The sequence below is a fragment of the Stenotrophomonas sp. SI-NJAU-1 genome, from assembly GCF_020883215.1.
GTDB lineage: Bacteria > Pseudomonadota > Gammaproteobacteria > Xanthomonadales > Xanthomonadaceae > Stenotrophomonas > Stenotrophomonas indicatrix.
The window spans coordinates 3397795-3455465 of the sequence record NZ_CP086598.1 but is presented as its reverse complement, the minus strand read 5'-3'; the positions used below and the strand labels follow the sequence as shown (position 1 = coordinate 3455465).

48 protein-coding genes (2 of these 48 only partly in view) are annotated in these 57671 nt (G+C 66.0%); 26 read left to right on the top strand and 22 right to left on the bottom strand.

Annotated features, from left to right (window positions below; genetic code table 11):
- Positions 1–1266, bottom strand: the 5' portion of a protein-coding gene (locus LMF57_RS15760; protein WP_025874296.1) for a sigma-54 dependent transcriptional regulator. 108 nt of this gene lie to the left of the window's left edge; 1266 of the gene's 1374 nt are visible here — the first part of the coding sequence; the start codon lies at positions 1264–1266; its stop codon lies beyond the left edge, outside the window.
- A gap of 54 nt (positions 1267–1320) precedes the next feature.
- Positions 1321–2934 (bottom strand): ATP-binding protein, encoded by a 1614-nt coding sequence (locus LMF57_RS15755; RefSeq protein WP_117311237.1) that lies wholly within the window; start codon positions 2932–2934, stop codon positions 1321–1323.
- 377 nt (positions 2935–3311) lie between these two features.
- Between LMF57_RS15755 and sucC the strand changes: the two genes are divergently transcribed.
- Together sucC and sucD are read left to right on the top strand one after the other, a co-directional pair.
- Entirely contained in the window at positions 3312–4481 is a 1170-nt protein-coding gene (gene sucC / locus LMF57_RS15750) for an ADP-forming succinate--CoA ligase subunit beta (protein ID WP_025874298.1), read from the top strand.
- A gap of 21 nt (positions 4482–4502) precedes the next feature.
- Positions 4503–5378 carry a succinate--CoA ligase subunit alpha gene (gene sucD, locus LMF57_RS15745; protein ID WP_017356169.1) on the top strand — a complete coding sequence of 292 codons (876 nt, stop codon included), beginning with the start codon at positions 4503–4505 and terminating at the stop codon, positions 5376–5378.
- A 101-nt stretch (positions 5379–5479) separates the two neighbouring features.
- Here sucD and LMF57_RS15740 read toward each other — a convergent pair whose 3' ends face one another.
- The 6 genes from LMF57_RS15740 to LMF57_RS15715 form a co-directional block, all read right to left on the bottom strand.
- The gene (locus LMF57_RS15740; protein ID WP_229290186.1) at positions 5480–7237 is read right to left on the bottom strand and encodes an ABC transporter transmembrane domain-containing protein; all 1758 of its coding nucleotides are present in this window, start codon (positions 7235–7237) and stop codon (positions 5480–5482) included.
- 51 nt (positions 7238–7288) lie between these two features.
- Positions 7289–7558, bottom strand: coding sequence for a hypothetical protein (locus tag LMF57_RS15735; RefSeq protein WP_049447475.1), 270 nt, complete (start codon positions 7556–7558; stop codon positions 7289–7291).
- A gap of 318 nt (positions 7559–7876) precedes the next feature.
- Positions 7877–8893 carry a TraB/GumN family protein gene (locus tag LMF57_RS15730; RefSeq protein WP_117311231.1) on the bottom strand — a complete coding sequence of 339 codons (1017 nt, stop codon included), beginning with the start codon at positions 8891–8893 and terminating at the stop codon, positions 7877–7879.
- The gene (locus LMF57_RS15725; RefSeq protein WP_117311229.1) at positions 8887–9900 is read right to left on the bottom strand and encodes a hypothetical protein; all 1014 of its coding nucleotides are present in this window, start codon (positions 9898–9900) and stop codon (positions 8887–8889) included. The genes LMF57_RS15730 and LMF57_RS15725 overlap by 7 nt, the downstream gene beginning before the upstream one ends.
- The gene (locus tag LMF57_RS15720) at positions 9894–10568 is read right to left on the bottom strand and encodes a hypothetical protein (RefSeq protein WP_229290185.1); all 675 of its coding nucleotides are present in this window, start codon (positions 10566–10568) and stop codon (positions 9894–9896) included. Before LMF57_RS15720 ends, LMF57_RS15725 begins: the two co-directional genes overlap by 7 nt.
- A gap of 58 nt (positions 10569–10626) precedes the next feature.
- Positions 10627–10812, bottom strand: coding sequence for a hypothetical protein (locus LMF57_RS15715; protein ID WP_146268079.1), 186 nt, complete (start codon positions 10810–10812; stop codon positions 10627–10629).
- A 346-nt stretch (positions 10813–11158) separates the two neighbouring features.
- Here LMF57_RS15715 and LMF57_RS15710 point away from each other — a divergent pair, with 346 nt between their 5' ends.
- Positions 11159–12793 (top strand): NAD+ synthase, encoded by a 1635-nt coding sequence (locus LMF57_RS15710; protein ID WP_229290184.1) that lies wholly within the window; start codon positions 11159–11161, stop codon positions 12791–12793.
- Between the two features lie 105 nt (positions 12794–12898).
- On the opposite strand, the gene LMF57_RS15705 is transcribed toward LMF57_RS15710, so the two are convergent.
- Entirely contained in the window at positions 12899–14098 is a 1200-nt protein-coding gene (locus LMF57_RS15705; protein WP_229290183.1) for a lipase family protein, read from the bottom strand.
- Positions 14099–14251: 153 nt separating this feature from the next.
- Entirely contained in the window at positions 14252–15136 is an 885-nt protein-coding gene (locus LMF57_RS15700) for an outer membrane protein assembly factor BamD (protein WP_089236594.1), read from the bottom strand.
- A gap of 114 nt (positions 15137–15250) precedes the next feature.
- Between LMF57_RS15700 and rluD the strand changes: the two genes are divergently transcribed.
- The 3 genes from rluD to LMF57_RS15685 are packed head-to-tail and all read left to right on the top strand — an operon-like array spanning position 15251 to position 17432.
- Positions 15251–16240 carry a 23S rRNA pseudouridine(1911/1915/1917) synthase RluD gene (gene rluD, locus LMF57_RS15695; protein WP_080278287.1) on the top strand — a complete coding sequence of 330 codons (990 nt, stop codon included), beginning with the start codon at positions 15251–15253 and terminating at the stop codon, positions 16238–16240.
- On the top strand, positions 16240–17007 hold the full coding sequence (gene pgeF / locus LMF57_RS15690) for a peptidoglycan editing factor PgeF (protein ID WP_117311221.1): 768 nt from the start codon (positions 16240–16242) through the stop codon (positions 17005–17007). Before rluD ends, pgeF begins: the two co-directional genes overlap by 1 nt.
- On the top strand, positions 17007–17432 hold the full coding sequence (locus tag LMF57_RS15685) for a thiol-disulfide oxidoreductase DCC family protein (protein ID WP_117311219.1): 426 nt from the start codon (positions 17007–17009) through the stop codon (positions 17430–17432). The genes pgeF and LMF57_RS15685 overlap by 1 nt, the downstream gene beginning before the upstream one ends.
- A gap of 74 nt (positions 17433–17506) precedes the next feature.
- On the opposite strand, the gene otsA is transcribed toward LMF57_RS15685, so the two are convergent.
- The 4 genes from otsA to LMF57_RS15665 form a co-directional block, all read right to left on the bottom strand.
- On the bottom strand, positions 17507–18871 hold the full coding sequence (otsA, locus tag LMF57_RS15680) for an alpha,alpha-trehalose-phosphate synthase (UDP-forming) (protein WP_229290182.1): 1365 nt from the start codon (positions 18869–18871) through the stop codon (positions 17507–17509).
- The gene (locus tag LMF57_RS15675) at positions 18868–20649 is read right to left on the bottom strand and encodes a glycoside hydrolase family 15 protein (protein ID WP_208082228.1); all 1782 of its coding nucleotides are present in this window, start codon (positions 20647–20649) and stop codon (positions 18868–18870) included. The genes otsA and LMF57_RS15675 overlap by 4 nt, the downstream gene beginning before the upstream one ends.
- A gap of 38 nt (positions 20650–20687) precedes the next feature.
- Positions 20688–21446, bottom strand: a complete 759-nt coding sequence (gene otsB, locus LMF57_RS15670; protein ID WP_117311960.1) for a trehalose-phosphatase — start codon at positions 21444–21446, stop codon at positions 20688–20690.
- Between the two features lie 143 nt (positions 21447–21589).
- Positions 21590–24022, bottom strand: a complete 2433-nt coding sequence (locus LMF57_RS15665) for a TonB-dependent receptor (protein ID WP_229290181.1) — start codon at positions 24020–24022, stop codon at positions 21590–21592.
- Between the two features lie 240 nt (positions 24023–24262).
- On the opposite strand from LMF57_RS15665, the gene LMF57_RS15660 reads away from it, so the two are divergent.
- From LMF57_RS15660 to LMF57_RS15645, 4 genes are all read left to right on the top strand, one after another.
- Positions 24263–24739 carry a DUF3574 domain-containing protein gene (locus LMF57_RS15660; RefSeq protein WP_162887688.1) on the top strand — a complete coding sequence of 159 codons (477 nt, stop codon included), beginning with the start codon at positions 24263–24265 and terminating at the stop codon, positions 24737–24739.
- A 36-nt stretch (positions 24740–24775) separates the two neighbouring features.
- On the top strand, positions 24776–25636 hold the full coding sequence (locus tag LMF57_RS15655) for an SH3 domain-containing protein (protein ID WP_229290180.1): 861 nt from the start codon (positions 24776–24778) through the stop codon (positions 25634–25636).
- A gap of 109 nt (positions 25637–25745) precedes the next feature.
- Positions 25746–27464: a thiamine pyrophosphate-dependent enzyme gene (locus tag LMF57_RS15650; protein ID WP_025874311.1), complete on the top strand. Its 1719-nt coding sequence runs from the start codon at positions 25746–25748 to the stop codon at positions 27462–27464.
- Positions 27465–28116: 652 nt separating this feature from the next.
- The gene (locus tag LMF57_RS15645) at positions 28117–29721 is read left to right on the top strand and encodes a hypothetical protein (protein ID WP_117311211.1); all 1605 of its coding nucleotides are present in this window, start codon (positions 28117–28119) and stop codon (positions 29719–29721) included.
- A 76-nt stretch (positions 29722–29797) separates the two neighbouring features.
- Here LMF57_RS15645 and LMF57_RS15640 read toward each other — a convergent pair whose 3' ends face one another.
- Complete coding sequence (locus tag LMF57_RS15640) at positions 29798–30508, bottom strand: glutathione S-transferase (RefSeq protein ID WP_117311209.1); 711 nt, start codon at positions 30506–30508, stop codon at positions 29798–29800.
- Between the two features lie 149 nt (positions 30509–30657).
- Here LMF57_RS15640 and LMF57_RS15635 point away from each other — a divergent pair, with 149 nt between their 5' ends.
- Together LMF57_RS15635 and clpB are read left to right on the top strand one after the other, a co-directional pair.
- Positions 30658–31473, top strand: coding sequence for a DUF3014 domain-containing protein (locus LMF57_RS15635; RefSeq protein ID WP_117311207.1), 816 nt, complete (start codon positions 30658–30660; stop codon positions 31471–31473).
- A gap of 180 nt (positions 31474–31653) precedes the next feature.
- Positions 31654–34239: an ATP-dependent chaperone ClpB gene (clpB, locus tag LMF57_RS15630; RefSeq protein ID WP_229290179.1), complete on the top strand. Its 2586-nt coding sequence runs from the start codon at positions 31654–31656 to the stop codon at positions 34237–34239.
- 84 nt (positions 34240–34323) lie between these two features.
- On the opposite strand, the gene LMF57_RS15625 is transcribed toward clpB, so the two are convergent.
- The 3 genes from LMF57_RS15625 to LMF57_RS15615 all read right to left on the bottom strand — a co-directional run bounded on the left by LMF57_RS15625 (position 34324) and on the right by LMF57_RS15615 (position 37286).
- Positions 34324–35124, bottom strand: a complete 801-nt coding sequence (locus tag LMF57_RS15625) for a MipA/OmpV family protein (protein WP_117311204.1) — start codon at positions 35122–35124, stop codon at positions 34324–34326.
- A 141-nt stretch (positions 35125–35265) separates the two neighbouring features.
- Positions 35266–36555, bottom strand: coding sequence for an ATP-binding protein (locus tag LMF57_RS15620; protein ID WP_117311202.1), 1290 nt, complete (start codon positions 36553–36555; stop codon positions 35266–35268).
- The gene (locus LMF57_RS15615; protein WP_117311200.1) at positions 36552–37286 is read right to left on the bottom strand and encodes a response regulator transcription factor; all 735 of its coding nucleotides are present in this window, start codon (positions 37284–37286) and stop codon (positions 36552–36554) included. The genes LMF57_RS15620 and LMF57_RS15615 overlap by 4 nt, the downstream gene beginning before the upstream one ends.
- Positions 37287–37467: 181 nt before the next feature.
- Here LMF57_RS15615 and LMF57_RS15610 point away from each other — a divergent pair, with 181 nt between their 5' ends.
- Positions 37468–38754 (top strand): aminotransferase class V-fold PLP-dependent enzyme, encoded by a 1287-nt coding sequence (locus tag LMF57_RS15610; RefSeq protein ID WP_117311198.1) that lies wholly within the window; start codon positions 37468–37470, stop codon positions 38752–38754.
- Positions 38755–39245: 491 nt separating this feature from the next.
- Here the strand turns inward: LMF57_RS15610 and ybaL are convergent, their stop codons facing one another.
- Positions 39246–40946 carry a YbaL family putative K(+) efflux transporter gene (ybaL, locus tag LMF57_RS15605; RefSeq protein ID WP_117311195.1) on the bottom strand — a complete coding sequence of 567 codons (1701 nt, stop codon included), beginning with the start codon at positions 40944–40946 and terminating at the stop codon, positions 39246–39248.
- 484 nt (positions 40947–41430) lie between these two features.
- Here ybaL and LMF57_RS15600 point away from each other — a divergent pair, with 484 nt between their 5' ends.
- From LMF57_RS15600 to LMF57_RS15590, 3 genes are all read left to right on the top strand, one after another.
- Complete coding sequence (locus LMF57_RS15600; protein ID WP_117311958.1) at positions 41431–41946, top strand: hypothetical protein; 516 nt, start codon at positions 41431–41433, stop codon at positions 41944–41946.
- A gap of 45 nt (positions 41947–41991) precedes the next feature.
- Positions 41992–42489 carry a hypothetical protein gene (locus tag LMF57_RS15595; protein ID WP_080150542.1) on the top strand — a complete coding sequence of 166 codons (498 nt, stop codon included), beginning with the start codon at positions 41992–41994 and terminating at the stop codon, positions 42487–42489.
- Between the two features lie 68 nt (positions 42490–42557).
- Positions 42558–43502 (top strand): hypothetical protein, encoded by a 945-nt coding sequence (locus LMF57_RS15590; RefSeq protein WP_229290178.1) that lies wholly within the window; start codon positions 42558–42560, stop codon positions 43500–43502.
- A gap of 113 nt (positions 43503–43615) precedes the next feature.
- Here the strand turns inward: LMF57_RS15590 and LMF57_RS15585 are convergent, their stop codons facing one another.
- Complete coding sequence (locus LMF57_RS15585; protein WP_229290177.1) at positions 43616–46003, bottom strand: TonB-dependent receptor; 2388 nt, start codon at positions 46001–46003, stop codon at positions 43616–43618.
- A 334-nt stretch (positions 46004–46337) separates the two neighbouring features.
- Between LMF57_RS15585 and LMF57_RS15580 the strand changes: the two genes are divergently transcribed.
- Positions 46338–48203, top strand: a complete 1866-nt coding sequence (locus LMF57_RS15580; protein WP_229290176.1) for an ABC-F family ATP-binding cassette domain-containing protein — start codon at positions 46338–46340, stop codon at positions 48201–48203.
- A 91-nt stretch (positions 48204–48294) separates the two neighbouring features.
- Here LMF57_RS15580 and ampR read toward each other — a convergent pair whose 3' ends face one another.
- Positions 48295–49158 (bottom strand): LysR family transcriptional regulator AmpR, encoded by an 864-nt coding sequence (ampR, locus tag LMF57_RS15575; protein WP_229290175.1) that lies wholly within the window; start codon positions 49156–49158, stop codon positions 48295–48297.
- A 174-nt stretch (positions 49159–49332) separates the two neighbouring features.
- Here ampR and blaL2 point away from each other — a divergent pair, with 174 nt between their 5' ends.
- The 3 genes from blaL2 (at position 49333) to LMF57_RS15560 (ending at position 52247) form a co-directional block, all read left to right on the top strand.
- Positions 49333–50250, top strand: coding sequence for a L2 family extended-spectrum class A beta-lactamase (blaL2, locus tag LMF57_RS15570; protein ID WP_229290174.1), 918 nt, complete (start codon positions 49333–49335; stop codon positions 50248–50250).
- Between the two features lie 84 nt (positions 50251–50334).
- Positions 50335–51549 (top strand): cation:proton antiporter, encoded by a 1215-nt coding sequence (locus LMF57_RS15565; RefSeq protein ID WP_229290173.1) that lies wholly within the window; start codon positions 50335–50337, stop codon positions 51547–51549.
- Positions 51550–51605: 56 nt separating this feature from the next.
- Complete coding sequence (locus LMF57_RS15560) at positions 51606–52247, top strand: hypothetical protein (RefSeq protein ID WP_229290172.1); 642 nt, start codon at positions 51606–51608, stop codon at positions 52245–52247.
- Positions 52248–52359: 112 nt separating this feature from the next.
- Here LMF57_RS15560 and LMF57_RS15555 read toward each other — a convergent pair whose 3' ends face one another.
- The gene (locus LMF57_RS15555) at positions 52360–53106 is read right to left on the bottom strand and encodes a DUF3011 domain-containing protein (protein WP_117311183.1); all 747 of its coding nucleotides are present in this window, start codon (positions 53104–53106) and stop codon (positions 52360–52362) included.
- A 159-nt stretch (positions 53107–53265) separates the two neighbouring features.
- Between LMF57_RS15555 and aspS the strand changes: the two genes are divergently transcribed.
- The 6 genes from aspS to ruvC all read left to right on the top strand — a co-directional run.
- Complete coding sequence (aspS, locus tag LMF57_RS15550; RefSeq protein ID WP_080150529.1) at positions 53266–55017, top strand: aspartate--tRNA ligase; 1752 nt, start codon at positions 53266–53268, stop codon at positions 55015–55017.
- Positions 55018–55033: 16 nt separating this feature from the next.
- Positions 55034–55369, top strand: a complete 336-nt coding sequence (locus tag LMF57_RS15545) for a DNA primase (protein ID WP_080150528.1) — start codon at positions 55034–55036, stop codon at positions 55367–55369.
- A 32-nt stretch (positions 55370–55401) separates the two neighbouring features.
- The gene (locus tag LMF57_RS15540) at positions 55402–55923 is read left to right on the top strand and encodes a GNAT family N-acetyltransferase (RefSeq protein ID WP_117311181.1); all 522 of its coding nucleotides are present in this window, start codon (positions 55402–55404) and stop codon (positions 55921–55923) included.
- 77 nt (positions 55924–56000) lie between these two features.
- Positions 56001–56633 (top strand): alpha/beta fold hydrolase, encoded by a 633-nt coding sequence (locus LMF57_RS15535; protein WP_025874679.1) that lies wholly within the window; start codon positions 56001–56003, stop codon positions 56631–56633.
- Between the two features lie 163 nt (positions 56634–56796).
- On the top strand, positions 56797–57528 hold the full coding sequence (locus tag LMF57_RS15530; protein ID WP_032975140.1) for a YebC/PmpR family DNA-binding transcriptional regulator: 732 nt from the start codon (positions 56797–56799) through the stop codon (positions 57526–57528).
- Positions 57529–57657: 129 nt separating this feature from the next.
- Positions 57658–57671: the beginning of a crossover junction endodeoxyribonuclease RuvC gene (ruvC, locus tag LMF57_RS15525; RefSeq protein WP_093818726.1), read on the top strand. It continues 508 nt past the right edge of the window; only the first 14 of its 522 coding nucleotides appear in the window; the start codon lies at positions 57658–57660; the stop codon falls past the right edge of the window.

The following is a 57671-nucleotide window of genomic DNA, read 5'->3' as shown; positions in this document are numbered from 1 at the left end:
GATGGCACTGCGCTCGAGCTGCTCGATATACGAGGGCAGGGCGGCACTGCCCGGATGCAGATCCACCACCGCTTCAGCGTGGGCGGCGCTGCCCGGTGAGCGCGGCGCATGCTGCGGCAGGCGCAGGTCGTCGGCACCGATACGGTCTTCCTCGGCCAGCGCCAGCGCACGTTCCAGGATGTTCTCCAGCTCGCGCACGTTGCCGGGGAAGCCGTACTGGGCCAACGCGTCCAGCGCCGACGGCGCTAGCAGCGGGGTGGCGCGGCCGTGGCTGCGGGCCAGCCGCGCCAGGATCGACGCGGCCAGTGCGGGCAGGTCCTGGCGACGCTCGCGCAGCGGTGGTACGCGCAGTTCGATGACGTTGATGCGGTAGTAGAGGTCGTGGCGGAAACGCCCGTCTTCGACCAGCTCGGCCAGATCCTTGTGGGTGGCCGAGAGGATGCGCACGTCCACCGGTTCTTCGCTGGGGGCGCCGACGGCGCGCACCGATTTTTCCTGGATCGCACGCAGCAGCTTCACCTGCATCTGCAGCGGCAGCTCGGCCACTTCATCCAGGAACAGGGTGCCGCCGTGGGCGGCCTGGAACAGTCCCGGCTTGTCGGCATGAGCGCCGGTGAAGCTGCCCTTGCGGTGGCCGAAGAACTCGCTCTCCATCAACTCGGTGGGAATGGCGCCACAGTTGACCGGCACGAACGGCCCAGCGGCGCGTGCACCCTGGGCGTGGATGGTGCGTGCAACCAGTTCCTTGCCCACCCCGGATTCGCCCAGGATGTAGACCGGCGCCTGGCTGCGCGCAACCTTGCCGATGGTGGCGCGCAGCACGTCCATCGCCGGCGATTCGCCCAGCAGGCGTGCGGCCTGTTCGGCGGCGGGGCCGGCAACGGGGCGTTCGCTGTTGTTGAGTTCCAGCGCATGCTTGACCAGGCCGCGCAGCACGGTGATGTCCACCGGCTTGCTGACGAAATCGAAAGCACCGGCTTTCAGTGCTTCCACGGCCAGGTCCATGCTGCCGAAGGCGGTGATCATCGCCACCGGCGTGCGCGGGTAGTGCTGGGCGATCTCGCTGACCAGTTCGATGCCGTTGCCGTCGGGCAGGCGCATGTCGGTGATGCACAGGTCATAGGGATTGCTGGCCAGCAGTTCGCGGGCTTCGGCGAGGTTGGCGGCGGTGCTGATGCGCAGGCCCATGCGGCCGAGGGTCAACACCAGCAGTTCGCGGATATCGCGTTCGTCGTCGACGACGAGGGCGCTGCGGGTTTCGTTCATGGGTGGGAAAGATAGCCGAGGGTGTGGAAGGCGACAAATGTTTGACGCACGGAATCAGCGCGGAAGCAGGGTGTGCGGCCCGGGCAGTACCAGGCGGAAGCAGGAGCCGCCGGCGGGGACGGGGATGTAATCCAGCCGCGCCTGGTTGGCCCGGCACAGCTCGCGGGCGATATACAGGCCCAGGCCGGTGCCGTGCTCGGAGGTGGTGAAGAAGGGGCGGAACAGCTGCGCGGCGACGGTCTCCGGGATGCCCGGGCCACGGTCCATCACGTCGATCACCGCACTGCGCTCGTGCTGCGCCACGCGCAGCCGCACGCGCGCGGGCTGCTCGCCGATGCGGCCGTACTTGAGGGCGTTGTGCACAAGCACGGTCAGCACCTGGTACAGGTGGCGCGGGTCGACCTGGGCCGGCACCGAGGTGTCGTTGATGATCGGTTCGATGCTGTCGGTTTCCAGCGTCTGGCCCTGCTTGTACTCCAGCACGAAGCGGCGCACGAAGGCGGCCAGGTCCACATTTTCCGGGTTGGCGCGTTCGCGCCGGGCCAGGCCCAGCACGCTTTCAACGATGCCGTTGGTGCGCTGGCACTGCTGGTGGATGATCTGCAGCAGGCGGCGGTCGCTTTCGTTGAAGCCGGTGCCTTCCTCCAGCAGCTGCACGGCGTAGTTGATGGCCGCCAGCGGGTTGCGGATCTCGTGCGCGAGGCTGGCCGAGAAGCGCCCCATCGCCGACAGGGTGAGCGATTCGGCGCGGCGCGAGACCACGCTGGAGTCGTCAAGGAACACCAGCACCAGGTCGCTGCCGGCCAGCAGGCGGGCGAAGCGTGGCTGCACTTCCGGCTGGTCGGGGTTGAGCTGCAGCGGCATTTCATCCTGTGCCCAGCCGTTGCGCCAGCGTTGCAGGCGCCGGGCAAGTTCGGGGGCGACACTGGCCAGGTCGAGGCGGCCCGAATCACTGTTGCCGTCGCGGTCGCCCAGCAGGACCGAGGCAGCTTCGTTGGCCAGGGTGATGCGGTTGTCGGCGTCCACCACCACCACGCCGGTACGCATGCGGCGGATGATCAGTTCGTTGATCTGGAACAGGTTGGCCACTTCGTCGCCACGCTGGTTGGCCAGCTGCTGGTTGCGGCGTGCACGATTGCCGACCTGGTAGCTGATGAAGGCCAGGGCCAGGTAGCTGGTGGTGAACATCGCCAGTTCGGCCAGGGTGCGGGTGGGGTCGCCGCCTTCCAGTACCTTCCACAGGTATTCGGCGGCGGTGGCGACGCTGGCGGCCAGCGCCAGCACCAGGCCCCAGCTGAGCGGCAGCAGGGTGGCGGCGGCGGCGATGTTGAACAGCAGCGACATCGAGATGCCGGCGCTGGCGCCCGGCAGGGCGTGCGCCAGCAGGCTGGCGGCGACGATGTCCAGCAGCACGCCGCCAACCACGATCGGCCGCAGCCAGCGTTCGTTGCGGCCGATTGCCAGCCACAACAAGGACAGCAGCAGATAGGCGGCGCCGACCGTATAGGCCAGGCGTGGGTGGTGGGCTTCGCCGACCATGGCCGACAACGGGCTGTACAGCAGGGCGGCGATGACCGAGGCGATCAGCACCCGGTACAGGGCGAAGAAATACAGCTCGCGCCGCGGTATCGATTCGATGCGGTCGATCAATGAAGCACTGGGTGACACGCCGGAACTCCCCTTCTGGCTGCCTGGAACTGGGTCATGACGGCGCTGGGCCGAACCTGCCCGACGTCCCCCGATCGTCGGACCTGCTCGCTGCCCGGTTGCCGGCACCGTGGGTCGAATCTACGGGGCCAGTATAGGGCGCCTGTGCCGGGCTGGGCTGCGCAATCGGCCCGGGCGGGGGGGGCGGTGCCTGATCCAGGCCGTGCCGCAACTGCCTGAATGACCATGGAAATCTGGCCGGTTCGGGCCTTTTGTCCATACGTCTTTGCGCCCCGGCGCCGGCTCGGCCACAATAGTGGGCCCGCCGCGGTCCATGCCGGCGCCCCGCCGGGGCCCTGAGGAATTGCGTGCGGTCGTTCCTATTCCCACGGTGACGCATGAATTTCCACGAATACCAGTCAAAACAACTGCTTGCCGAGTACGGCATCCCGGTCCCGGCCGGCAAGGTCGCTGCGACCCCGGACGAAGCTGTTGCCGCTGCCAACTCCCTGGGCCAGGGCCCCTGGATGGTCAAGGCGCAGATCCACGCTGGCGGCCGCGGCAAGGCTGGCGGCGTCAAGTTCTGCAAGACCACCGACGACGTGAAGGCCGCTGCGGCCAAGATGCTCGGCACCAAGATGGCCACCTACCAGACCGCTGGCGTTGAACTGCCGGTCAACCTGGTGCTGGTGACCACCGCTGGCGAGATCGTCAAGGAACTGTACCTGTCGGTGCTGGTTGACCGTGGCACCAAGACCATCACCTACATCGCTTCTTCGGAAGGCGGCGTGGAGATCGAGCAGGTCGCCGCTGAAACCCCGGAGCTGATCCACTCGCTGAACGTCGACTTCGTCGAAGGCGTGCAGGGTTACCACGGTCGTGATTTCGGCTTCAAGCTGGGCCTGACCGCCAAGCAGGCCGGCCAGTTCGCCAACATCATGGTGAACCTGTACCGCCTGTTCAACGAAAAGGACCTGGCGCTGGTTGAGATCAACCCGCTGGCCATCCTGGACGACGGCAACCTGTACGCGCTGGACGGCAAGTTCGACAGCGACGACAACGCCGCGTTCCGCCAGAAGGCCCTGGTCGCCATGCGCGACAAGACCCAGGAAGATCCGACCGAAGTGATCGCTTCGGAGCTGGACATCAACTACGTCACCATGGACGGCAACATCGGCTGCATGGTCAACGGCGCAGGCCTGGCCATGGCCACCATGGACGTCATCAAGCTCAACGGCGGCGAGCCGGCGAACTTCCTGGACGTGGGCGGCGGCGCCAACAAGCAGCGCGTCATCGAAGCGTTCAAGCTGATCCTGTCCTCGGACAAGGTCGAAGGCATCTTCGTCAACATCTTCGGCGGCATCGTCCGCTGCGACATGATTGCCGAAGGCATCATCGCCGCCGTGAAGGAAGTGGGCGTCAAGGTTCCGGTCGTGGTGCGCCTGGAAGGCACCAACGTGGAAGAAGGCAAGCAGCTGCTGCGTGACAGCGGCATGGCCATCATCCCGGCCGACAACATCAACGACGGTGCCAAGAAGGTCGTCGAAGCTGTCAAGAACGCCGCCTGATCCGACACCGAAGGAAATCCAATGTCAGTTTTGATCAACAAGAACACCAAGGTGATCGTGCAGGGCTTCACCGGCCAGCAGGGCACCTTCCACGCCACTCAGATGATCGAGTACGGCACCCAGGTTGTTGGCGGCGTGACCCCGGGCAAGGGTGGCACCACCCATATCGACCTGCCGGTCTTCAACACCGTTGCCGATGCCGTGCAGAGCACCGGCGCCAACGCTTCGGTCATCTACGTGCCGCCGCCGTACGCGGCTGACGCGATCCTGGAAGCCGCTGCTGCCGGCATCAAGGTCATCGTCTGCATCACCGAAGGCATCCCGGTGCTGGACATGCTGCGCGTCAAGAACGTGCTGACCCGTTCGCATCCGGACACCGTGCTGATCGGGCCGAACTGCCCGGGCGTCATCACCCCGGGTGAGTGCAAGATCGGCATCATGCCGGGCCACATCCACAAGCCGGGCAAGATCGGCATCGTGTCGCGTTCGGGCACCCTGACCTATGAAGCGGTCAAGCAGACCACCGAAGTCGGCCTGGGCCAGTCCACCTGCATCGGCATCGGTGGTGACCCGATCAACGGCCTGAACTTCGTCGACTGCCTGAAGCTGTTCAACGAAGACCCGCAGACCGAAGGCATCATCATGGTCGGCGAAATCGGCGGCGACGCTGAAGAAGCCGGTGCCGAGTACATCAAGAACCACGTGAAGAAGCCGGTCGTCGGTTTCATCGCGGGTGCTTCGGCTCCGGCCGGCAAGCGCATGGGCCACGCCGGTGCGATCGCATCGGGCGGCAAGGGCACTGCCGAAGGCAAGTTTGCTGCCATGGAAGCTGCTGGCGTCGTCACCGTGCGTTCGCCGGGCGACCTGGGCGCTGCCATCGCCAAGCTGGTCAAATAAGGCCGCTTGTGTAGAGTCGAGCCATGCTCGACTTGCTTCAAACAGAAAGGCCGCCTCCGGGCGGCCTTTCCTGTTCTGCGGGTGGTCCACTACGGTGGACATTATCCGACCGTGGCCTGCATCTGCGGCCTGATCAGGTCGCGGTATCGAGCGCTGCGGAGCAGTAGTTCTTCGTGCGACCCGGTGGCGGCGACCGCACCTTCATCGATGAGTACGATTCGATCGGCGGCAAGAATGGTCTGCAACCGGTGTGCGACGATGAGCGTGGTCGGACCCGTGCCCGTTCCGAAAACATGGTCATGTACCGCCTGTTCGGCGTGCGAATCGAGCGCCGATGTCGGCTCGTCGAGCAGCAGGATATCGGCTCGCTTCAACAGTGCGCGCGCAATGGCTACCCGTTGCTGCTGGCCGCCTGACAATCGGGCCCCGCGTTCGCCCAAGGGCTCATCGTAACCTGCGGGCAACTCATTGATGAAAGCATCTGCGCCTGAAGACACTGCTGCGTTCCTGACATCCTCGTCGGTAGCGTCGAGCTTGCCGTATCGGATGTTCTCAAGCACGGATCGGCCGAAAATTGCCGGCGCCTGCGAGATCGTGCCGATAGCGTTGCGGATGCTTGCAGGCTGGAACGTGGAGATATCGTGGCCGTCGATGAAGATGGCGCCGGCGCGCACGGGATGCAGGCGCAGAAGCAGCGACAGCAGCGTACTCTTGCCCGCGCCGGATGCGCCCACGATGGCGACCTTTTCCCCCTTCGCAATGTCCAGGTTCAAGCGTCGCAGAACGGGCCTGTCGGGCGCAGCGGCATACCAGAAATCGACATTCTCGAATCGGATGCATCCCTGCAGAGCCTGCACCAGCCTGGTTTCCTGCGCCTCATGGTGTGGCAGGTCACCAAATGCGGTGATGCGATCAGTCGCTCCGGCGGAGCGCTGCAGCGCCCCCCATGTGTCCAGGAGCGCGGCGGCGGCCATGCCGCACATCACGGCGTACATGGCGAACTGTCCCAGCTGGCCCGCCGAGAGCGTCCGGTCCATGACCTTGTGGGTGCCTGTCCATAACACAGCGGTGATGCCCAGCAGCATCACGATCAATGACAATGCCGTCAGTACAGACTGCCAGGTCGTGCGCCGACGAGCGCCGCTGACGCTGGCATCGAGCGTCGCCGCATGCCGCTCTGTCTCGAAGGGTTCGCGGGCGAAATCTTTCACCGCCCTGATATGGCCCAGCGCTTCCGCCGCAACGACGCGCGATTGTGCAAGCAGATCATTGTAGTCGCGCGCGCTGGCCCGCAGGTGCTTGGAGCCCGCGGCGATGGGAGCCGATGCAAACGGGATGGCGGCGATCGTCAGCAGCGCCAGGCCAGGGTCGGTAATGAACAACATGGTGACCGCACCGGCCAGCATGATTCCGCTGCGTATCGCCACAGAGAAGCTGACCCCGATGGCTATCCGCAGGTGCTCGATATCGGAGGTCAATCGTGAAAGCAGTTCCGTTGAAGGCTGCTGCTGATGGAATTCCAGCGGCTGGACGAGCAATCGTGAGAACAGCTGCCCCCGCAGGTCATTGGTTACTTCATCAGCGAGGCGATTGATGAAGTAGACCCGCATTGCCGTGGCCACGCCGATCGCCACTGAGATCAAGGCAAGTGTCAGGAAGATGTTGTCGATCTTCTCCAGGCTGTTCAGGTCCAGGCCGCGGTTGCCCCGTGCGGCGATGGGAACGGCGAGGGCGAACGTGGTTGCAACCACGATGCTGGTCAATGCACCCGCCAGAAGTGGCAGGTGGTTGCGCGAAAGACTCGCCAGCAGCCGGAGGGTGCGTGCCACCGGCATGGCCTTCTCGAGGGCTTTATTCACACCCTTCGCTCCTGTCAGTTCCAGTTGCTGGACGAAGCACCATGGCGATGGCTAGTTCATGCACTTGCGCTGCTCCATCGTCCTGATGATGGCCTCGGCACTGCCGGGGTTTGATGCAAGCGCCTGCCGCAGTTCTGCGCACGCCATCCTCCGCCCCATGCGTGCATACCTTCCCATCCATGAGTTGTCTTCGACGCTCACCTGCAATGTGGGCTCGCGCGCCGGAAAGGCGGCCTGGGTCGGTCTTGTCAGGGAGGGGCGCTTGAACGAGATATCATCTGGACGAATGGCAAGGTCGAGCGGTGCGGGGGCAACAGCCATCGCAGGTCCATGTACTTCATCGACCACGTCCAGCGTGGGCCTGCGGGGCGCCGCAGGTGCAACAGGCAGCGCCGGGCCAGCAGTCCTGCCGGGCCCTCCCAATGCCCGGGGCATGGCAGCGGGAACAGGCGCCCGCGCGAGAGGGCGCTCGATGAACACGAGCGATGCCCTCGTTTCATCATCCCCGACGTTCCCAGGTGTCTTGCCGGCGACCTGGCACAGCAGGATCAGCAAGGCCAGTTGCGCTGCCGATGCCAGGAAAAGCGCCGCTAGTCGTTCCACTCGAGGCGACATCGGTCGGTCACTGTGGGAGGGCGTTCAAGGTGACTCGACCTCGTATCCGCGCTGGCGCAGCGCATTGATGTATCCGTCGTTGCCGGACAGGTCGGCGATGGGAAGCACCGCGAGCGTCGTCGTGTTGGTCTGCAGTGCATTGTCTGCGGCCGCAAGCCATTTCTCCCTTACGACCGTGCGGATGTCGGGCATGCCAAAAGCACGGGCTGCGGGCGCGTTGCTGAGCGAGTCCGTGCATAGTGCATCCCGTTTCGAGGTCAGGGATACGTCGATCCGGGCGGTCTCGCCCGTAGACCATGCATTTGCGTTGGTTACCAGGCGATCCATGCCGGATTCGACAAGATCCATGGTTGCCACCATGCAGGCGCTGTCGTCGATCGACGTCGACCTGACTGCCTTGAGCATCTGCGCGGCGTTCTGACGCGAGAGCTTGAGCATATATCGAGGTGTGTGCAGTCCGATGCCGCGCGCCTTCACTTCGGCGACGATGACGGGAGCGACCACCCCCTTGCTGCTCAGCCCACGCTGGGCCATCACCGCCGACATCAGCTCCTCCGCGGCCGCAAGCGGGCGCTTGCCTTCGAGGTTGCTGTGGCCAGCGAGGTACTTGTCGCGCAGATTCTGCCAGCGCGCGTATACATCCGGTGCCAGGACATCTTTGAGTTGCCCATTGTCAGGATTGTTCTGTGCCTTCATGTAGCTGTAGCCAAGCGACAGCTTGCCGAGCCAGCCGGTGTCGACGTCTACGGTGAAGGATGGCTCCCACAGCACGGCCTGAGCCTCGGCAATCACCTCTCGCACCGCTGCCGAATCCCATGTGATCGAGGATGGCACGGGCTTGAGCGTGCCCAGGATCCAGAGTGTGTGCTCGCCACGTGAGACTCTCCAGAGTCCGGGACCCGGTGCAACCCCGGACACCACGACGGTATCAAGGGTGCGCAATGGAGGCTCGGTGGCATCTGCTGCGGCGGCGCAGTTGATGCCCGCCGCGGGAAGCGCCAATGCAATGAGGAGCACAAGACGTGATTTCTGTCTCAGCATGTGGGTGCCGTTGCGTCTCTTCTCAGGTCAATTACTGCGGTAGGGGCGAGCATGTCGGGGTCGCGGGCCAGCAGCCCGGCCACGCGCGCCACATCGGACCTCGGCACCTCGAGGTGAGGGCCGTTCTGGGCGATGTGTTGACGTACGTTCTGCCAGTAGATCAGCTGGTGCTGCATGTAGTGTTCATAGAAAGCGAAGAGCCCGCGCATGACGCGGTAATCGTCTGCAAGCAGACTGCGTTCGGACTGGCCCTGTGCTGCAGGTTCCGGGTCAGCGCACGGCGGTGCGAAAACGCTCCTGAAGCCCAGGCCCGACGTGACGGGGGTGGAGATCATCGGGACGATCAGCGCATCGGTTCTGCGGGACAATGCGGCGGTGCCGAGCATGATGCTCATCGAGCGCTTGCAGAAGTTGATGGGGAATGTGGCGTTCTCGTCCTTGAAAACGTCCGGCAGGATGAAGACGGCTGCGCCTGCCCTCAGTTCACGCATGGCTGTTGCCAGGCCTTTGCGGGTGTCATGGACGAAACCAACACCGTTGTCCTCGTTCCAGAACCAGCCGTTGAGCCTGTCGAAGATTTCGTTGCCTGGATGGGTTTCCGGGTTTCCATAGAACAGGAAGGTTTTCCGCTCGTGCCGTAAACGCTCCGCCAGCATGATGATCGACAGAATGTAGTGGGCATGGTGCGGCACTGCGATCAGAAGCCCGCGCGGCGTGCGTGCCAGTTCATCGAATGCGCTGTAGTCCGTTCGGTCGGCGCGACTGAGCAGGGACAGGAACTCGGTCCGGTTCCCACGCCGCAGAACATTGGCAACGAACAGCTTCTGCAGGTACCAGTAGTAGTATTCGCCAAATCTCGTGTTTCCCGATTCGGCGCAGGCAACACGCAGGTAGTGCTCGTCGTCGTCGGTCAGAGGGGTCTTGATGATCGACTCGATCCAGGCAATCCGCCGATCAAGGCGGCGCAAGGGACGGGCAAGTTGAGTCAACAATTGCGGAATCAGCATGCAAGCCTTCCCTGTCGATCAACGACATCGCCTTCAAGCGTATCGATCGCTTCCATCAAGGCGTCGAGTTCGGCATCGATACTGTCGGGTTGGTACTGTGCCAGCAGTGCGGATCGGAACATCCTGATCTTTCTGCGCGCGTTGTATGTCCTGATCGCCGGCCTGCGCAGTGACTGTTGTTCGCGCAGCAACCATTGATCCCCCAGGCTGCTGCACTGGTGAAGATGGTCGATGATCCCGTGCAGGATCGCGCTGCTGTCGGCAGAACGGGCCTCGATCGTGGAATAGCCCTGTATGCCCCAGAACGACAGTGCGTAGCCGTAGCGTTGATTGAGGATCATTTCGAGCGGCGAAGCGTAGATGTCATCGCGCGCGGTCCGAATCAGCAGGGTTGCTTCGTGTGCTGAGACAAGCTGGTCCGAGAAAATGACGAGTGCTGGTCGCTGACCGGACTGCGCCAGCCGCACCATGCCGCTTGCGCTCAACCCAAGGCTGTTCTCGTTGCACACGACGCGTAGGCGCCCTGCATCTGCGAGCTGTCTGCTTCTGGTCAAGACTGCGCGCGTAGATGGCAGGACCAGCGCAAGAGCGTTGGTGCCAGCGTGGTCGCTGCCTGTATAGGCATGGAGGCTCCGCTCGAACTCCTCCGGTGCGTTGAATCCATCCATGGAATGTGCTCTCGATAATGACGAGGGCGAAGGCAACCGCCTTCGCCCTCGATCTGCGTCAGTTGATGCCCGGCTCGATTTCCGGCACGCAGTCATTGCCGTTGCTGCCGCAACAGTCCGAGCAGAACAGTGCTACCGCACCATTCCTAACCACTTCAAATGCGGTGCCAATCGACGTTGCGTCTTCGGCCCTCTGCAGCATCCCAGCTTCAAAGCCTGCGACATCCAATGCCATAGAACTCATCCTGATTCTCCATTCCAATTGGATACAGCGATCAATAGCCGGACCGAGTGAGCCGGCCAATCTGGACACAACGTCCAAATTCCTTTTTTGAACCAGATTGCGCGGTGATCTGAGCCGTCGAAGGTGGTCACCATGAATTTATCGTGAATGGGAGGGTGCTACTAATGAAAGCGAAAATCAATAGCCCCAGGGCGGACATTCGAGGAGGCGATGGCAGGGTCTGGGCGGCAGGGAAACGAGGTCCAGGTCTGCGCGACTCGGGGCAGACCGATCGCATGCATCGGTCCTGACCGGTCCGTGTCCAAAGGCCTAGAATGGTGCAATTGCAACCACAGGCTGGATTCCCATGGCTTCGATCCGCATCGCGATGGCGCAGTTCGACTTCCCGGTCGGCGATGTCGCCGGCAACACCGAGCGCATCATCGAGATGATCGGCCAGGCGCGCGATGAGTACGGCGCCGGGCTGGTGATGTTCCCCGAGCTGGCAGTCAGCGGCTATCCGCCGGAGGACCTGCTGCTGCGCCCGGGCTTCCTGTATGAGTGCGAGCAGGCGATGACCCGCATTGCTGCTGCGTGCCGTGGCATCACCGCCGTGGTCGGTTGGCCGCAGGCGGCCGGTGCGGTGGTCTACAACGCGGCCAGCGTGCTGCGCGATGGCCTGGTGGAGCAGACATACCGCAAGCGCGAACTGCCCAATTACGCGGTGTTCGACGAGCGCCGCTATTTCGATGTCGACCCGGACGGTGGCAGCTGCGTGTTCGAGGTCGACGGCATCCCGGTCGGCCTGCTGATCTGCGAGGACCTGTGGTTCGCCGAGCCGCTGGCCGATACGGTGCGTGCCGGCGCGCAGCTGGTGGTGGTGCCCAATGCCTCGCCGTACGAGCGCGGCAAGCATGCCCAGCGTGACGCCGTGCTGGCTGCACGCACCCGCGAAAGCGGCGCGGCCATCGCCTACCTCAACGTGGTGGGCGGCCAGGACGCGCTGGTGTTCGACGGTGCATCGGTGGTGGCCGATGGCGATGGCACGGTGCACCCGGCCGCGGCCGCCTTCGTCGACCAGTGGCTGGTGGTGGACTACGACGGCGCTACCCGCCGCTTCCTGCCGCAGGTATGGATGGACGACGGCGACGAGAGCATGGATGCGCTGGCGTGGCGCGCGGTCACCCGCGGCATCCAGGACTACTGCAGCAAGAACGGTTTCAAGAAGGTGTGGCTGGGTCTGTCCGGTGGCATCGACTCGGCGATCGTGCTGGCCATGGCGGTCGATGCGCTGGGTGCGGAGAACGTGACGGCGGTGCGCCTGCCGTCGCGCTATACCGCCGGCATGTCCAATGACCTGGCCGCCGAGCAGTGCCAGGCGCTGGGCGTGAAGCTGGAAGCCGTTTCCATCGAGCCGGCGTTCCAGGGCCTGATGCAGGCGCTGACACCAATGTTCGAGGGCACCACGCCGGATGTGACCGAGGAGAACCTGCAGTCGCGCAGCCGTGGCGTGATCCTGATGGCACTGGCCAACAAGTTCGGTGGCCTGCTGCTGACCACCGGCAACAAGAGCGAGTACGCGGTCGGCTACGCCACCATCTATGGCGACATGTGCGGGGGTTACGCGCCGCTGAAGGACCTGTACAAGACCGAGGTGTTCGGCCTGTCCAAGTGGCGCAACACCGTGGGCGGTGCGCCGGTGATCCCGCCGGCGGTGATCAGCCGCCCGCCCTCGGCCGAACTGCGCGAGAACCAGACCGACCAGGATTCGCTGCCGGCCTACGACGTGCTGGACGGCATCCTGTACCGCTACATCGACCAGGAGCAGTCGCGCACGGAGATCGTCGCTGCAGGCTATGACGCGGCGGTGGTGGATCGTGTGCTGCGGCTGGTGCGGATCAGCGAGTGGAAGCGTCACCAGGCCGCGCCGGGCCCGAAGGTCTCGCGCCGCGCGTTCGGGCGTGAGCGCCGCTACCCGATCAGCAACGGCTACAAGAGCTGAGGACCGCTCGCCGGGCATGGCCCGGCACTACCAATGTTCGATGGATCCATCGGGGTAGTGCTGGCCGGCAGCCGGGTGTGCCGCCCATCCACGCATGGCGTGGATCTACCGGTCTTCGTTGAGCAGCTGCTCCAGGCCGGCGGTTTCGGCGGCCTCGTCAAATTGGCTGTCCCCCAGCCGCGCGCGCACGAATGCCAGGCCATCGGCCGCCGCTGCGTCCAGCGTGCCGCGATGGTCGACCGGGTATCGGCGGAATGCCACGGGTTCACCGCGCAGGGCCAGGCCGACGGCATACAGCAGGGTGGTGAGATAGGGCACGTCGCGGTCCTCGCTGCCGTGGCCCAGCATCAACGGCTGGCTGAAGCCCCGCCGTGGCACGCCCAGATAGTCATGCAGCAGCGCCCAGATGCCCGGCACCGTGGTCAGCGGTGCGCTGAACATTTCTCCCGTGTTCGCCCCTTCCAGGGTGGCCGCCAGCGGGCCCAGGCACTGCTGGCGCGCCAGCGCGACCCGTGCATGGCCTTCATCGCTGAGTACGCGTGCGATACGCGGCTCCACCTGCAGCAGGCCATCGAGCAGGTAGGCGTGATAGGCATTGAGCGCGCCCGGATTCGGCGTGCGGTTGTCCGGCTTCATCACCAGCGCGGTCAGTTCGACGGCCGTGGGTGTGCCGGTGGTGAAGCTGCCGCGGTACTGCAGCGAGGGCCCATAGGACGGTGCCAGGTGGCCGGCAGTGAGTGCGGCAGCGCCGCCCTGCGAATGGCCCACCGATACCCAGCGCGGTGACAGCGTGGCGTTGCCGAGGAAGTGGCGGCTGGCCTTGATGAGATCGATGGCGTTGCGCGCGGAGGTACGCACGTGCAGGTAGGCGTGGTCACCGGGGCCACCCAGGCCGTGGTAATCGGCGGCGAGAACGGCATGGCCCTGTGCCAGGAACTGGTCGAGGAAGCGGCCATCGCGCTCGGGCTGATAGGGGCCGGATACCGAAGGCGCGCAGTGGTCGGCGATGCCCTGGGTGCCGTGCGCCCAGGACACGACCGGCCAACCACCTGCCGGCGCAGGTCCGGCGGGCAGGTAGACCAGCCCGGTTGCCTCGACCAGGCGACCGTGATGATCGGGGGTGCGGTAGGCCAGCTTGTAGGCCTGGGCGGCCTTGGAGGGCACCCAGCTGGCGCGGTAGGGCGCGGCCGAGAGCAGGTCACCCGGCTCGGCCGCCAGCGCGACAAGGGGACTGGCGGCCAGCGCGAGCAGGGCAGTGACCAGCAGGGTCGGGCGCGGTCGGAACCGCAGGGACGATGAGGACATGTGGCGCTCCATGCAGGCCGGGATGACCTTTGCGCCGCATTCTGGGAGCTGTCCTCCGCGCCGACTGCGATGGAAGTCGCAGTGATCGCCGGTTCGTAGCATTCCTAGCGGTGACGCCAGGCAAAAAAAAGGCCCCGTGCGGGGGCCTTTTTCTTACTTCTTTTCCAGTCGCGCGTTGCGCTGGCCGGTGGCGGCGGACTTTTCGCCGGCAAACGGGTTCAGCTTGCGGATCATCCACGGGTACTTCGGCCACTTGCCTTCCAGCCACGGGTGGTCCGGCTGGTTCAGCTGCAGGACGCGGCGGGCGTCGTCGGCCAGGGTCTTGTTGCCCAGGTGGGTGTAGGAGTCGGCCAGCACCGCCACGGCGTCGTTCTGGAACGCGCTCTGCGGATAGGTTTCCAACAGGTAGTTGGCGCGCCCGGCGGCCGAGACCCAGGCGCCACGGCGCATGTAGTACAGGGCGTTGTCGAGCTCGTGCTGGGCGAATACGTCACGCAGCACCAGCATGCGCTGGCGCGCATCGGCGGCGTAGCGGCTGTTGGGATAGCGGTCGACCACGATGTTGAAGTCTGAATAGGCCTGATGCGGCGTCGACAGATCGCGGCGGCTGGCGTCCAGGGACCATACGCGGCGTAGGAAAACCGTATTGCGGTTGGAGTTGGCCAGGCCGCGCAGGTAATACAGATAGGCGATGTTGCGATGGGTCGGGTAGGTGCGGATGAAGCGGTCGATGCTGGACACCGCGTCATCATGCTTGCCGGCCTTGTACTGGGCATAGGCCGATTCGATCATCGCCTGCTCGGTGTACGGGCCGTAGGGATACTGTGCCACCAGGCGACGGAAGCTGGCTTCGGCGCCGCTCCAGTTGCCGCCTTGCATCAGCTTGTGGCTCTTTTCGTAGAGCTGTTCGACCGGGGTGCCTTCATCAGGGCGGTCGCCCTTGGTGCCGCGGTTGCAGCCTGTGGCGACGATGACCAGCACCAGCAGGAGGGCGGTCAGGCGGACGGGCGCGGAGAGCAGGACGGAGCGTCGGATCATGGGGTCAATGCGGGACGCGGCTGGAATACGAAGGGTCGATGATAGCCTAGTGTCCTGTCCAGCGACTGAAACCGGCTCGCCGGGACCCCAAAATTTCAAAGATGCCCCCCTGCCATGTCTGAACAACCCTCCGAATCGGCCCGCCAGGCCGTTGTCCCCGACACCTCCGCCGGCCGCCGTTTCGACGCGGTCGTGGCCGAGCTGTTCCCCGAATATTCCCGTTCCCGCCTGACCGAGTGGATCAAGGCCGGCGACGTCCTGCTGGACGGTGCGCAGGCACGCCCGCGCGACGCGCTGCGCGGCGGCGAGGTGGTCACCCTGCAGGTGGTGCTGGAAACCCAGACCAGCGCCGAGCCGGAAGACATCCCGCTGGACGTGCTGTTCGAGGACGAGCACCTGCTGGTGATCAACAAGCCGGTCGGCCTGGTCGTGCACCCCGGTGCCGGCAACCACAGCGGCACCCTGGTCAATGCCCTGCTGTACCGCGACCCGTCGGTGGCGGTGCTGCCGCGCGCGGGCATCGTGCATCGCCTGGACAAGGACACCAGCGGCGTGATGGTCGTGGCCCGCACGCTGGAAGCGCAGACCGCACTGGTCGAGCAGCTGGCCGCCCGTGACGTGCACCGCCAGTACCTGGCCGTGGTGATGGGGGCGCTGGTGGCCGGTGGTACCGCAGATGCGCCGATCGACCGTCACCCGCGCGACCGCCTGAAGATGGGCGTGCGCGAGGATGGCAAGGAAGCGGTGACCCATTACCGCCTGCGCGAGCGCTTCCGCGCGCATACCGCGCTGGAATGCCGCCTGGAAACCGGGCGTACCCACCAGATCCGCGTGCACATGGCGCACCTGCGCCATCCGATCGTGGGCGATCAGCTGTACGGCGGTGCGCTGAAGCTGCCCAAGGGGGCCAGCGACGAGCTGGTCGCCGCGCTGCGCGGCTTCAAGCGCCAGGCCCTGCATGCAGAGACCCTGGAGTTCGTGCATCCGATCAGTGGTGAGCCGGTGCGCAACACCGCGCCGGCGCCGGCCGACATGCTGCATCTGATGAAGGTGCTGCGCGAAGACAGCGCGGCCTTCGCCGAACGCGAGCGGGACCGCTGGTAATGACTACCGCGCTGCCGCTGCTGCAGGCTGATTGGCCGGCGCCCCCGGGCGTGCATGCACTGACCACGCGCCGGCATGGCGCGGGTATCTCGCCAGCGCCCTTCGCCCAGTTCAACCTGGGCAACCGGCACGCGGCCGACGGTGACACCCCGGCCAACGTCGAGCACAACCGGCAGCTGCTGCAGCAGGGCCTGGCACTGCCATCGGCGCCGCATTGGCTGCGCCAGGTGCACAGCAGCACCGTGCTGCGTTTCGGCGCGCCGCCGGTGGAGGGCGCCAGCGAACCGGTGGCCGATGCCGCGGTGACCTCGGTGCCCGGCGTTGTGCTGGCGATCCTCACCGCGGACTGCCTGCCGGTGGTGTTCGCCGCTGTCGATGGCAGCGAGGTGGGCGCCGCCCATGCCGGTTGGCGTGGCCTGGCCGACGGCATGCTGGAGGCCACCGTGGCCGCCATGCAGACGCCACCGGCGCAGCTGCGCGCGTGGCTGGGCCCGGCAGCGGGACCGGCCGACTACGAGATCGGCGAAGAGGTGTACCACGCCTTCGTCGGCCACGACGCGGCCGCTGCGGCGGCCTTCGTGGCGACCCGCCCCGGTCACTGGAAAGTGGATCTGTTCGCGCTGGCGCGACAGCGCCTGCAGGCCGCGGGCATGGCGCTGGGCAACATCCACGGCGGCACGATCTCGACCATGGCCGATGCGGATCTGTACTCGCACCGTCGCGACCGCCGCACCGGCCGGATGGCGACGCTGGTGTGGATGGACTGATGCGGGGGGATCGCGCTGCGGGGGCAGAACCTGGCGGCGTGATCGTCTTCGATGGCGTCTGCGCGTTGTGCAGCCGCTGGGTGCGTTTCCTGCTGCGGTTCGACCGGCAGGAACGCTTTCGCTTCGCGGCGATGCAGGGCGCGCAGGGCAGCGCGATGTTGCGCGCGCACGGCCTGGACGCGCACGACCCGACCTCGTTCCTGCTGTTGGACGGGCAGGGCGCGTGGACCGATACCGATGCGATCCTGCGCGTTCTGGGAGCACTGGGTGGTGGCTGGCGCCTGGCGGCCGTACTGCGCGTGCTGCCACGCCGCTGGCGCGATGGCGCCTACCGCGTATTGGCACGCAACCGCTATCGCTGGTTCGGGCGCCATGACGCCTGCTTCCTGCCCACCCCGGAACAAGCCGCGCGGTTCCTCGATTAGGCGCCGCCGGGCGTGGCCCGGCGCTACCCCGTGCCCGGATCAATGTAGCGCCGGGCCATGCACGGCGTGGGCGGTCAACCTTCCAGGGCTTCGAGGTAGCTGCGGCGCCAGTGGTTGATGTCGTAGGTGCGCAGGTGTTCCATCATCGCGTGCCAACGCTCCTTGCGCCGGTGCAGCGACATCGTCGCCGCAGTGGCGATGGCATCGGCCACGCCGTCCAGATCGTGCGGGTTGACCAGCAGCGCCTGCTTCATTTCATCGGCGGCGCCGGCCAGCAGGGACAGCACCAGCACGCCGGGATCTTCCGGATCCTGCGAGGCCACGTATTCCTTGGCCACCAGGTTCATGCCATCGCGCAGCGGGGTGACCAGGCCGACAGCGGCGGCACGGTAGAAGCCGGTCAGCGTGGCGTGGGTGAAGTTCTGGTTGACGTAGCGCAGCGGTGTCCAATCCGGCTCGGCATGGCCACCGTTGATGTGGCCGGCGATCTGCTCCAGCTGGCTGCGCAGTTGCCGGTACTCGGTGACATCGCCGCGCGAGACCGGTGCGATCTGCAGATAGGTGAGCGAGCCACGCTGGTCGGGATGGCGCTGCAGGTAGCGTTCGAAGCCGAGGAACCGCTCGGGCAGGCCCTTGGAATAATCCAGGCGATCCACGCCGATGGCGAGCTGGCGGTCGCGCAGGCTGCTGCGCAGGTTCTTCACGGCCGACTTGCTGGCTGCGGTGCTGGCCTGGCGGGCGATCAACTCGGTGTCGATGCCGATCGGGAACGCCGCGGCACGGAAGTGACGGCCGCCGGGCGCTTCGAGCTTGCCGTTTTCCAGTACCCGGCCACCGCCGAACAGGCGCAGGTAGGTCTGGAAGCGATCGGCATCGCGCTGGGTCTGGAAGCCGACCAGATCATAGGCATACAGCGCCGAGAACAGCCGCAGATGATCGGGCATCGCCTGCAGCAGGTCCGCCGAGGGCATCGGGATGTGCAGGAAGAAGCCGATGCGGCAGCCGATGCCGCGCTCGCGCAGCATCGCGCCGAGCGGAATCAGGTGATAGTCGTGGATCCAGACGATGTCGTCTTCGCGCAGCAGCGGCGCCAGCTTGTCGGCGAACAGTGCATTGACCCTGTGGTAGGTCTCGCGGGTGCCGCGGTCGTAGTCGACCAGGTCCAGGCGGAAGTGCAGCAGTGGCCACAGCGTGCGGTTGGCGAAGCCGTTGTAGTAGCCGTCCACATCGCGCTTGGCCAGGTCCATGGTGACGTACTGGATGTCACCGTCACGTTGTTCGTGCAGCGTGCCACTGGCCTCGCGCACGCTCTTGCCACTCCAGCCGAACCACAAGCCGCCGCGTTCCTTCAGTGCCGCCAGCAGGCCCACGGCAAGGCCACCGGCACGGTTCTCGCCCGGGACGGCAACGCGGTTGGAAACAACGACAAGACGGCTCATGAGGCCTCCTGCCAGGACCGCGACAGGCGCATCGCCGCCGTGATCAGGCCGACATGCGAGTAGGTCTGCGGGAAGTTGCCCCAGGCTTCGCCACCGTCGAACGCCAGGTCCTCCGACAACAGGCCCAGATGGTTGCGTTGCTGCAGCAGCGCCTCGAACATATCGCGCGCTTCATCCATGCGGCCGATCGCAGCGAGTGCATCGATGTACCAGAACGTGCAGATGGTGAAGCTGGTTTCCGGTTCGCCGAAATCATCCGGGGCGATATAGCGGTACAGCGCGTTGCCGTGCTTGAGGTCGCGGCCGATGGCGTCGACGGTGGCGACGAAGCGTGCGTCGTTGGCGTCGATGAAGCCGATGTCCGCCAGCAGCAGCAACGAGGCATCCAGGCGGTGGCCATCGAAGGTATCGGTGAAGTGGCCGAGCTCCTCGCTCCAGGCTTTTTCCATGATGCGTGCGTGGATGGTATCGGCACGCTCGCGCCAGTACTGCGCGCGGTCATCACGCTTCAGGCGCACAGCGATCTTGCACAGGCGATCGCACGCCGCCCAGCACATCGCGCTGGTGTAGGTATGCACTTCGGTGCGGCCGCGGAATTCCCACAGGCCGGCATCGGGCACGTCGTGCAGTGCGAACGCCTGTTCACCCAGCGGTTCGAGCCGGGCAAAGGTGTGGCTGTCACCGGGGTCCTGCAGGCGACGGTCGAAGAACAGCTGGGTGGAGGCCAGCACCACGCTGCCGTATACATCGTGCTGGCGCTGTACCCAGGCCAGGTTGCCGCGCCGCACCGGGCCCATGCCGCGGTAGCCGGACAGGCTGGGCACTTCGTCCTCGTCCAGCTTGGCTTCGAAGCCGATGCCGTACAGCGGCTGCAGGGTGCCGTCGGTGGTGGCCAGGTTGAAGATGTAGCCGAGGAACTGCTCCATCGTGCGGGTGGCGCCCAGACGGTTCAACGCGCGCACCACGAAGGCGGCATCGCGCAGCCAGCAGTAGCGGTAGTCCCAGTTGCGCACGCTGCCGGGCGCTTCCGGGATCGAGGTGGTCATCGCCGCGATGATCGCGCCGCTGTCCTCGTACTGGCAGAGTTTGAGGGTGATCGCACTGCGGATCACCGCGTCCTGCCATTCCAACGGGATGGACAGGTACCGCACCCATTCGCGCCAGTAGTCGCGGGTGCGCTGGAACGCTTCCTGCACGTAGCCGCTGATGGAGCGGTTGAGCGATTCATCCACACCCAGGATCAGGTGGATGGGATGGTTGAGCACGAACGGCAGGCCATCACGCACGAAGCGCACAGGAACGTCGGTAGTCAGGCGCAGCACATGCTCGGGCAGGATCCAGCGCACGTGGTTGCTGCCCCAGGTGGACTCGGGCACGCGTGCGCCCCAGTCGGCCAGTGGCCGCGCACGGATCACGATGCGCGGGCTGCCGGACAACGGGCGCACCTGGCGGATCAGGCTGACCGGCCGGTAGAAACGATCGTTCTGGCGCCAGCGCGGGGCGAAATCGAGGATTTCCAGCGCGCCGCCATGTGCATCGCGCAGCACGGTGCGCAGGATCGCGGTGTTGGTCAGGTATTCCTGTTCGCTGCCGGCGAAATCCTCCAGTTCGATGGCGAAGTCGCCGCCGGTCTGCTGGTTGGGGCTGAGCAGGGCACAGAAGGTCGGGTCGCCGTCGAAGGTCGGCAGGCAACTCCAGACAACACGGGCGTGCTTGTCGATAAGGGCGCCGAAGCTGCCGTTGCCGACCACGCCCAGATCAAGATCGGGTTGGGTCATCACGCGGTACATCTCGGTTGCGGCCGTGGGGGCCGGGGTCAATACGCATTCTCACGCAGCCAGGCGTGCACGCTGCGTATGTCGGGCAGCGCGAACACCGCTGCACTGGGTTCACGTTCGCCGATAAGCACGCTCCAGCCATGCAGGCCATTGGCCGCATCGAAGCCGAATTCATCGGTCAGGTCATCGCCGAGGAACACCGGCAGACGCCCACGGAACGGCAGGTACTGCATCAGCCGACGTACGGCTCGGCCTTTGTTGGTAGCCACCGGGACGAATTCGATGACATGGTCGCCCGGCTGCAGGCGATAGCTGGCACGGCCGCGAACATGGCGGTCGGCGAAGGCGCGCACATCGTTGGCTGCATGCGGCGCGCCACGCCAGTGCAGGGCCAGGCCTACGCCCTTGTTCTCGACCAGTACGCCGGGGTGGCCATGGGCGAAACGCATGGCTTGTTGATGAAGCGCATGCAGCCAGTCGGCGGTGTCGTCAGCATGCTCATCGCGTATCACGTGCCCGTCCTGCGCACGCAGTTCGTGGCCATGCAGGCCCGCAGCGGGAAGCTTGAGCGGCGCGAACAACTGGTCCAGCTGTTCAAGCGGGCGACCACTGACCAGTGCCACGGCACCTTCCAGCCGATCGCTGATGCGGCCGATGGCTTCACGCACATCGGGGAGAAGCTGCACGGCGTCGGGGCGTGCAGCGAATTCGATCAAGGTGCCATCCACATCGAGGAACAACGCGCAGGCGTCGTCCAGCAATGGAGGTGGCGGACGCAGGGGGAGCGGTTCAGCCATGGCGACCACCATGCCAGCGGCGGCGTGTACGCGGGGTCGAGGGCAGGCTACGGTTGGTGCGGACCAACGGTCCGCACCCACCCACAGTGATCCATCGCGTCCCGGTGGGTGCCGACCGTTGGTCGGCACGTTGTTCGCAGCAATCAGAACGTGTAGCGCACGCGACCGTAGTAGTACGCACCGTTGCTGCCGATCGGCGACAGCACGTCGTAGGGCAGGTTGCCGAAGTAGTGGATGTCCTCGTTGGAGCGATCCGGGTAGTTGTCGGTCAGGTTCTGCCCACCGATGGCCACGCTCCACTGCGGGGTGATGCGGTATTCCACTTCCGCATCCAGCTGCCACTCGGCCTGGTAGGTCTGGCGCGGAATGTAGCCATCACCGAAGTTGAATACGCGGGTGGCGCTGCCGTAGCGGTTCACCCGGCTGCTCAGCGACCAGCGGTCGTTGCTCCAAGCGGCTGAGAAACTGCCACGGGTACGCGGGGTGGCGTCGGTCAGCGTATTGGTCTCTTCGATGCCGAACAGCACGTAGTCCGGGTCCAGCGCCTGCAGCTGCGCGGGCGTGGCCAGCACGTTCTTCAGCGTGGTCCTGGTGTAGGCGTAGGTGCCGGTCAACAGCAGCTGGCCATCGCCCAGCGACTGCCGCCAGTTGCTCACCAGCTCGGCGCCGCGGGTGCGCGTGTCGGCGGCGTTGACGAAGAAGCTGGCGCTCTGCAGGCCGCCGACGCCGTAGTTGGTGGCCACGTAATCGGTCAGCGCATCGCCGGTGATGCTCTCGGACAGCGCGATGCGGTCGTCGATGTCGATCTGGAAGAAGTCCAGCGACAGGTCGAAGTGCTCGCCGATGCGGCTGGTGAAGCCGAGCGAGGTGTTCAGCGACTTCTCCGGCTTCAGGTCCTGCGAACCCAGGCCACGGGCGATGGGGTTGTTGACCGAGAGCAGGCGGCCCTGCACCAGCTGGCCGCCGGCGTTGTAACCGGTGGAGGTGGATTCGTAGCCGATCTGCGCCAGTGACGGTGCGCGGAAATTGTTGGAGATCGCGCCGCGCAGGGCGAATGCCGGGGTGAACTCGTAGCGCAGTCCGAGCTTGCCGGTCAGTTCGCCGCCGAAGTCATCGCTGTGCTCGTAGCGCGCGGTCAGGTCGGTGGAGAATTTTTCGCCGAACTGGCTGGACAGGCTGGCGTAGGCACTGGCCACATCGCGTGACAGGGTCGCCGCATCCTGCGGAGTCAGGCCACCGCCTGCCTGCGAGCCGGTCGGGCGATCGGTGTAAGGGCCGGCGGCGTAGCTGGCCGGGTCGCCTGGACGGGTCTGGTAGCGCTCGTGGCGGGCTTCGGCGCCCAGGCCCAGGGTGTGGCTGATGCTGTCGCTCTGCGAGAACACGCGGCTCAGGTCGACGTTGCCCACAGTCTGCGCGTACTCGTAGTCCGCGGTCTTGAAGCGGGTCGGGCTGGTCGGGCCCAGCGAGGCATTCAGCGAATCGCGCAGACGATAGGTGAAGTCGTTCTGGCCATAATCCAGGCTGCCGTCATAACTCCATTCACCCCACTGCCCACGGATACCGGCCACCGCCTGCACGTCGCGGTTCTCGCCTTCGGAGATCGGCCGGTAGCCATTGGGGTAGACCTCCTTCCAATTGGCATCGCCATCGGGATAGCGGAAGTAGTTCGCGCCTTCGGTATCACGCTGGTTGAAGGTACCGAACGCATAGAACGTCGCGGTCCTGCCCACCGGAATCTCGGTGTTCAGCCACAGATTGATGTCCTTGCTGGCGCCATCGCCGAGCACGTAGTTGCGCTTGCCCTGCAGGGCAAGATTGGCCTCGGTCTGGTCCCACGGCGGAATCTGGTCGAAGCCGGCGCGGTTGGTGCCGTTGCGCTTCTTGTATTCCAGGCCGACACGCAGGAAGCCGCCGTCTTCGCCCAGCGAGGTGCCGACCTTGGCACTGAGGTTGCCCGTCTGGCCGTCGGTGAGGGTGCGGCCGATCGGCTTGAGGTCGGTGTGGTTGGCGCCGTAGCTGGCTTCGATCTCGCCGCCGTCGCCGCCGTTGTCGAGGATCACGTTGATCACGCCGGCCACGGCATCGGAGCCATACAGCGCACCGGCGCCATCGCGCAGTACTTCGATGCGCTTGATGGCGCTGACCGGGATTGCGTTGAAGTCGACCGGGGTGGTGCCCTTGCCGATCTTGCTGTCGGTGTTGACCAGCGCGGTGTGGTGGCGGCGCTTGCCGTTGACCAGCACCAGCACCTGGTCCGGCGACAGCCCGCGCAGCTGCGCGGCGCGCACGTGGTCGGCGCCGCCGGAGTTGGACTGGCGCGGGAAGTTGAACGAGGGCAGCAGGGCCTGCAGGGCGCTGCCCAGCTCGCCATTGACCACGCCGGCCTTGCGGATGTCCTCGGCGGTCAGCACGTCCACCGGCGAGGTGGATTCAAGCACGGTGCGGTCGGCGGCGCGGGTGCCGGTGACGATCACCGTGTCTAGGTTGGTGGCGGCGTCCTGGGCCGAAGCCAGGGCGGGGGACAGGGCGAGCGCGATGGCGAGGCCGAGCGGCGACGCGGACAGGCGGGGGGACATGCGGACTCCAGCAGCAACGACGTGGGGAAGGGGCAGGCAGATAGTTTCACTTACATCCATCCGGATGAAGCGATATATTATCTTGGCGTGAGGAGGCGGTGCGATGCAAGTCCCGGCTCCCATCGCATCACTTCATGCCCTGCCGGCATGAGGGCATTGGTTGCAGCCGCAACCGAGGCGCAGGTGTACCCTCCGTGCCCCTTCGTCGTGCTTTTTTCCCTTCCCGGAGTGCTGTTCCCGATGAAACACCTTGGCCTTGTCTTCGCCGTGCTGCTGGCCACCAGTGGCTGCGCCAGCCTGTCCTCCAAGGCGCCCAGCGCCTATGCCACCACCGCCGACCTGCAGGGCGACGCCGCGCGTCCGTCCAGCGGCCACGGCTGGGTGCGCAGCGAGCTTTATTTCGGCGTGGGCGAAGAGCAGGGCGCCGGTGACCGCCCGCAGGCCGACACCATCAGCGATGCGCAGTGGCGCGCGTTCCTGGACAAGGAAGTGACGCCGCGCTTCCCGGACGGCCTGACCGTGTTCGATGCCTACGGCCAGTGGCTGTTCCGTGGCGATGCCGCCCCGAACCGCCTGCGCACCAAGGTGCTGGTGGTGCTGCACGAGGACAGCCCGCAGCGCCGCGCCGACATCGAAGCGATCCGTCTGGCGTGGAAGCAGCAGACCAGGCACCAGTCGGTACTGTGGTCGCGGCAGGCAGTTGACGTATCGTTCTGACCTGGACGCGCCACTGTGGCGCTGCAGGGAATGACGATGACACCCAGGGATGTGCTGATGACCGTGATGCTGGCCGGTCTGTTGGCGCCGGCGGCACAGGCGCAGGACGAGGACCGGGGCCCGCTGCGGTTTTCGCCGGCAGCGGGCGTGCAGGCGGCGGTAGAGGTACAGGAGGACGGCATGCTGGCCGTCCTCCTGCAGCCGGCAGGGAAGCGGCGGCGCCTGCCTGGCGCGCCGGACGCCGAGGGACATTCGCGCCTGAGCGCAGAGGATCTCGATTTCGACGGGCGTCCCGAGCTGGTTGCGCGCGCGGCGGTGGGCATGGTCAATGAGGCCGTTGCGGTCTATCGCTTCGACGTGGGCAGCGGTGAGTTCCGCGCACTGAAGGCGGTGACCCATGGACACGACCAGTGCGGTGACCTGATGGGCCTTGCCGCCGACGCCGCCACGCGCACGCTGACCGCCAGTTGCCGCAGTGGGCCGATGTGGTACACCGACGTGTATCGCTTCAACGGACCACAGCTCTATCTGTACCGAGGTGAGAGCGTGTTGATGTTGGGCGATACGCTGAACCGTGCGCTGCAGTGGGAAGCGACCGGGAACCAGGGGCCACTGGCGGTGTGGCGCACCTACGATCCCTCCGGCAAGGTGCTGGAAAGCGCCATCGGTGACGGGCTCGGCGCACCAGCAAGCGGTGCGCCGCTGGTGGGACTGATGGCGAGCGTGCTGCCTGCGCGCCTGTTCCTGTTCGATCATCCCGGTGCGTCCAGCACGCAGCGCTACCTGGTGCAGGGTGATCAGGTGGAAATGCTCGATGAGCAGGATGGTTGGCTGCAGGTGCGCTACCGCAACCCGAAGCGCGGCGCGGTGACGGGGTGGATCAACGTCAACGATTGACGGCAGCCCTGCCCGGAGTTTGCACGACAAGGCGATCGGCCTCTTGCCCACGGGAGCATCACTTCATCGGGACTAGCCTCGGGGTTCCCCCTTGCAAGGCTGTAGTCCCATGAGCAAGCGCGTTGCCGAGATCGTCGTCGATACCCTGCAGCAGGCGGGCGTCCGCCGTTGTTATGGCATCGTCGGCGACACCCTGAACCATGTCACCGACGCACTGCATCGCAGTGAGATCGAGTGGGTGCATGTCCGCCATGAAGAGGTCGCGGCGTTCGCGGCCGGTGCCGATTCATTGATCAGTGGCCAGCTGACCGCCTGCGCGGGTTCGTGCGGTCCTGGCGGTCTGCACTTCATCAACGGCATCTTCGAGAGCAACCGCAACCGCGCGCCGATGGTGCTTATCGCCAGCCAGGTGGTCACCAGCGAACTGGGCATGGAGTTCCCGCAGGAAGTGGATTTCAAGGCGGTGTACGGCAGCTGCACCGTATTCTGCGAGCAGGTGCACAGCCCGGCCCAGGCACGGCGCGTGGTGGCGCTGGCCTGCCAGGCGGCGATCAGCCGCCGCGGTGTGGCGGTGGTGATCCTGCCGGCCGACATCAGCGAAGCGGAAGTGAAGCACGATGTGCCGTTCTCGGTGCATTACACCCAGCCGGTGCTGCGCCCCTCCGAGGCCGAGCTGCAGCACATCGCCGAACTGCTGGGGCAGGGCAAGCGTATCGGCATCTATGCCGGCGCCGGCTGCCAAGGGGCACATGCGCAGCTGCTGGAACTGGCGCGGCGCCTGCAGGCACCGGTGGCGCACACATCGCGTGCGAAGGACTTCGTCGAACCAGACAACCCGTACAACATGGGCATGACCGGAGTCTTCGGCATCGAATCCGGGTTCCACACGTTGATGGAGTGCGACACGCTGCTGCTGCTCGGCGCGGATTTCGCCTGGGGCCAGTTCTATCCGGACAAGGCTACGATCATCCAGGTCGACCGCGATGGAAGCCACCTCGGTCGACGCCATCCGGTGAACCTGGGCGTGGTCGGTGATATCGCACCGACGCTGGACGCGCTGCTGCCGATGCTGCCCCCGCGCGAAGACAGCAGTTTCCTGGACGAATGCATCGAGCACCGCGACAAGGCGCTGAAGAAGCGCGAGCAGGAGGAGCAGCCGGGTGAGGGCGAACTGATCCATCCGCAGCACCTGACCGCGCTGCTGTCGAAGTACGCTACCGACGATGCGCTGTTCACCGCGGATGGTGGCTCGCCGATGGTGTGGGTGCTGCGGCACATCCGGGTGAACGGCCGTCGCCGCACGCTCACCAGCCTGCTGCACGGGACGATGGCCAACGCGATGCCGCAGGCGCTGGGGCTGCAGAAGGCCTTCCCGGGGCGGCAGGTGATTTCGTTGTCCGGCGATGGCGGGTTGGCGATGTTGCTGGGCGACCTGCTGACCGCGGTGCAGGAGAATCTTCCGATCAAGGTGGTGGTGTTCAACAACGGCTCGCTGAATTTCGTCGAGCTGGAGCAGAAGGTGGAGGGGCTGCTGGACAACTACACCGACCTGAAGAATCCGGATTTCGGCCGGTTGGCCGAGGTGATCGGTTTCCACGGCCGCACGGTCACCCGCAGCGAGGACCTGGAAGAAGCGGTGCAGGATTTCCTGGCCCAGCGTGGGCCGGCGCTGCTGGATGTACACACCAGTCGCGCGGAGCTGGTGATGCCGCCGCAGATCGAGGCCAAGCAGGTGGCGGGCACGGCGTTGTATGCGGCCAAGGCAGTGCTGAGTGGTCGCATCGACGACGTGAAGCATCTGCTGGTGGACAACTTCCTGAAGAAGTGAGGGTTGGGTTTTGATGCAGGGCTGCGCCCTGCACCCGCCGAATCAACGTCAACGACAAAAGCGGGGTATCGGTGGGATGGCGGGGTGGGTCCGGTTGCGGGGGACGCTGCAAATACGTCCATGTAAGCTCGGTCGCCGCATCCATGCGGCTCACGCCCCCGCAACCGGACCCACCCCGCCTTCGACAGATTTCCGCGATCTGTTGGGATGGCATGACCTGCTCTTGGTGGGTGTCGACCTTGGTCGACACGGTAAATCCACGCAATGCGTGGATGTCTGTCGGTAGTGCCGGCCGCTGGCCGGCAACCACGCAGATGCCTGAGACCCGGCGCTTGAGAGCGCAGCGACCGGCTTCTGCTTTTGATCTTTTGATTCTCATCCGTGGTTGGCGCCCGCAGGAAACTGTCCGTGGCCGGGCGGGGTGGGCTGCGCAGGACCGTTGGCGCCATGGATGGCGCCATCGAGCCCCCATGGACGGGTTTACGGCGTGTCCTGCGCAGCCCACCCCGCACGACCCACTCCGATAGGCCGCTTTCAGCGACCAGCCACGAGGGGCTCCGCCGTTGGCTGGAACCCATCATTCCACTCGGGAATTGGCGCGCCGGCCCCGCTGGGCCTACCATCGGCGGTCCCCACCCCCACCGCCCCTTCCATGTCCGCTCCCGCTTCCACCGCGCCGCGCCGCTGGTTCGTCGCTGGCGACTTCAATGGCTTCTTCGGCCTGGTCGTCGACAACCTCTCCATCCTCGGCTTCATCGCCATGGCCCTGGTCGGGATGTTCCAGTTCCCCGCCGACGTGGTCTTCGGCCGGATGTTCCCCGGCACTGCCCTGGGCGTGCTGGTCGGCAACCTGCTGTATACCCTGATGGCACGGCGCCTGGCCGCGCGTACCGGGCGCGACGACGTCACCGCCATGCCGCTGGGCCTGGATGCACCGACCAGCATCGGCATGGCACTGCTGGTGCTGGGCCCGGCCTTCCTGGCCTTCAAGCAGCAGGGCCTGGACCCGCATGCCGCCGCCATCGCCACCTGGCAGCTGGGCATGGCCTCGCTGGTCATCATGGGCGTGCTCAAGCTGATCCTGTCCTTCTTCGGTGAAGCGGTGACCCGCGCGCTGCCGCGCGCTGCGCTGCTGGGTTCCATCGCGGGCATTGCACTGGTGCTGATGGGCCTGCTGCCCTTGCTGGAAACCCTGCGCTCGCCGCTGGTGGGCTTCACCACGCTCGGCCTGCTGCTGTACGTGCTGATCGCCAAGGGCAAGCTGCCGCTGCGCGGCCCCGGTGTGCTGCTGGCGTTCGTGTTCGGCACCGTGCTGTATTACGGGCTCGGCCTGGCCGGCCTGGGTGTGCCCGGCTTCCAGATTCCGGCCTGGGTGCCGCCGCAGGTGGTATTGCCGCTGCCGACGCTGGGCTTCATCGAGGGCCTGCCGACCGCGATGACCTACCTGCCGCTGCTGTTGCCGTTCGGCCTGCTGATGGTGGTCGGTGGCATCAACGTATCCGAGAGCGCGCGCGCGGCCGGCGATGACTACCGCACCCGCGACATCCTGCTGGTGGAGGCGGTGGCCACGCTGGTGGCCGGCGTCTGCGGTGGCGTTGCGCAGACCACCCCGTACATCGGCCAGCCGGCCTACAAGCACATGGGCGCGCGCAGCGGCTACACGCTGCTGACCGGCCTGTTCGTCGGCATCGGCGGCATGCTCGGCATCATTTCCGGGCTGGTGCAGTGGCTGCCGCTGGCGGTACTGGCGCCGATCATCGTGTACGTGTCGATCGACATCACCACCCAGGCGTTCCAGGCCACCCCGCGCCAGCATGCCGGTGCGATGGTGCTGGGCTTCCTGCCGTCGGCGGCCTACCTGCTGGCGATCAAGGCGCCGGGCTGGATTCCGGCCGAGCAGATGGGCGCGCTGCTGACCCACGTCGATGGCCATGGCCTGCCGGAGCTGGCGGTGATCTTCGCGCTGGGCAACGGCTTCATCATCACCTCGATGCTGTGGATTGCCACCGTCGCGGCGATGGTCGATGGCCGTCTGCGTCGCGCCTGCGGCTTCCTGCTGGTGGCGGCGGTGCTCACCCTGTTCGGCCTGATCCATTCGGTGGATCCGCGCGGCGGCATCTACCTGCCGTGGGATCTGCAAGGCCTGGCCCGCGTCATCAGCTGGCAGTTCGCCGGCGCATACGTGGCGTTGGCCATCCTGCTGGGGCTGCTGTCGCTGCAGAAGCAGGCGGTGAAGCCGCTGGCTGGGAACGACTGATCACGGGTGGTGCCGGCCTGGCCGGCACCCTCAGAGGCTCCGGTTGGATCGTGCAGTTGCCGGGCAGCGGCCGGCACTACCGATCTGAATCCAGTTCCGGGTAATGCCGGAAGATGCCGTTGGTGTTGAAGGGCAGCCGCCGCTCCGAAGCGAGATAGGCGGCGATGCCGGGCCGTTGTTGCACCCGGTCCTTCAGCGCGCGCAGCAGTGGCAACGTCGGCCACAGCGCCTGCATGCGGCGTGGAAACATATAGTCCAGCCCGCTCAGCAACTGGAACAGCGACAGGTCCACGTAGGAGTGTTCGCGCAGCGGGTGGCGACCGCCATTGGCCTTCAGCACCTGCTCGAAGTAGCCGAGGAATTTCGGCAGGCGCTCATCGCGCAGCGCTGCCGCGCGCGCCCTGGCCTCGGTCTTCTGGTCTTCGTAGTACTTCGACGCGGCGATCGGATGGTGGGTGTCGTGCACTTCGGCCACCAGATCGGCGATGGTCAGCTGCAACTGCAGCGCCTGCATGCGCCGCGAGGCGGCCTGCGGAACCAGGTCCAGCGTCGGGCCGAGGAAATCGAGAATGGCCGCGACCTGTGCGATGACCTGTCGCCCCGCCTTCAGGAACGGTGGCGCGAAAGGCTGCGCACCTTCGCTGTGGCCGTCGAGGAACGGCTGCATCACGGCGTCGCCGTGCACGCGCGCCATGTCCACGTAGTCGGCGCCGGCATCTTCCAGCGCCAGCCGCACGAATTCGCCACGGCCCTGGATGCCGGTCCAGTAGTACAGCGCGTACTGCATGAAGGCTTCTCCACCCAACAGGAACAGCAGGGTCGCGCGTACCGCGCAAAGCAGGCGTGAACCACAACGGCAGCGGAATGGCTGGGGAACCCCGCCGAATCAGGGCAGTCACACCTTGTCCATGCAGCTGAAAAGCGAGGTTCTGCATCATGCAGAGTGGAAAAGCGGTCTGGCCCTGGGTTCTGGGCGTGGTGGTGGTGGGTGGCGCGGGCACGTGGTTGTTCCGCGACCAGTTGCAGCACCTGGCAGATAGCGTAGCGGTGCCGGAGCAATCCGCACCGACCTCGGCAGTCGCCGTACCGAAGCCTGCTGCTACGCAGGAACCCGCGCCCTCTCCGATCAAGCATCCGCTGGATTCCGAGGCCGCCGCCGACCCGGCACTGCCGTCACTGGCCGACAGCGATGCCGCCGCCTGGAGCGCATTGAGCGAACTGTTCAAGGGCGAGGGCGCGTTGACCGCGCTGCTGCGTGATCACCTGATCCAGCGCCTGGTCACCCAGGTGGACAACCTGGACAAGGCCAGTGTGCCGCCTACCGCGCTGGCCTTCCGGCCGCTACCGGGCAGCCTGCAGGTTGAGCCGGGCGAGGGCGGCGAACGCATCGCTGCGGCCAATGCGGCGCGCTATGCGCCCTATGTGCAGGCCTTCACTGCGCTCGACCCCGCGGCGGCGGCCCACGCGTACAAGCGCTTCTATCCATTGATCCAGCAGGCGTATGTCGATCTGGGCCGTCCTGACGGGTATTTCAATGATCGCCTGGTAACGGTGATCGACCACCTGCTGGACACCCCGGAGCTGGCCCAGGCGCCACTGCTACTGCGCGATGAGCGCGGCCGCTACCGTTTCGCCGATGCCACCCTGCAGTCGCGCTCGATCGGGCAGAAGGCCTTGCTGCGCATGGACGTGGCGCAGGCGCGGGCGGTCAAGCAGCAGCTGCGGGCGATCCGGGCCGCGATCACCCATTGAGCCCTCCAGCGTGCGGATCTGATCCGGATCAACGCGCCGACAACACCGCTTCCGGCGTGCTGGCCATAGGCTGACTGGCCTTCGAATGCAGTCGCAGCCACCCTTGAAACGGGGTGGGGCAACCGCATCTTTCCAGCATCGCCGGCGCGGGCCGGCCAAGATGACCGATGAGGTTTCGCAATGCGGATGGACAAGCTCACCTCGCGTTTCCAGCAGGCGCTGGCAGACGCGCAGTCGCTGGCAGTAGGCCGCGACAACAGCATCATCGAACCGGTGCACGTGTTCAGTGCCCTGCTGGACCAGCAGGGTGGCAGCACCCGGCCGTTGCTGGCCCAGGCCGGCGTCAACGTGCCGGTGCTGCGCGAACGCCTGGACGAGGCGCTTGAAGCGCTGCCGAAGGTGTCCGGCCAGGCCGGCAACCTGTCCATCGGCAACGACCTCAACCGCCTGCTCAACCACACCGACAAGCTGGCCCAGCAGAACGGTGATGCCTTCATCGCCAGCGAGTGGTTCGTGCTGGCCGCGCTGGAAGACGGCGGCACGCTGGGCATGGCCATGCGCGCTGCCGGTGCCGACAAGGCCCGCCTGCAGACCGCCATCGACAAGCTGCGTGGCGGCGAGAACGTGCAGTCGGAGAACGCCGAAGAGCAGCGGCAGGCGTTGGAGAAATACACCATCGACCTGACCGCACGCGCCGAGAGCGGCAAGCTCGACCCGGTGATCGGTCGCGACGAAGAAATCCGCCGCACCATCCAGGTGCTGCAGCGCCGCACCAAGAACAACCCGGTGCTGATCGGCGAACCCGGCGTGGGCAAGACCGCGATCGTCGAAGGCCTGGCCCAGCGCATCATCAATGACGAAGTGCCTGAAGGCCTGCGCGGCAAGCGCGTGCTGTCGCTGGACATGGGCGCGCTGATCGCTGGCGCGAAGTTCCGCGGTGAATTCGAAGAACGCCTGAAAGGCGTGCTCAACGACCTGGCCAAGAGCGAAGGGCAGATCATCCTGTTCATCGACGAGCTGCACACCATGGTTGGCGCGGGCAAGGCCGACGGTGCGATGGATGCCGGCAACATGCTCAAGCCGGCACTGGCGCGCGGTGAACTGCATTGCGTCGGTGCGACCACGCTGGACGAGTACCGCAAGTACATCGAGAAGGATGCCGCGCTGGAGCGCCGCTTCCAGAAGGTCTTCGTGGGCGAGCCGACGGTGGAGGACACCATCGCGATCCTGCGCGGCCTGAAGGAAAAGTACGCGGTGCACCACGGGGTGGAGATCACCGACCCGGCCATCGTCGCTGCGGCCACCCTGTCCAACCGCTACATCACCGACCGCCAGCTGCCGGACAAGGCCATCGACCTGATGGACGAGGCCGCTTCACGGCTGCGCATGGAGATCGATTCCAAGCCAGAGGAACTGGACCGGCTGGAACGTCGCCTGATCCAGCTGAAGATCCAGCGCGAGATGCTGAAGAAGGAAAAGGACGACGCTTCGCGGCAGCGCCTGGCCGATCTGGAAAGCGATATCGATGCGCTGGAGCGCGAGTTCTCCGATCTCAACGAAGTCTGGAAGTCGGAGAAGGCCGCGCTGCAGGGCACGACCAAGATCAAGGAACAGGTCGAGCAGGCCAAGGTTGAACTGGAGTCGGCCCAGCGCCGGCAGGATTTCGCGCGCATGAGCGAGATCCAGTATGGCGTGCTGCCGCAGCTGGAAAAGCAGCTGGCTGCCGCCCAGGAAGTGGAGAACCACGACTTCAAACTGGTGCAGGACCGTGTCACCGACGAGGAGATCGCCGAGGTCGTCTCGCGCTGGACCGGCATCCCGGTCAACAAGATGCTCGAAGGCGAGCGTGACAAGCTGCTGCGCATGGAAGAGGTGCTGCACAACCGCGTGGTCGGACAGGAAGAGGCGATCAAGGTGGTGTCCGACGCAGTGCGTCGTTCGCGCGCTGGCTTGTCCGATCCGAATCGACCGGGGGGATCGTTCCTGTTCCTGGGCCCGACCGGCGTGGGCAAGACCGAACTGTGCAAGTCGCTGGCCGAGTTCCTGTTCGACAGCGCCGACGCGATGATCCGCATCGACATGAGCGAGTTCATGGAGAAGCACAGCGTCGCACGCCTGATCGGTGCGCCCCCCGGCTACGTGGGCTATGAGGAAGGCGGTTACCTCACCGAGGCTGTGCGCCGTCGCCCGTATTCGCTGATCCTGCTGGACGAGGTGGAAAAGGCGCATCCGGATGTGTTCAACATCCTGCTGCAGGTACTGGACGACGGTCGCCTGACCGATGGCCAGGGCCGCACGGTGGACTTCCGCAACACCGTCATCGTGATGACCTCCAACCTGGGCTCGCACCAGATCCAGGACATGAGTGGCGATGGCACGCCGGAGGCCTACACGCAGATGAAGGCGGCGGTGATGGGCGTGGTGCAGGCGCACTTCCGTCCGGAGTTCATCAACCGGTTGGATGACATCGTGGTGTTCCATCCGCTGGACAAGCAGCAGATCAAGCAGATCGCGCGCATCCAGATGCGTGGCCTGGAAAAGCGCCTGGCCGAGCGTGGCCTGAAGCTGGTGGTGTCCGATGCAGCGTTCGACCTGCTCGGCAACGTCGGCTTCGATCCGGTCTACGGTGCGCGTCCGCTGAAGCGTGCGATCCAGGCACAGCTGGAAAACCCGCTGGCGCAGAAGATCCTGTCCGGTGCGTTCGTCAACGGCGATACCATCGAAGTGGGCAACGACGGCGGCCACCTGGTGTTCGCCAAGGCCTGATGCGTGCCACGGGGCGCTGCATGATCGCAGCGCCCCGTCTCTTTGCCAGCGCGAACGTCGGTGTCCGGCGCTCGCCGGCAATGCTCAGAACCGGTGCGTATACCCGGTCATCAACCCGAACTGGTTGGCCTTCTGCACGATCGGGCTGTCGGCGGCGTCGCCGAGCAGGCGGGTGCCTTCCACGGCGATGTACCAGTTGCCATTGCGACCAGCGCGATGGCTCCATTTCATGCCCAACCCGGCGCTGACCAAGCCGGCCTTGGGCGTGTGCTGGGCGAAACCGGTACGTGCGGCCTGGGCGGGGCTGACGCCGTACCAGGTCTGCATATAGCCGCGGTTGCCGTAGTCGGTGGAGACGCTGCCGCTGACTACGCCACCGGCCAGATCGAACAGCGGCATCTCCAGGTTCAGGTGGATCTGCTGGGTGGCAAGGCCGTTGTCACCCTTGTCATCGTCTTTCAGCGTGTACTGCCAGGAACCACTCAGCACCGCCTCACCCAGCGTATAGCCAGCCGCCAGGCCGACCAGGGGCCGGGTATCGATATCGCCCATGCCACGCAGGAAGTCCGAGCCGCCGAGGATCGAGTTCTTCTCGCGTCGGCTGCCGCTGCCGCCGACGTAGGCACGCACGCGGGTGTGTTCGCCGATCGCCGTGCCCCAACCCGCACCGCTGGTACCCAGAAACCAGCCGCCCGGCGAAGTCACGTCGAACGACAGCGTCGGTGCGGCCTGGAATTCCTCGCTGCCGCTGTAGCGCGGGGCAACGCCGCCACCGGCGGCCAGCTCGAAGGTCCATTGATCCTCCTTGGCATGCGCTGTGGACGTTGCGAACAAGGGCAGCAGGGCCAGGCCGAGCAGGGTGGGGAAACGGCGACGGTGGGACATGGCAACTCTCTACAGTGGGAGGAAATGCAGTGCGCGCATCCGGCGCGTGCTGCTGGGTCGACAGCGTGGCGGGATGCCACCGACCAATCCGTCCGCAGTTGTGCGGGAGTTGTAAGCAACTGTAAGCGCGGCCCGTGGCGTTCAGCTGGCAGCCAGTGGCCAGTGCATTTCCAGGCGTGCACCGCCCAGGGTCGCGCGTCCCACGCGCAGCTCGCCGTGGTGACGAACCGCGATGCGCCCGGCGATGGCCAGGCCAAGACCAAAGCCGCCGGTGTCGCGGCTGCGGCTGTCATCCAGACGGGTGAACGGGCGCAACACCTTCTCGCGATCGCCTTCGGCAATGCCGGGGCCATCGTCATCCACGCGCAGGCAGGCCTTGCCGGCCACGCTGACCAGTGACACCTCCACACGGGTGCGTGCATAGCGCATCGCGTTGCCGACCAGGTTGCTCAGGGCCAGCTGCAGCAGGCGTGGCTCGGCATCCACGCGTGGCAGCGCGCTGGGCCAGACCTGCAGCACCAGGCCCGCGCGCTCGGCATCGCGCCGTGCGTCTTCCATGCAGGCCTGCAGCCAGTCGTTCGCCTCGATCCGCTGCATGGGCTCGGCGTCGTTGGCATGCTCCAGCCGCTCATAGGCCAGCAGTTCGCTGACCAACCGGTTGAGCTCGGCCAGATCACCATGCAGGCCGGCAGCGAGGTGTGCCCGCCGCGCCGGGTCGTTGCTGTCCTGCATCAGGTCCAGGCCGAAGGCCAGGCGTGCGATCGGCGTGCGCAGCTCGTGGGAAATGGCATGGGTAAGATCGCGCTGCCGTTGCACCAGTTCGGCCACGCGCGCGGCCATGCGGTTGGAATGCTCGACGATGACCCGGATCTGCGAACGTGGCGATACCTGCGCACGTGCCTGCAGGTCGCCGGCACCGATGCGATCGGCATGACCCCGCAGCGCTTCCAGGTCGCGCCATAGCAGGCGTACCCAGGCATACAGGCAGGCGCCGACCAGCAGCAGGATGCACAGGTAGGCGGCGGCGGTCATGTACAGGGTCATCTGCACCTCGCCGGGAAGGCGCAGCTGCAGCCAGCGTCCGTCAGTCCCCTCGATGGGCAGCAGCACCTGCTGGTAGCGCTCACGGACGATGAAGCCGTCCCCGCGCAGGGCACTGCGCTCTTGGTCACCGAGCTCGGGCGGTGCATCCAGCAGTGACAGCGCAATGCCGTAATGCGGCTGCCACTGCAGCAGGCGCTGCTGTTGCTGCTGGCGGTCCAGGCCGGCCAGTCCGCTGCGCAGCGCATACACCTGCCCGCGCACCTGTTCGACGAAGACTCGTTCCTGCAGGGGCGTGTAGATACGGTCCAGCAGATGGTTGAGGCTGAACACCGACACCAGCAGGCAGCCGCCGGTGACGAACCACAACCACAGGAACAGCCGCTTCACGCCGACCAGGCCGAGGGGTTGAACTGGTAACCGCGGCCCCACACGGTCTTGATCCGGCGCGGTTCGCGCGCGTCATCGCCCAGCTTGCGGCGCAGCTTGCCGATGCAGACATCCACGCTGCGGTCCAGGCCATCGAAGCCGATGCCGCGTGCCGCCAGCAGGATCTGGTCGCGCGAGAGGACCTGCCCGGGCTGGCTGGCCAGCAGCCAGAGGATCTCGAATTCGGTGGTGCCCAGTTCCACCGGCTGCCCATGCAGGTGGACCTCGCGCTGCACGCGATCGATCAGCAGTTCGCCATGCATCAGCCTGCACGGCACGCCGGCAGGGCCGCTGCCATGGCGACGGCGCAGCAGCGCACGCAGGCGCGCCAGCAGCAGGCGTGGCTCGATCGGTTTGTGCACATAGTCATCGGCACCGGACTCCAGCCCCAGCACCTGTTCGATATCGTCCTCGCACGCCGTCAGCATCAGGATCGGCACGTCGGAAAAACTGCGGATCTGCCGGCACACGTCGATGCCACCAAGGCCAGGCAGCATCAGGTCCAGCACCACCAGTTCCGGCGCGTGCTGGCGGCAGGCCGCGCTGGCCAGGTCGCCACGCGGCACGTGCTGCACGGCAAATCCATGTTCACTCAGGTAGTCGCTGACCAGCTCGGCCAGGCGGCGGTCGTCCTCGACCAGCAGCACCTGGGTCGGGTTGCCGGCGGCGGGAGTCCACGGGGAGGGCTGCATGGGTAACGGCGTCCTTGTCCGGGGCGAAGGGCCCGGCGGCGAAGCCTAGCAATGGCCCATGACGACTGCCTGAATCCCGGGCAACCTGATAACCGCCGGTACTGGCGTCATCGCCAGGGGCTCTCAATGGCGGTCGATGGCTGGCCTATGGTGGGTGTTTCCCCGGATGGAGCCTGGTGCAATGAGCGATCCGCAGTGGCAACTGGAAACCCTGGCCGTGCACGGCGGCTACCGCCCCGACCCGACCACCCGCGCGGTGGCGGTGCCGATCTACCAGACCGTGGCCTACGCATTCGATGACACCCAGCACGGGGCGGACCTGTTCGACCTGAAGGTGCCGGGCAACATCTATACGCGCATCATGAACCCCACCACCGACGTGCTGGAGCAGCGCGTTGCGGCGCTGGAAGGGGGCATCGGCGCGTTGGCACTGGCTTCCGGGCAGGCCGCGATCACCTATGCGATCCAGACCATTGCCGAGGCCGGCGACAACATCGTCGCTGCCAGTGCGCTGTATGGCGGCAGCCTCAACCTGCTGGCGCACACGCTGCCGCAGTACGGCATCCAGGCGCGTTTCGCAGATCCGGCAGATCCGTCCGCGTTCGCCGCGCTGATCGATGAACGCACCAAGGCGGTGTTCGTCGAATCGATCGGCAACCCGCGCGGCAACGTCACCGACATCGCCGCCATCGCCGAGGTCGCGCATGCGGCCGGCGTGCCGTTGATCGTCGACAACACGGTGGCCACGCCATTCCTGCTCCGCCCGTTCGAACACGGCGCCGACATCGTGGTGCACTCGCTGACCAAGTACCTCGGTGGCCACGGCACCAGCCTGGGCGGGGCGATCGTCGATTCGGGCCGCTTCGACTGGACGGCACAGCCGCAACGCTTCGCCCGCTTGAACCAGCCCGATCCGAGCTATCACGGCGTGGTCTATACCGAAGCGCTCGGCGCGGCGGCCTACATCGGCCGTGCGCGGGTAGTGCCGTTGCGCAATACCGGCGCAGCGTTGTCACCGTTCAACGCCTTCCTGATCCTGCAGGGCATCGAGACCCTGGCGCTGCGCATGGAGCGGATCAACGCCAATGCGCTGGCCGTGGCGCAGTACCTGCGCGCGCATCCGAAGGTAGCGTGGGTGCGTTATGCCGGGCTGGCCGACGACCCCGAACACGCGGCGGCGCAGCGCTATCTGGGCGGTCATGGCTCCGGTGTGCTGACCTTCGGCCTGCCGGGCGGGCGCGTTGCCGGCGCCCGCTTCCTCGATGCCCTGACACTGTTCACCCGGCTGGTGAACCTGGGCGATGCCAAGTCACTGGCCACCCACCCGGCCTCGACCACCCATCGCCAGCTGGATGCGGCCGAACTGGCCAGGGCCGGGGTCAGCGAGGACACCGTGCGCCTGTCGATCGGCATCGAGCACATCGGCGATCTGCGCGCGGACCTGGAACAGGCGTTGGCGGACGCCTGATACCTGCTGGCTTGGTCGTCATCGCCAGAGGCGATCACCACCGCTGCAGGAAAGCGATACGGTAGAGACGCTCTCCAAGGGCGTGGCGATATCATCCCCGGCCGATGCGGGTCGGCCGGGGATTTTTTTGGGCGCAGCCAACCCAGGTAGATCCACGCCGTGCGTGGACGCATTTTGATGCACTGTCGAAATACTCGATTCCGATGGAGATCCATCCACGCATGGCGTGGATCTACTGTGTCGACCATGGTCGACACCTACCAACAGCGGCACCGAACGCCGTACCCGCAGCTCGCTGAAATCTGTCGAAGGCGGGGTGGGTCTGGTTGCGGGGGTGTCCGCGGTATGGATGCCGCGGCCAAGCCTCCAGGGATGGATTCACGGCGTCCCCCGCAACCGGACCCACCCCGCCATCCCACGGAATGCCAGCTTTTGCCGTTGCCGTTGCCGTTGTTTCGGCAGGTGCAGGGCGCAGCCCTGCTGCACACCCCTCACACCACCGGAATGCTGTGCTGCCCAAGACTGCGGTACGGCGGGGTGGCCATCACCATTTCCGCCAACGAGTAGGCCAGCTCGCGCTCGGCCATCACCGTGCCGTCGGCACCGTGTTCAAGCAGATGCTTCACTTCGGCATCGCTGTGCGCACGCGCCAGCAGGGTCAGGTCGGGGTTGATCGCACGCAGCTTGGCCAAGGTCTCACCGGCTTCCAGCGGCTGCGGGATCGCCAGCACCGCGATCTTCGCGCGCTCGGGATGGGCTTCGGCCAGCACCTTGTCCGAGGCGGCGCTGCCGCGGATGCCGGGCAGACCAGCGGCATGCGCCTCGGCCACGTGTTCCTTGTTGTCGTCGATGATCATCACCGGCACGCCACGGTCGCGCAGCACCTGCGCCAGCGCGCTGCCGACGCGGCCATAGCCGATGACGATGGCATGGTCGTGCAGGTCCAGCGACGGCCCCGGTGGCAGCTCGGTCTCCACCGCCGTGGGCGTGGTTTCCTGGTGCTTCAGCAGCCAGCGGTCGAGCAGGCCGAACACCAGCGGGTTGAGCATGATCGAGATCAGCGCACCGGCCAGCACCAGCGCCTGGCCGGTCGGAGGCAGGATCTTCAGGGTCACGCCGAGGCCGGCGATGATGAAGGCGAACTCGCCGATCTGCGCCAGGCTGGCCGAGATCGTCAACGCGGTGCCGGTGGGGTGGCCGAACGCGCGCACGATGAAGAACGCCGCCGCCGATTTGCCGAACATGATGATGCCGGCGGTGGCCAGCACCTGCCACGGGTGCTCGATCAGGATGCCCGGATTGAACAGCATGCCCACCGAGACGAAGAACAGCACCGCGAACGCGTCGCGCAGCGGCAGGGAATCGCTGGCCGCCTTGTGGCTGAGTTCCGATTCATTGAGCAGCATGCCGGCGAAGAACGCGCCCAGCGCGAAGGACACACCGAACAGCATCGCCGAGCCGAACGCCACGCCCAGCGCGATCGCCAGCACCGACAGGGTGAACAGTTCGCGCGAGCCGGTACCGGCGATGCGCTCCAGGATCCACGGAATGACCCGGCGGCCGACCACCAGCATCACTGCCACGAACAGGCCCAGCTGCACGAACGTCCAGCCGATGCTGGCCAGCACGCTGCCGAGGGTGTGGTGTTCATTGGCCGCGTCGGGCCCGAACACACCGGCCATCACCGGCATCATCACCAGTGCCAGCACGCAGGCCAGGTCCTCGACGATCAGCCAACCGACCGCGATCTTGCCGCGCTGGGTTTCCAGCAGGCGGCGCTCTTCCATCGCGCGCAGCAGCACTACGGTACTGGCCGTGGCCAGCGCGAAACCGAACACCACGCCGTGGATGACCGGCCAGCCCATCAATGCCGCCAGGCCCCAGCCGAGCAGGGTAGCGACCAGGATCTGGCCGATGGCACCGGGAATGGCGATGGCCTTGACCGCCATCAGGTCCTTCAGCGAGAAGTGCAGGCCGACGCCGAACATCAGCAGCATCACGCCCAGCTCGGCCAGCTGGTTGGCCAGTGCCTGGTCGGCGACGAAGCCCGGCGTGAACGGACCGACGCAGATGCCAGCAACCAGGTAACCGACCAGAGGAGACAAGCGGAGCTTGTTGGCCAGCGCGCCGAAGATGAAGGCGAGCCCGAGACCAACGGCAACGATGTTGATCAGGTCGGTGTCATGGTGCATCGGCTCTCGCAGGAAACAGGGGGGTACCCCGATTTTCACCGATACGGCCAGATACGGCAAACCCGGCCAGCGTATCGGATCGTTGCGTGGGCGGAGCCATCAGTGGTCGGCGTCCGACCTGGCGTGTGCGGGGCGATCGAGGATGGCTCTGTCGGGATCGGACCTGTTTGGGGTGGCCAGTTGCTCTGGATCGTGAACCGGAGCCAGACCAATGCCACCCGAGACAGGCCCGGGAAGGGTAATGGGTTCGATACGCAGCTGTGCCATCGCAGGGCCCTTTGCCACTGTGCGCCAAGGCTTTTCAGTCGATCCATTGACATACGAGGGCGGGAGGTAATTCTGGTGGCGCGCATTCTGGGCAAGACGCCTGCGGTCTGGCCGAAGTTTTCCCGGGCCGCGCACGCGTCACCATGTGCTCATTGCCCCTTTTGCTTGCCAACCAGGCTTGGCCTGCTCTTTTCAGACCGCATGGGTGAACAACCACATGAAGCTTCCCGACATTGAATTAGTGATTCAGGCGATAGGTCAGGACACCAGCTCGGTGTTCCTGTCCCGGTTACTCCAGGAACTTGAAATCGACGAGGCCGACGTCAGCCACAATCCGTTGAAATTGACTGGAAGGCGGATCTGGACAGGCGAGGAAGGCACGCTGCAGTTGAATTTCGAGGATATCGGGATGCTGGCGGATATTCCGTACCACGACGTGGACGATGGGCCTTGGGTACTCACGACGGCAGTGTTCTGGGCATCTGGGAAAAACAAACATGCCTACTCTGGCCCGTTGCCCCATGGGCTGGATTTCTCAATGTCGCGTCACCATGTGAGGGAGCGATTTTCAGCCCTGAGTGCGGGGAATCCCACCGTAGCGGGTGTCTCGGGCAATGTGGATATATGGGGCATTGGCGGCTTGGAGTTCAAAGTTAACTTCTGTGGTCTTGGAGACTCGCTTCGCTGTGTATCCGTTGGCATTCACGTCGATCGTAGTAAACAGCAACTGTAGGTTCTCCGCAGCCCTCCTCCACAAAAGTAACAGCGAAGGATCAACATGAATCATCCAACAGTCGAAGAGTTCATCGCTGCGCTTGGCAGGGATTCAGAGTCACAGGAGCTTGGAATCGTCTTTTCCAAGATCGGAATACAGGTTCAGAACCTTGATGATTATCGCCTGGGTGTCAGTGGTCACCGGATCTGGGCAGATGATGCTGCGGGACTGCAACTCGAATTCAAGGATGTCGGCCTGCTTTCAGAGATGCCATATCACGACATCTATGATGGGCCGTGGGCGCTCACCGACGTTATCTTCTGGGGATGGCGGAAGGACACTGGTACCGAGTATGCGGGGCCACTTCCTTGCGGCTTGAACTTCCTGATGTCCAGGGATCAGGTCAGGTCAGAACTACCTGCCGATCTGGGCGCGCCAACAGTGTTTGGCTTCTCTGGCAACGTCGACGAATGGATGCTGGGAAAGCTGAATCTCGATGTTGACTACGACGGGGAAAAAGGACTTCGCTGTATCAGTCTAGGGCTGCCGGAAGAGAACTGAATGAAACGGACCTACAGGCGATAACGCCCCTCTTTGGCGAAAGCGCTGCGGATCCGGCCGTCACCACGATGCTCCAGGCGCTTGGCATCAGACGCAGGCCAGAGCTGACCCGTCCCGCCAAAAGCCCTTATGAGGCAGTCCTGCGTGCAAGTGGTAAGGGCATGCTTTTTTCTTTCAGTGAGCGCAACTACTGGAATGGGCGATCCGTTGCTTCGCACGGCAAGAGCGGGGAGCTGATTTTCACCAATGTTGCGGTAACGGCAGGCATTCCGGATGTGACACGCAGGTACGAAGGCGATCTGCCGTTTGGCCTGCAATGGGAGGACGACAGGACGAAAGTACGCGAACGGCTCGTTACGGCGGGGTTCGGGGACAGCTTGCACGCCGGCAGGCGCGACGCGTGGTGGCTGCCTGACTACCGCATCCGTCTGACGTATCAGTCTCAATGCATCAAGCAGGCAGGAGCGTGTGGGATCTTTGATATCAGCTTGGGAATTCCCATGCGCCCATTGGCTCGCACACCGGCAACGCGCGAGTACCCCTCAGCGGAGCAGGTAGTTGCTGCCCTCGGCAGATCGACCGACGATGCTCATTTTCAGGCCGTGTTCCGGGAATTTGGGCTTGCAAGTCTGATTGCGGAGGCGAGCAGGGAGATCGTTGACAGGGCCGACGAGCATGGCTTCATTCTCTACTTCGACAGCAAGCGGCGCACGCTCGGTGGGCGTCCGGTATGCACCGGTATCAGTTTCATCCACGATCGACTGGGAAACTCAAGAGCGTGGGCTGGATCGTTGCCATTCGGTCTTCAGTTCGATGATCCGCCTTCCATTCTCGAAGAACGCATTGGCCAAAGAGCCAGTCGTTGGCACGATGAACGGACATTTGGCAGCGCTAGCTGGATGCTCCCTGGTCTTCAAGTGAACGTGAATTTTGACAGTCTGGATAACTGCCTTGAGTCTGTCCGTGTGATTACTGATGGACGTCACACGTCCAACTGCCAGCCGCACGGCTGATCTTGCCCGCAGCACAAACTTGCCCGCAGCACAAAACAAAACACCCGCCGGATCATTCCGACGGGTGTGAAAGATGCGGGGAGGGAATGCCGGCCAGCGGCCGGCATTACCGCTTACCAGTTGTACTTGATCCGCCCGTACACATACGCGCCATTGAAGCCGAACGGCGAGTAGTTGCTGTACGGCAGCATGCCGAAGGTCGAGTTCTGCAGGTCCTCGGTGCGGTCCGGGTACTCGTCCAGCAGGTTGTCGGCGCCCACCGTCAGCGTCCAGTTCGCACTCGGCTTGTAGCTGGCCGAGGCATCCAGCACCCACTTGTCGCCGTAGGTCTGGTCGCGCGCGGCGGTGGCCGAGTTGCGCACCGTGAACTCGCCGTAGCGGGTCGCCGCCAGGCCCAGTTCCCAGTGATCCGAACGCCAGGTGCCACTCAGGATCGTCTTGTCGCGCGGATAACTGTCCTCGATGCGGCCGATTTCATCGCGGCCGATCAGCGACTGGGTCAGGCCCAGCGTGCCGAACACCGCCGGCGTGCCACCCACGCGCTGCACTTCGGTGTCGTTGTAGCTGTAGGCCGCGGTCAGTTCCAGGCTGCTGGCGCTGAACGGCACGGTGTAGCTGGACACGAAGTCGACGCCGCGGGTGCGGGTGTCCAGGCCGTTGGTGAAGTACGAGAACGCAGTCACCTGCGGCAGGCCGAGCGTGGCCAGCAGCGCACTGGAGGCGGCATTGGTGGTGATGCTGGACGACAGTGCGATGCGATCGTCGATGTCGATCTGGTACGCATCGACAGTGACGTACAGGCGATCCACCGGCTGCAGCACCAGGCCCAGGCTGTAGGACGTGGAGGTCTCGGCCTTCAGCGGCGACGCGCCCAGTGCCTGTGCGGCCGGGCTGGTGGTCGGGAAGGTGCCGCGTTCAACGAACACCCCATTGAGGAACTGGCTGGTCACTGCCTGGTAGCCCTGCTGGGCCAGTGACGGTGCGCGGAAACCGCTGGAGGCGGTGGCACGCAGCGCCACCTTGTCGGTGAACGCATAGCGCGCCGACAGCTTGCCGGAGAAGCGGTCGCCGAAGTCCGAGTAATCCTCGTAACGGCCGGTGATGCCGGCGGAGAACTTTTCGGTCAGGTCCGCTTCCAGGCCCGCATAGACCGCGTAGTTGTGCCGGTCGGTGTGCACTTCGTTGGTCGGGGTGAAGCCGCCGAAGCCCTGCGCACCGGTGCCGGTGTAGGAATTCAGCTCGCCCGGGTTCTGGTCCCACTTCTCGCGTCGATACTCACCGCCGAAGGACAGCGTGACCGGATAGGCCAGGCCCCAGTCCAGCGACTTGGTCAGATCGGCGTTGAAGATGTCCTGCTGGTACTTCAGCGTGCCGTCGTAGAACGAGCGTGGGCTGGTCGCACCCAGGCTGTAGTTGATGCTGTTGCGGGTATGGAAATCCAGGGTGTTCTCGCCGTGGTTCAGGCTCAGGTCCCAGGTCCAGCCGTTATCGGTGTTGCCTTTGACCCCGGCCACCAGCGAGCGGTCCTTGGAGTACTGGTTGATCTGCGGCACGAAACCGTCCGGGTAGGTCTGCGCCAGCAGTGCGGTCTGGCCACTGTGGTTGCGCGAACGGTAGAACGCGAACGAGGTGATGTCGCGGTTGCTGAGCAGCGCGCTCGCATAGCCGGTCACGTGGTCGCTGAAATCGAAGCTGGCGTTGGCCGACGCCGCAGTGGCGTCCACGCGCGGGTCGCCGACGATGAAGGTGGTCTGGCCGACACTGGGGAAGTTGCCGGTGTTCGGCGTGGTGCCGCGATACGGGCCGGCGCGGTCGCTCTCGTCCTGCTGGCTGATCTGGCCGGCCACGTGCACGCGGCCACGGCCGTTGCCGAATTCCACGCCGGTATCGCCGGACAGCTGGTACTTGTTGCCGTCGCCGGCCGAGTACTGGCCGTAGTCGACGGCCAGGCTGCCGCCACTGCCGCTGCCCTTCAGCACGATGTTGATGACGCCGGCGATGGCATCCGAACCGTACTGCGCGGAGGCGCCGTCACGCAGCACCTCGACGCGCTCGATGGCGGCGATCGGAATCGCGTTGATGTCCACCGCCGACGAACCGCGGCCGATGCTGCCGTTGACGTTGATCATCGCCGAGGTGTGGCGGCGCTTGCCATTGACCAGCACCAGCACCTGGTCCGGCGACAGGCCGCGCAGCTGTGCCGGGCGCACACCGCTGGTGCCGTCGGTCAGCGCGGGGCGCGGGAAGTTCAGCGACGGCAGCGCGCGCGACAGCGCGGTGGCCAGCTCACCGGTACCGGTGGACTGCAGGATCTCGGGGGTGATGATGTCGATCGGCGACTGCGATTCGGCGACCGTGCGGTCGGCCACGCGGGTGCCGGTGACGATCACCGTATCCAGCGTGTTGGCGGCGGTGCCGGCCTGCTGGGCGGCGGCAACGAACGGAGAACCACCGAGTGCGACAGCGACGGCGGCGGCGATCAGGCTGGTCTTGCGGGTCATCGGGAGGGGGCTCCGGTTGGCGGGATGGCACCGGAATCGACATCACGGGGGTGAGGCGGACGACGGTTGTTGCGGTGCGCAATACAGGAATTAACGGGATATTCAGTGCCTGTCAAATGCTGGTCATCAGAAAAAACGTTGCAGCAGCAACCATTTAGCTGCGACAGGCAGTGACGGGGGAGGGGCCCGGGAGGCGCGCGGACAGGACGTGGGAGAGAGGAACGTCGGCCGTCGCGCATCCCGGGGCGCGTCAAGTATTCGTTAACGTTAGAATTGCGTCGCAGGAACAGTGCTTACCAGCACATTCCATTCGGTTATATGGACGCCTCCACCCATGATTTCGCTTCGTAATTTCGCCTTGCGCCGCGGCGAGCGGCTGCTGTTGTCCAATGTCGACCTGACCCTGCATGCCGGTTACCGGGTAGGTGTGGTCGGCCGCAACGGTGCTGGCAAGTCCAGCCTGTTCGCGGCGGTGAAGGGCGAACTGGAGGCCGACAAGGGTGACGTCGACCTGCCGGGCAAGATCCGCATCGCCAGCGTTGCCCAGGAAACCCCGTCCCTGCCGGACCCGGCGCTGAGCTTCGTGCTGGGCGGTGACATCGAAGTGGCTGCGGTGCTGGCTGCCGAAGCCGACGCCACCGCCCGCGAAGACTGGGAAGCGGTGGCCGAGGCGCATACGCGCATGGCCGAACTGAACGCCTACGACGCCGAAGCGCGTGCCGGCAAGCTGCTGCATGGCCTGGGCTTCCCGGCCGAAACGCACCACCGCGCGGTGTCCTCGTTCTCCGGCGGCTGGCGCGTGCGCCTGAACCTGGCCCGCGCGCTGATGATGCCCAGCGACCTGCTGCTGCTGGACGAACCGACCAACCACCTGGATCTGGACGCGGTGTACTGGCTGGAACAGTGGCTGCTGAAGTACCCGGGCACCCTGCTGCTGATCTCGCACGACCGCGAGTTCCTCGACAACGTCGCCACCCACACCCTGCACCTGCACGGTGGTGGCGCCAAGCTTTACCCGGGCGGTTACACCGACTTCGAGCGCCAGCGTGCCGAACAGCTGCGCCAGCAGCAGATCGCGCATGAGAAGGAACAGGCCGAGCGCGCCCACCTGCAGAGCTTCATCGACCGCTTCAAGGCCCAGGCCAGCAAGGCCGCACAGGCACAGAGCCGGATGAAGCGCCTGGCCAAGCTGGCCGGTACCGAGGCGGTGCGCGCCGAGCGCGAATTCCGCATCGAGTTCGCACCGCCGGCCAAGCTGCCGTTCTCGCTGATCCGCCTGAACCACGTCGAGGCCGGCTACGGCAGCGATTCGGTGATCCTGCACAACGTGGGCTTCGGTCTGGAGGCGGGCCAGCGCATCGGCCTGCTGGGCCCCAACGGCGCCGGCAAGACCACCCTGGTGAAGACCCTGGTGGGCGAACTGGCACCGATCGCCGGCGAGCGCGCCGCCCACCCGGACCTGCGCATCGGCTACTTCGCCCAGCACACGGTCGAGTCGCTGCATGAAGGCCAGTCGCCGATGGAACACTTCCGCGAGCTGGCCCCGGATGCACCGAACCAATCGTTCCGCGACTTCCTCGGCAAGTGGAATTTCCCGGGCGACCGTGCCTTTGAACCGGTGGATGGTTTCTCCGGTGGCGAGCGTGCACGCCTGGCGCTGGCGTTGATCGCCTGGCAGCAGCCGAACGTGCTGCTGCTGGACGAACCGACCAACCACCTTGACCTGGAAATGCGCGAAGCCCTGGCTGAAGCGCTGGCCGATTTCGACGGCGCGATCGTGATGGTTTCGCATGACCGCCACCTGATCGGCCTGGTCTGTGACACCTTCTGGCGTGTGGCCGACGGCGTGGTCGAACCGTTCGATGGTGACCTCGACGCCTATGCCGCCTGGCTGCGCACGCGCCCGCAGGCGCAGGGCACCAAGGCACGCATGGAGCAGGTGGAAGAACCGGTGGTGGTCAAGACCGCACCGGTCGCGCAGGTGGTGCAGAAGAAGCCGGTCAACCCGCACAAGCTGGCCAGCGCCGAAGCCAAGGTCGCCGAGCTGGAAGGTGTGTTGGCCGAACTGGACCGGCAGCTTGCCGACTCAAGCAACTATGCCGACGCCACGCGCATGGCCGTACTCGGCCGCGACCGCGAAGCCACCGCCGCACAGCTGGAAAAGGCCGAAGCGGCCTGGATGGAACTGCTGGAGTCCTGATTCCATCGGTAGCGCCGGGCCATGCCCGGCGGCTTCTTCCAACCGCTGCGCGCGCCGGGCATGGCCCGGCGCTACCCGCGGCGCGCGTGTTTCATCCCTGTGCCTGCAGCCATTCGCGGAACCGCTTGGCCGGTTCCCGTTCGGCACGCGAGCGCAGACGGGTCAGCCAGTAGCGACCCAGTTCCAGCGTGGTGGCAAACGGCTGCAGCAGCCGGCCCTCGGCCAGGTCCGCTTCGAACATGCGCAGCGGCAGCAGGGCAACGCCTGCGCCACCGGCCGCAGCCACCGCCAGCGTCAAGGACGAATCGAACACCGGTCCGCGTGCTTCCACGCCGCTGGCCCCGGCCATCTGCAGCCAGCGTGGCCATTCGTCGCTGCGGTACGAACGCAGCAGCGGCAGGGCCGCCAGATCGCGCGGATGCTTCAGCCGCCGCGCCAGGGCCGGCGCGCACAACGGCGCGAACGGCGCGTCCAGGATCGCCGTGCAGGCCTGTCCCTGCCAGTCGCCATCGCCGAAACGGATCGCCAGGTCCAGGCCTTCACCGGCCAGGTCGATGCGGTTGTTGTGGGTCTGCAGCCGCAGTTCGATATCCGGGTGGGCCGCATCGAACGCGGCCAGCCGCGGCAGCAGCCAGCCGGTGGCGAAGGTGCCGACCACGCCGATCGTCAGCACTTCCCGCGCCGGGCCACCGGTGTAGCGGGCGATGCTGGCTGAAATGCGCTCGAAGGATTCATTGAGCACCGGGTACAGGGCTGCGCCTTCCTCGGTCAACGCCACGCCGCGGGGCAGACGATGGAACAGGCGGATGCCCAACCGGTCCTCCAGTCCGCGTATCTGGTGGCTCAGTGCTGCCTGGCTGACGCACAGCTCCAGCGCCGCGCGGGTGAAATTCTGGTGCCGGGCGGCGGCCTCGAAGGCGCGCAGGGCGTTCAGCGGCAGGGTGGGATGCAGCATGGGAAGGTGTGAGGTGGGGTGATGGCTGATGGTAGCGCCTTGCCATGGGCGTTGGATAAATAGAGGGTTTAATGCGCCATACATGAATTAATCTAATGGCTGATGCTGAAAAAACGCGCTGGTCGCCGTTGCCCACCCTTTCAATAATCGGGACAGCTTCCACGAGGATTCAGCATGCTTGCCCGTCGTCGATTCCTGCAGTTCAGTAGTGCCGCAGTCGCCTCCACCCTTGCGTTGCCGCTGCTGGCCCGGGCTGCCGCATCTGCCACCGTGCCCGCCACACCGGTCGATGCCGCCATCGCCGCCGCCGCCGACTTCGCCGCGCTGGAAAAGGCCAGCGGCGGACGACTGGGTGTGACGGTGCTCGACACCCGCAGCGGCCGCCGCATCGGCGGGCATCGCGAGGGCGAGCGCTTCCCGATGTGCAGCACCTTCAAGTCGATGCTGGTGGCCCATGTGCTGAGCCTTGCAGACGCCGGCCGTGTCTCGCTGGACAGCCGCGTGGCGGTCGCCGAGAAGGATCTGCTGTCCTACGCCCCGGTGGCCCGCCGCCACGTCGGCAAGGACCTGAGCGTGCGCGACCTGTGCCGCGGCACCCTGACCACCAGCGACAACACCGCAGCCAACCTGCTGCTGGGGGTGACCGGCGGGCCGGCGGCACTGACCGCTTTCCTGCGCGACCACGGCGACCGCGTGACCCGCAACGACCGCTACGAGCCGGACATGAACCGTTTCGCCGCAGGCGATCCGCGTGATACCACCAGTCCGGCGGCAATGGCCGCCAGCCTGGCCCTGTTTGCCGTGGGCGATGGCATCTCCGCCGCATCGCGCCAGCAGTTCGCCGACTGGCTGATCGACAACCAGACCGGCGACGCCTGCCTGCGGGCAGGGCTGGGCACGCGCTGGCGCGTGGGTGACAAGACCGGCAGCAACGGCGAGGACACCCGCAACGATATTGCCGTGCTGTGGCCGCGTGCGGGCGGCACGCCCTGGGTGATCACTGCTTATCTGCAGGGTGCTTCGGTGGACGAGGAACAGCGAGCGGCCGTGCTGGCCCAGGTGAGTCGGATCGCCGACCAGCTGATCGGCTGAGGCAACGGGTGCTTCATCGGCGGCTTGCCCCACGGTGCGCGAACCCGCATCCTGCGCGCGTTCGATCCACACGGAAGTCCCCCGATGAGCCATGAACTGGTCTACCTGCTGCTGATCTTCGCGCTGCTGGTCATCCCGCGCGCGCTGCAGCGGTTCAGCCTGCCGGCGCCGCTGACCTGCCTGCTGTTCGGCATCATCGGCATGCTCTGGCTGGGCGACCAGGCGCACGACGCGGTCATCGCACTGCTGGCCACGCTGGGCATCTCCTCGCTGTTCCTGTTCGCTGGCCTGGAAGTTGACCTGCAGGCCCTGCGGCGCGGCATGTGGCCGCTGCTGGCGCATCTGCTGATCCGCAGTGCGACCCTGTTCGGCGTCGGCTGGCTGGCCTGGCGTTACGCCGGCCTGCCTTGGCAGGCGGCCGGGTTGCTGGCACTTGCGCTGCTGACCCCCTCCACCGGTTTCATCATGGATTCGCTGTCGCGGCTGGGGCTGAGCGAGGACGAGCGGTTCTGGGTCACCAGCAAGGCCATCGCCGGCGAACTGCTGGCCCTGGCGGCGTTGTTCATCGTGCTTCAGGCTGGCGATCCCGGGCACATGGCGCTGTCCAGCCTGGCCCTGCTGGCGATGATGATCGGCCTGCCGCTGCTGTTCATCGCGCTCGGTCGCTGGGTCGCGCCGCATGCGCCGGGCTCGGAATTCTCGCTGCTGGTGATGGTGGGCATGGTGGCGGCGTACATCACCTACCTGCTGGGCGTGTACTACCTGGTTGGCGCCTTCATTGCCGGCCTGGTCGCGCGCCTGCTGCACCAGCGCATGCCGCTGCTGGCCTCGCACGAAAACCTGCATGCGCTGCGTCTGTTCGCCTCGTTCTTCGTGCCGTTCTACTTCTTCAACGCCGGCACCAAGGTGCCCAGCGAAGCGCTGAGCTGGGAGACGCTGGGGCTGGGCATCGTCATCACCCTGGTGGTGCTGCCGCTGCGCATCGCGGTGGTCTGGCTGCAGCGCCGGGTGATGTTCGGCGAGAGCTTCCGCAGCAGCCTGCGCGTATCGCTGGCGCTGGCACCGACGCTGATCTTCACCCTGGTGCTGGCCGCGATCATGCGCGATCGCTTCCAGATTCCCGCGGTGCTGTTCGGCGCGTTGCTGCTGTACGCCGCATTGACCACGCTGCTGCCCTCGCTGGTGTTCCGCACGCCGTTCGATGTCGACCCGGTCGAGCAGGAGCCGGCAGGGCAGGGCGAAGATGCACCCGTGGCAGCGACAGAAGTGGTTGCCGCCACCCCTGCAGCCGAGCGCTGAGGTGGATCCAGGGAGTGCGGTTTGCGCGCATCGGCCATGGCCGTTAGGGTTGGGGCATGAAACCGATCGCCGCTGTTGCTTCCGCCATCGCCCTGCTCGGCCTCGCCGCCTGCTCGCAGCCATCGCATACGGTCAACCACGATCTGTCGACCGCGCCGGCCGACGCCTTCATGGCCGCGGTCGCTGCCCATTGTGGCCAGGCCTACGAGGGCAAGGTGGTGGAAGACACGCCGGCCCCCACCGGCAAAGACCCCTTCGCCGGGCAGAAGCTGGTGATGCACGTGCGGGGCTGCGCCGACCCGGGCCATGAGCTGCGCATCCCGTTCCACGTCGGCGATGACCACTCGCGCACCTGGGTGTTGACCCGCACCGAGCACGGGCTGCGCCTGAAGCACGACCATCGCCACGCCGATGGCAGCCCCGATGCGATCACCCTGTACGGCGGCGACAGCAAGCCGCCGGGCACCGCCGAACGCCAGCAGTTCCCCGCAGATGGCGAATCGGTGGCGATGTTCCGCCGTGCCGACATGCTGGCTTCAACCCACAACACCTGGGCGATGGAGATCGAGCCGGACCAGCGTTTCGTCTATGAGCTGACGCGCCCGGAAGGGCGCCGTTTCCGGGTCGAGTTCGATCTCAGCAAGCCGGTCGCGCTGCCGCCGGCGCCCTGGGGTGATTCAGCGGCGCCGGCACCCTGATCGGCTCCTTGGCATGCTGCTGCGGACAGTCCGGTAGCGCCGGGCCATGCCCGGCGGCTTTCAAGCGGAGACCCTGCCGCTGCGCTCGCCGGGCATGGCCCGGCGCTACCCCTCAACGCGTGCCGAAGCGCGCCCGGCAGCCGTTGCTGACCCACACATTGCCGCGCGAGTAGCCCCAGGTCCGGCCTTCCTGGCAGGCGCTGCCGGACAGCTGCTGCTGCAGCACAGGCCGGCCCTGGCGCTCGTCCCAGTTACAGCTCTGCTGGCGGTTGTTGTTGCTGCTGCAGGTCACGGTGTAGTTGCTGTTGCCACCACCCCAGCCGCCGCCATTGCCGCCGCCCCAGCCACCGCGGGCCTCGGCGAACTCGGCGCGGCAGCCGCGGTTGACCCAGATCGCGCCGTTGCGCACGCCCCAGTTCTGGCCTTCCACGCACTGCGTGCCGGAGATCTGCCGGACCACGCGTGCGTTGCGCCAGCCCACCGGGCAGCTGCGTTCGCGGTTGTCCTGGCTTTCGCAGCGCACGGTGCCGCTGTTGCCGTTGCCGTTGCCACCACCCCAACCGCCGCCGTTGCCGCCACCCCAGCCGCCTCGGCCCTGGGTGAATTCGGCGCGGCAGCCGTTGTTGACCCAGATGCTGCCATTGCGCGTGCCCCAGGTTCGGCCTTCCACGCAGGCCGAACCGGACAGCTGGCGGACCAGCCGGGCGTCGCGCCAGCCGGTGTTGCAGACGCGTTCGCGGTTGTTCTGGCTCTCGCAGCGGACCACCCCGTCCTGCGCGGCGGCAGGGGCGGAGTGCAGGGCGAGCGCGGTAAAGGTGCCAAGGATCACGGCCAGGCTGGCCAGAGACTGCGGTTTCATGGCGACATCCCCATACGGGAGTAGGTGCGCGACTATAAGGACGGGGGCGATCAAGCCCGCGTGACCGTCCGCATTTGCCCCGGCCGGGGCCTCGGCCGCAGAATAAGAGGCTTTCCGGCCCCCATCAGGCGCCGGCGTTCTCCAGCGGAGCTTTCCCCCATGCGTACCCACTTCTGCGGCCTGGTCGATGAGACCCTGATTGGCCAGACTGTCACCCTCGCCGGCTGGACCGACGTGGCCCGTAACCAGGGCGGCGTCTGCTTCATCGATCTCCGCGATCATGAAGGCATCGTGCAGGTGACGGTGGAGCTCGACAACGCCGAAGTGTTCGCCGTGGCCGCTTCGCTGGGCTATGAGGACGTGCTGCAGGTGGAAGGCGTGGTACGTGCCCGCCACGCGGTCAACGACAAGCTGCGCACGGGCAAGGTGGAAGTGATCGCCACCGCCATCACCGTGCTGAACAAGGCCGCGCCGCTGCCGTTCCACGCCCACGAGAACCCCGGCGAAGAAACCCGCCTGAAGTACCGCTACCTGGACCTGCGCCGTCCGGAAATGCAGCGCATGCAGCGCACCCGCATCAAGCTGGTGCAGGCCCTGCGCCGCCACCTGGACGAGAAGGGCTTCCAGGACATCGAAACGCCGATCCTGACCAAGGCCACCCCGGAAGGCGCACGCGACTTCCTGGTGCCGGCGCGCATGCACCCGGGCGAGTTCTATGCCCTGCCGCAGAGCCCGCAGCTGTTCAAGCAGATCCTGATGGTGGCCGGCTTCGACCGCTACTACCAGATCGCGCGCTGCTTCCGCGACGAGGCCCTGCGTGCCGACCGCCAGCTGGAATTCACCCAGCTGGACATGGAGTTCGCCTTCGTCCGCGAACGCGACGTGCAGGACTTCGTCGAAGACATGATCCGCGCCATCTTCAAGGAAGTGGTCGACGTCGAACTGGATGCCAGCTTCCCGCGCATGACCTGGGCCGAGGCGATGCGTCGCTATGGTTCGGACAAGCCGGACCTGCGCATCGCGCTGGAACTGGTGGACGTGGCCGAACTGGTCAAGACCAGCGAATTCCCGGTGTTCACCGCTGCTGCCAACGATGCCGATGGCCGCGTCGCCGCCCTGCGCATCCCCGGTGGTGCCAGCCTGTCGCGCAAGCAGATCGACGAGTACGCCGCGCACGCCGCCAAGTACGGTGCGAAGGGCCTGGCCTACATCAAGGTGGGCGAGAACGGTGAAATCAGCTCACCGATCCAGAAGTTCTTCAGTGAAGAGGGCTTCGCCGCCCTGGTCGCCCATGTCGGCGCCGGCAACGGCGACATCGTGTTCTTCGGTGCCGGCGGCTACAACAAGGTGTCCGACTTCATGGGCGCGCTGCGCCTGAAGGCCGGCAAGGACTTCGGTCTGGTCGCCGACGGCTGGGCACCGCTGTGGGTCACCGACTTCCCGATGTTCGAATGGGATGAGGAAGCGCAGCGCTACGTCGCCCTGCATCACCCCTTCACCGCGCCGGCCGTGGACGACATCGCCGACCTGCGCGCGCACGCCAAGACTGCCGTTTCGCGCGGCTACGACATGGTGCTCAACGGCAATGAAATCGGCGGCGGTTCGATCCGTATCCACCGCCCCGACATGCAGAGCGCAGTGTTCGAACTGCTCGGCATCGGTGCCGAAGAAGCCCGCGCCAAGTTCGGCTTCCTGCTCGACGCGCTGAACTACGGCGCACCGCCGCACGGTGGCATCGCCTTCGGCATCGACCGCATCGCCGCGCTGATGGCCGGCACCGAGTCGATCCGCGACGTCATCCCGTTCCCGAAGACCACCGGTGCGCAGGATCTGATGACCGACGCGCCGTCGCCGATCGTCGACGAGCAGCTGGCCGAAGTGCACATCCAGGTTCGCCCCAAGAAAAACTGATCAGGAGATCCAGGCAATGACCGAGTTTGCGTTTTCGCTGGAGTGGGAAAAGCTGGGCAATGAAGGCTCCGAGGCCAACCTGGTCACCGAGCGTGCACGTGTCTTCGGTGGTTGGCTGGTCCGTGTCGGAACCAACCCGTCGGCCATGGCCCTGACCTTCGTCGCCGACGGCGAAGGCCGCTGGGACGGTGAAGACTTCGGCGTCGAGGATTACGAAGACGACGAAGAGGAAGAGTACGACGAGGACGAGGAAGGCGAAGAAGAGGAAGACGGCGAGGAAGAAGAGGACGACGAGGAATACGAAGAAGAGGAAGAGGAAGAAGACGGCAAGGAACCGGCGGAGCGGGCTTGACCCGAACCGTGGTCCTGACGTCAACTCGACCCATGTATTCGATCCGCCGCGCCACTGTGGACGACGCGCCGACCCTGTCGGCGCTGGCCGCACGCACGTTCACCGAAACCTTCGGCCATCTGTATCCGCCGCAGGATCTGCAGGACTTCATCGACGAGGCCTACACGGTCGAGCGTCAGCGCACGATCCTGGCCCACCCCGATTACGCGGTGTGGCTGCTGGAGCTGGACGGGGAGGCGGTCGGCCATGCCGCCGCCGGCCCCTGTGGGTTGCCGCATCCGGACGTGAAGCCCGGTGACGGTGAGCTCAAGCGCCTGTACCTGATCAAGACGCAGCAGAGCTGCGGCTGGGGCAGCCGCCTGCTGGAAACCGCGCTGGCCTGGCTGGAGCGCGACGGCCCGCGCACGCTGTGGCTGGGCGTGTGGTCGGAAAACTTCGGCGCGCAGCGCTTCTACGCCCGGTATGGTTTTGAAAAGGCCGGCGAGTACCTGTTCCCGGTGGGCGATACCAACGATCTTGAGTTCATCCTGCGCCGTCTGCCGCATCCGGCCTGAAAGCGTTCACCGCCGCTTGCCCCTGGCTTGTGTTCAATCACCGTAGTTCCGCCCCGCTGACCGCCAGGCTGTTGCACATGACTCCCCCCGTTCTGTTGTTGCATGGCATCTGGAATGCCCGTGCCTGGGTCGGGCCGCTGGCCTGGCGCCTGCGCGCGCGCGGCTTCCAGGTCCATACCTTTGGCTACTCGTCCGTATTTGGCGGTCCCGATGTGGCCGTGCCGCAGTTGCTGGAGCGGCTGGCAGATGCCGGCCCGCTGTCGCTGGTCGGGCACAGCCTGGGTGGCCTGCTGGCGCTGGAAGCCCTGCGCCGGCAGCCGCAGTTGCCCGTGCAGCGCGTGGTCTGCCTGGGATCGCCACTGCGGGGCAGTGGCACAGCGCGCTCGTTGTCCGAACATGGTTGGGGCCTGGCCCTGGGCCGCAGCAGCGAGCTGTTGCTGGACGGGCTGCCGGACTGGCAGGGCAAGGCCGCCGTCGGCCTGATCGCCGGCTCGGTGCCGCATGGGCTGGGCAGCCTGCTCGGGGCGCTGGATGACGATTCCGACGGTACCGTGGCGCTGGCCGAGACCCGCCTGCCGGGCCTGGCCGACCACTGCGTGGTGCGCACCAGCCACAGCGGCCTGGTGGTGTCACCCGATGCCGCGCGGCAGACCGCGCATTTCCTCCGCCATGGCCAGTTCGACCATGGCCGGGACGCCGCCGCCGCGTAGGCGGTTCGCCGGGCATGGCCCGGCGCTACCACGGCGGTGCACCCCGGTAGCGCCGGGCCATGCCCGGCGAGCGCAGCGGCATCCATCCGCCCTCGACACGGTCAGCGGGCCCGATCAGGTAGAATCCGCGGCCTTATCCATCAACGCACGTACGGAAAGACCCATGGGTAGAGGCCCCTCCATCGAGAACCGCAAAAACGCGTCTGACGCGAAGCGCGGCAAGATTTTCACCAAGATCATCCGTGAGATCGGCGTGGCCGCCCGCGGCGGTGGAGGCGACCCCAACAACAACCCGCGCCTGCGTGTGGCCGTGGACAAGGCGCTGACCGCGAACATGTCCAAGGACGTGATCGAGCGCGCCATCAAGAAGGCCACCGGTGAACTGGAAGGCGTCGAGTACGAAGAGATCCGCTACGAGGGCTACGCGCCCGGTGGCGTGGCCGTCATCGTCGATTGCCTGACCGACAACCGCGTGCGCACCGTGGCCGATGTCCGCCATGCGTTCAGCAAGTGCGGCGGCAACATGGGCACCGAAGGCTCGGTCAGCTTCATGTTCAAGCGCGTGGGCGTGCTGCACTACGGCGCTGGCGCCGATGAGGACGCCATCTCCGAAGCGGCCATCGAGGCCGGTGCCGATGACATCGTGGTCTACCCGGAGGATGGCGCGATCGACGTGCTCACCGCCGCAGACAGCTTCCACGCAGTCAAGGATGCGATGCAGGCGGCTGGCCGCACGCCGGATCATGCCGAGCTGACCTTCCGTGCCGACAACGACATCAAGGTCGAGGGCGACACCGTCCTGCAGGTCAAGAAGCTGCTGGACATGCTGGAAGACCTCGACGACGTGCAGGACGTGTACTCCAACGCCGATCTCGGCGCGGACGCCTACGCCTGAACGGACGCTGCGCCGGTCGCCTTTGGCGGCCGGTGAGCGGACAATGCGGACCATGATGACCCCAGACGTTTCCAGCCATCACCGCCGCATGCGTCCTTCCCGGATCAGCGGCCTGCGCGCGTGTGCCGCATGACCCGCATTCT

Coding starts and splice junctions, on each gene's coding strand:
- sucC (WP_025874298.1), top strand. CDS start 3,312: ATGAATTTCCACGAATACCAGTCAAAACAACTGCTTGCCGAGTACGGC.
- sucD (WP_017356169.1), top strand. CDS start 4,503: ATGTCAGTTTTGATCAACAAGAACACCAAGGTGATCGTGCAGGGCTTC.
- LMF57_RS15735 (WP_049447475.1), bottom strand. CDS start 7,558: ATGGCTGTTGCCCCCGCACCGCTCGACCTTGCCATTCGTCCAGATGAT.
- LMF57_RS15730 (WP_117311231.1), bottom strand. CDS start 8,893: ATGCTGAGACAGAAATCACGTCTTGTGCTCCTCATTGCATTGGCGCTT.
- LMF57_RS15725 (WP_117311229.1), bottom strand. CDS start 9,900: ATGCTGATTCCGCAATTGTTGACTCAACTTGCCCGTCCCTTGCGCCGC.
- LMF57_RS15720 (WP_229290185.1), bottom strand. CDS start 10,568: ATGGATGGATTCAACGCACCGGAGGAGTTCGAGCGGAGCCTCCATGCC.
- LMF57_RS15715 (WP_146268079.1), bottom strand. CDS start 10,812: ATGAGTTCTATGGCATTGGATGTCGCAGGCTTTGAAGCTGGGATGCTG.
- LMF57_RS15710 (WP_229290184.1), top strand. CDS start 11,159: ATGGCTTCGATCCGCATCGCGATGGCGCAGTTCGACTTCCCGGTCGGC.
- LMF57_RS15705 (WP_229290183.1), bottom strand. CDS start 14,098: ATGTCCTCATCGTCCCTGCGGTTCCGACCGCGCCCGACCCTGCTGGTC.
- LMF57_RS15700 (WP_089236594.1), bottom strand. CDS start 15,136: ATGATCCGACGCTCCGTCCTGCTCTCCGCGCCCGTCCGCCTGACCGCC.
- rluD (WP_080278287.1), top strand. CDS start 15,251: ATGTCTGAACAACCCTCCGAATCGGCCCGCCAGGCCGTTGTCCCCGAC.
- pgeF (WP_117311221.1), top strand. CDS start 16,240: ATGACTACCGCGCTGCCGCTGCTGCAGGCTGATTGGCCGGCGCCCCCG.
- LMF57_RS15685 (WP_117311219.1), top strand. CDS start 17,007: ATGCGGGGGGATCGCGCTGCGGGGGCAGAACCTGGCGGCGTGATCGTC.
- otsA (WP_229290182.1), bottom strand. CDS start 18,871: ATGAGCCGTCTTGTCGTTGTTTCCAACCGCGTTGCCGTCCCGGGCGAG.
- LMF57_RS15675 (WP_208082228.1), bottom strand. CDS start 20,649: ATGACCCAACCCGATCTTGATCTGGGCGTGGTCGGCAACGGCAGCTTC.
- otsB (WP_117311960.1), bottom strand. CDS start 21,446: ATGGCTGAACCGCTCCCCCTGCGTCCGCCACCTCCATTGCTGGACGAC.
- LMF57_RS15665 (WP_229290181.1), bottom strand. CDS start 24,022: ATGTCCCCCCGCCTGTCCGCGTCGCCGCTCGGCCTCGCCATCGCGCTC.
- LMF57_RS15660 (WP_162887688.1), top strand. CDS start 24,263: ATGAAACACCTTGGCCTTGTCTTCGCCGTGCTGCTGGCCACCAGTGGC.
- LMF57_RS15655 (WP_229290180.1), top strand. CDS start 24,776: ATGACACCCAGGGATGTGCTGATGACCGTGATGCTGGCCGGTCTGTTG.
- LMF57_RS15650 (WP_025874311.1), top strand. CDS start 25,746: ATGAGCAAGCGCGTTGCCGAGATCGTCGTCGATACCCTGCAGCAGGCG.
- LMF57_RS15645 (WP_117311211.1), top strand. CDS start 28,117: ATGTCCGCTCCCGCTTCCACCGCGCCGCGCCGCTGGTTCGTCGCTGGC.
- LMF57_RS15640 (WP_117311209.1), bottom strand. CDS start 30,508: ATGCAGTACGCGCTGTACTACTGGACCGGCATCCAGGGCCGTGGCGAA.
- LMF57_RS15635 (WP_117311207.1), top strand. CDS start 30,658: ATGCAGAGTGGAAAAGCGGTCTGGCCCTGGGTTCTGGGCGTGGTGGTG.
- clpB (WP_229290179.1), top strand. CDS start 31,654: ATGCGGATGGACAAGCTCACCTCGCGTTTCCAGCAGGCGCTGGCAGAC.
- LMF57_RS15625 (WP_117311204.1), bottom strand. CDS start 35,124: ATGTCCCACCGTCGCCGTTTCCCCACCCTGCTCGGCCTGGCCCTGCTG.
- LMF57_RS15615 (WP_117311200.1), bottom strand. CDS start 37,286: ATGCAGCCCTCCCCGTGGACTCCCGCCGCCGGCAACCCGACCCAGGTG.
- LMF57_RS15610 (WP_117311198.1), top strand. CDS start 37,468: ATGAGCGATCCGCAGTGGCAACTGGAAACCCTGGCCGTGCACGGCGGC.
- ybaL (WP_117311195.1), bottom strand. CDS start 40,946: ATGCACCATGACACCGACCTGATCAACATCGTTGCCGTTGGTCTCGGG.
- LMF57_RS15600 (WP_117311958.1), top strand. CDS start 41,431: ATGAAGCTTCCCGACATTGAATTAGTGATTCAGGCGATAGGTCAGGAC.
- LMF57_RS15595 (WP_080150542.1), top strand. CDS start 41,992: ATGAATCATCCAACAGTCGAAGAGTTCATCGCTGCGCTTGGCAGGGAT.
- LMF57_RS15590 (WP_229290178.1), top strand. CDS start 42,558: ATGCTCCAGGCGCTTGGCATCAGACGCAGGCCAGAGCTGACCCGTCCC.
- LMF57_RS15585 (WP_229290177.1), bottom strand. CDS start 46,003: ATGACCCGCAAGACCAGCCTGATCGCCGCCGCCGTCGCTGTCGCACTC.
- LMF57_RS15580 (WP_229290176.1), top strand. CDS start 46,338: ATGATTTCGCTTCGTAATTTCGCCTTGCGCCGCGGCGAGCGGCTGCTG.
- ampR (WP_229290175.1), bottom strand. CDS start 49,158: ATGCTGCATCCCACCCTGCCGCTGAACGCCCTGCGCGCCTTCGAGGCC.
- blaL2 (WP_229290174.1), top strand. CDS start 49,333: ATGCTTGCCCGTCGTCGATTCCTGCAGTTCAGTAGTGCCGCAGTCGCC.
- LMF57_RS15565 (WP_229290173.1), top strand. CDS start 50,335: ATGAGCCATGAACTGGTCTACCTGCTGCTGATCTTCGCGCTGCTGGTC.
- LMF57_RS15560 (WP_229290172.1), top strand. CDS start 51,606: ATGAAACCGATCGCCGCTGTTGCTTCCGCCATCGCCCTGCTCGGCCTC.
- LMF57_RS15555 (WP_117311183.1), bottom strand. CDS start 53,106: ATGAAACCGCAGTCTCTGGCCAGCCTGGCCGTGATCCTTGGCACCTTT.
- aspS (WP_080150529.1), top strand. CDS start 53,266: ATGCGTACCCACTTCTGCGGCCTGGTCGATGAGACCCTGATTGGCCAG.
- LMF57_RS15545 (WP_080150528.1), top strand. CDS start 55,034: ATGACCGAGTTTGCGTTTTCGCTGGAGTGGGAAAAGCTGGGCAATGAA.
- LMF57_RS15540 (WP_117311181.1), top strand. CDS start 55,402: ATGTATTCGATCCGCCGCGCCACTGTGGACGACGCGCCGACCCTGTCG.
- LMF57_RS15535 (WP_025874679.1), top strand. CDS start 56,001: ATGACTCCCCCCGTTCTGTTGTTGCATGGCATCTGGAATGCCCGTGCC.
- LMF57_RS15530 (WP_032975140.1), top strand. CDS start 56,797: ATGGGTAGAGGCCCCTCCATCGAGAACCGCAAAAACGCGTCTGACGCG.